General features: G+C 64.3%; 54 protein-coding genes (2 of these 54 only partly in view). 10 read left to right on the top strand and 44 right to left on the bottom strand.

What is annotated here, in order from left to right; all coding sequences use genetic code 11:
* Positions 1 to 760: the 3' portion of a hydantoinase/carbamoylase family amidase gene (locus HNQ08_RS10890; protein WP_184131419.1), read on the top strand. It extends 470 nt beyond the left edge of the window; the window shows 760 of its 1230 coding nt (coding positions 471-1230); its start codon lies off the left edge, out of view; its stop codon occupies positions 758 to 760.
* 102 nt (positions 761 to 862) lie between these two features.
* On the opposite strand, the gene HNQ08_RS10885 is transcribed toward HNQ08_RS10890, so the two are convergent.
* Positions 863 to 1237 carry an HU family DNA-binding protein gene (locus HNQ08_RS10885; RefSeq protein WP_184131417.1) on the bottom strand — a complete coding sequence of 125 codons (375 nt, stop codon included), beginning with the start codon at positions 1235 to 1237 and terminating at the stop codon, positions 863 to 865.
* A 279-nt stretch (positions 1238 to 1516) separates the two neighbouring features.
* On the opposite strand from HNQ08_RS10885, the gene HNQ08_RS10880 reads away from it, so the two are divergent.
* Complete coding sequence (locus tag HNQ08_RS10880; protein ID WP_184131415.1) at positions 1517 to 3199, top strand: long-chain-fatty-acid--CoA ligase; 1683 nt, start codon at positions 1517 to 1519, stop codon at positions 3197 to 3199.
* Between the two features lie 84 nt (positions 3200 to 3283).
* Here the strand turns inward: HNQ08_RS10880 and HNQ08_RS10875 are convergent, their stop codons facing one another.
* From HNQ08_RS10875 to HNQ08_RS10850, 6 genes are all read right to left on the bottom strand, one after another.
* Positions 3284 to 4696: an NCS2 family permease gene (locus tag HNQ08_RS10875; RefSeq protein WP_184131414.1), complete on the bottom strand. Its 1413-nt coding sequence runs from the start codon at positions 4694 to 4696 to the stop codon at positions 3284 to 3286.
* Positions 4697 to 4816: 120 nt separating this feature from the next.
* On the bottom strand, positions 4817 to 6169 hold the full coding sequence (gene guaD / locus HNQ08_RS10870; RefSeq protein WP_184131412.1) for a guanine deaminase: 1353 nt from the start codon (positions 6167 to 6169) through the stop codon (positions 4817 to 4819).
* Positions 6166 to 7023, bottom strand: coding sequence for a xanthine dehydrogenase accessory protein XdhC (xdhC, locus tag HNQ08_RS10865; protein ID WP_184131408.1), 858 nt, complete (start codon positions 7021 to 7023; stop codon positions 6166 to 6168). The genes guaD and xdhC overlap by 4 nt, the downstream gene beginning before the upstream one ends.
* A 78-nt stretch (positions 7024 to 7101) precedes the next feature.
* Entirely contained in the window at positions 7102 to 9459 is a 2358-nt protein-coding gene (xdhB, locus tag HNQ08_RS10860) for a xanthine dehydrogenase molybdopterin binding subunit (RefSeq protein WP_184131406.1), read from the bottom strand.
* Between the two features lie 63 nt (positions 9460 to 9522).
* Positions 9523 to 10944, bottom strand: coding sequence for a xanthine dehydrogenase small subunit (locus HNQ08_RS10855; RefSeq protein WP_184131404.1), 1422 nt, complete (start codon positions 10942 to 10944; stop codon positions 9523 to 9525).
* An 18-nt stretch (positions 10945 to 10962) separates the two neighbouring features.
* The gene (locus HNQ08_RS10850; RefSeq protein ID WP_184131402.1) at positions 10963 to 11397 is read right to left on the bottom strand and encodes a hypothetical protein; all 435 of its coding nucleotides are present in this window, start codon (positions 11395 to 11397) and stop codon (positions 10963 to 10965) included.
* A gap of 99 nt (positions 11398 to 11496) precedes the next feature.
* On the opposite strand from HNQ08_RS10850, the gene HNQ08_RS10845 reads away from it, so the two are divergent.
* From HNQ08_RS10845 to HNQ08_RS10835, 3 genes are all read left to right on the top strand, one after another.
* Positions 11497 to 13158: an FAD-binding dehydrogenase gene (locus HNQ08_RS10845; RefSeq protein ID WP_184131400.1), complete on the top strand. Its 1662-nt coding sequence runs from the start codon at positions 11497 to 11499 to the stop codon at positions 13156 to 13158.
* A gap of 79 nt (positions 13159 to 13237) precedes the next feature.
* Positions 13238 to 13891 carry an HAD family hydrolase gene (locus HNQ08_RS10840; RefSeq protein ID WP_184131398.1) on the top strand — a complete coding sequence of 218 codons (654 nt, stop codon included), beginning with the start codon at positions 13238 to 13240 and terminating at the stop codon, positions 13889 to 13891.
* Positions 13892 to 13945: 54 nt separating this feature from the next.
* The gene (locus HNQ08_RS10835) at positions 13946 to 14215 is read left to right on the top strand and encodes a chemotaxis protein CheB (protein ID WP_221284119.1); all 270 of its coding nucleotides are present in this window, start codon (positions 13946 to 13948) and stop codon (positions 14213 to 14215) included.
* Positions 14216 to 14357: 142 nt separating this feature from the next.
* Here HNQ08_RS10835 and HNQ08_RS10830 read toward each other — a convergent pair whose 3' ends face one another.
* On the bottom strand, positions 14358 to 15656 hold the full coding sequence (locus tag HNQ08_RS10830) for a sensor histidine kinase (protein ID WP_184131396.1): 1299 nt from the start codon (positions 15654 to 15656) through the stop codon (positions 14358 to 14360).
* Between the two features lie 260 nt (positions 15657 to 15916).
* Between HNQ08_RS10830 and HNQ08_RS10825 the strand changes: the two genes are divergently transcribed.
* The gene (locus HNQ08_RS10825; protein WP_184131393.1) at positions 15917 to 18928 is read left to right on the top strand and encodes a CheR family methyltransferase; all 3012 of its coding nucleotides are present in this window, start codon (positions 15917 to 15919) and stop codon (positions 18926 to 18928) included.
* 16 nt (positions 18929 to 18944) lie between these two features.
* Here the strand turns inward: HNQ08_RS10825 and HNQ08_RS10820 are convergent, their stop codons facing one another.
* Positions 18945 to 19982: a chemotaxis protein CheB gene (locus tag HNQ08_RS10820; RefSeq protein ID WP_184131390.1), complete on the bottom strand. Its 1038-nt coding sequence runs from the start codon at positions 19980 to 19982 to the stop codon at positions 18945 to 18947.
* Positions 19983 to 20703: 721 nt separating this feature from the next.
* Between HNQ08_RS10820 and HNQ08_RS10815 the strand changes: the two genes are divergently transcribed.
* From HNQ08_RS10815 to HNQ08_RS10805, 3 genes are all read left to right on the top strand, one after another.
* On the top strand, positions 20704 to 20916 hold the full coding sequence (locus HNQ08_RS10815; RefSeq protein ID WP_184131387.1) for a DUF2171 domain-containing protein: 213 nt from the start codon (positions 20704 to 20706) through the stop codon (positions 20914 to 20916).
* 112 nt (positions 20917 to 21028) lie between these two features.
* A complete protein-coding gene (locus HNQ08_RS10810; RefSeq protein WP_184131384.1) occupies positions 21029 to 21940 on the top strand; it encodes an SDR family oxidoreductase in 912 nt (303 codons plus the stop codon).
* A gap of 264 nt (positions 21941 to 22204) precedes the next feature.
* Positions 22205 to 23092 (top strand): FRG domain-containing protein, encoded by an 888-nt coding sequence (locus HNQ08_RS10805; protein ID WP_184131381.1) that lies wholly within the window; start codon positions 22205 to 22207, stop codon positions 23090 to 23092.
* A gap of 412 nt (positions 23093 to 23504) precedes the next feature.
* On the opposite strand, the gene HNQ08_RS10800 is transcribed toward HNQ08_RS10805, so the two are convergent.
* The 6 genes from HNQ08_RS10800 to HNQ08_RS10775 all read right to left on the bottom strand — a co-directional run bounded on the left by HNQ08_RS10800 (position 23505) and on the right by HNQ08_RS10775 (position 31647).
* Positions 23505 to 24170, bottom strand: a complete 666-nt coding sequence (locus HNQ08_RS10800) for an amino acid ABC transporter permease (protein WP_184131378.1) — start codon at positions 24168 to 24170, stop codon at positions 23505 to 23507.
* Positions 24171 to 24199: 29 nt separating this feature from the next.
* The gene (locus tag HNQ08_RS10795; protein WP_184131375.1) at positions 24200 to 24985 is read right to left on the bottom strand and encodes a transporter substrate-binding domain-containing protein; all 786 of its coding nucleotides are present in this window, start codon (positions 24983 to 24985) and stop codon (positions 24200 to 24202) included.
* Between the two features lie 373 nt (positions 24986 to 25358).
* Positions 25359 to 26213, bottom strand: coding sequence for a cyanophycinase (locus tag HNQ08_RS10790; protein WP_184131372.1), 855 nt, complete (start codon positions 26211 to 26213; stop codon positions 25359 to 25361).
* Complete coding sequence (locus HNQ08_RS10785) at positions 26200 to 27105, bottom strand: isoaspartyl peptidase/L-asparaginase family protein (RefSeq protein ID WP_184131368.1); 906 nt, start codon at positions 27103 to 27105, stop codon at positions 26200 to 26202. Before HNQ08_RS10785 ends, HNQ08_RS10790 begins: the two co-directional genes overlap by 14 nt.
* Complete coding sequence (gene cphA, locus HNQ08_RS10780; RefSeq protein WP_184131365.1) at positions 27098 to 29923, bottom strand: cyanophycin synthetase; 2826 nt, start codon at positions 29921 to 29923, stop codon at positions 27098 to 27100. Before cphA ends, HNQ08_RS10785 begins: the two co-directional genes overlap by 8 nt.
* Before the next feature lie 512 nt (positions 29924 to 30435).
* Positions 30436 to 31647, bottom strand: coding sequence for a sensor histidine kinase (locus HNQ08_RS10775; protein ID WP_184131362.1), 1212 nt, complete (start codon positions 31645 to 31647; stop codon positions 30436 to 30438).
* A gap of 724 nt (positions 31648 to 32371) precedes the next feature.
* On the opposite strand from HNQ08_RS10775, the gene HNQ08_RS10770 reads away from it, so the two are divergent.
* The gene (locus tag HNQ08_RS10770) at positions 32372 to 32767 is read left to right on the top strand and encodes a hypothetical protein (protein WP_184131359.1); all 396 of its coding nucleotides are present in this window, start codon (positions 32372 to 32374) and stop codon (positions 32765 to 32767) included.
* Positions 32768 to 32844: 77 nt separating this feature from the next.
* Here the strand turns inward: HNQ08_RS10770 and HNQ08_RS10765 are convergent, their stop codons facing one another.
* The 29 genes from HNQ08_RS10765 to HNQ08_RS10625 all read right to left on the bottom strand — a co-directional run.
* A complete protein-coding gene (locus tag HNQ08_RS10765; protein WP_184131356.1) occupies positions 32845 to 33213 on the bottom strand; it encodes a hypothetical protein in 369 nt (122 codons plus the stop codon).
* Entirely contained in the window at positions 33210 to 33653 is a 444-nt protein-coding gene (locus HNQ08_RS10760; RefSeq protein ID WP_184131353.1) for a hypothetical protein, read from the bottom strand. The genes HNQ08_RS10765 and HNQ08_RS10760 overlap by 4 nt, the downstream gene beginning before the upstream one ends.
* 78 nt (positions 33654 to 33731) lie before the next feature.
* Positions 33732 to 34478 (bottom strand): M23 family metallopeptidase, encoded by a 747-nt coding sequence (locus HNQ08_RS10755; protein ID WP_184131350.1) that lies wholly within the window; start codon positions 34476 to 34478, stop codon positions 33732 to 33734.
* Positions 34475 to 34912 carry a hypothetical protein gene (locus tag HNQ08_RS10750; RefSeq protein ID WP_184131346.1) on the bottom strand — a complete coding sequence of 146 codons (438 nt, stop codon included), beginning with the start codon at positions 34910 to 34912 and terminating at the stop codon, positions 34475 to 34477. Before HNQ08_RS10750 ends, HNQ08_RS10755 begins: the two co-directional genes overlap by 4 nt.
* Positions 34896 to 35273 (bottom strand): hypothetical protein, encoded by a 378-nt coding sequence (locus HNQ08_RS10745; protein ID WP_184131343.1) that lies wholly within the window; start codon positions 35271 to 35273, stop codon positions 34896 to 34898. The genes HNQ08_RS10750 and HNQ08_RS10745 overlap by 17 nt, the downstream gene beginning before the upstream one ends.
* 35 nt (positions 35274 to 35308) lie before the next feature.
* Positions 35309 to 37555, bottom strand: coding sequence for an Ig-like domain-containing protein (locus tag HNQ08_RS10740; RefSeq protein WP_184131340.1), 2247 nt, complete (start codon positions 37553 to 37555; stop codon positions 35309 to 35311).
* An 86-nt stretch (positions 37556 to 37641) separates the two neighbouring features.
* Positions 37642 to 40491 (bottom strand): SGNH/GDSL hydrolase family protein, encoded by a 2850-nt coding sequence (locus tag HNQ08_RS10735; RefSeq protein ID WP_184131337.1) that lies wholly within the window; start codon positions 40489 to 40491, stop codon positions 37642 to 37644.
* Between the two features lie 7 nt (positions 40492 to 40498).
* Positions 40499 to 40918, bottom strand: coding sequence for a hypothetical protein (locus HNQ08_RS10730; RefSeq protein ID WP_184131334.1), 420 nt, complete (start codon positions 40916 to 40918; stop codon positions 40499 to 40501).
* Positions 40915 to 42492, bottom strand: coding sequence for a hypothetical protein (locus HNQ08_RS10725; protein WP_184131331.1), 1578 nt, complete (start codon positions 42490 to 42492; stop codon positions 40915 to 40917). The genes HNQ08_RS10730 and HNQ08_RS10725 overlap by 4 nt, the downstream gene beginning before the upstream one ends.
* An 11-nt stretch (positions 42493 to 42503) precedes the next feature.
* Entirely contained in the window at positions 42504 to 47096 is a 4593-nt protein-coding gene (locus HNQ08_RS10720) for a phage tail tape measure protein (RefSeq protein WP_184131328.1), read from the bottom strand.
* Positions 47093 to 47395: a hypothetical protein gene (locus HNQ08_RS10715; protein ID WP_184131325.1), complete on the bottom strand. Its 303-nt coding sequence runs from the start codon at positions 47393 to 47395 to the stop codon at positions 47093 to 47095. The genes HNQ08_RS10720 and HNQ08_RS10715 overlap by 4 nt, the downstream gene beginning before the upstream one ends.
* Positions 47396 to 47436: 41 nt before the next feature.
* Positions 47437 to 47940, bottom strand: a complete 504-nt coding sequence (locus HNQ08_RS10710; RefSeq protein ID WP_184131322.1) for a hypothetical protein — start codon at positions 47938 to 47940, stop codon at positions 47437 to 47439.
* Positions 47937 to 48179, bottom strand: a complete 243-nt coding sequence (locus tag HNQ08_RS10705; protein WP_184131319.1) for a hypothetical protein — start codon at positions 48177 to 48179, stop codon at positions 47937 to 47939. Before HNQ08_RS10705 ends, HNQ08_RS10710 begins: the two co-directional genes overlap by 4 nt.
* A complete protein-coding gene (locus tag HNQ08_RS10700; RefSeq protein ID WP_184131316.1) occupies positions 48179 to 48631 on the bottom strand; it encodes a hypothetical protein in 453 nt (150 codons plus the stop codon). The genes HNQ08_RS10705 and HNQ08_RS10700 overlap by 1 nt, the downstream gene beginning before the upstream one ends.
* Entirely contained in the window at positions 48628 to 48834 is a 207-nt protein-coding gene (locus tag HNQ08_RS10695; protein ID WP_184131313.1) for a hypothetical protein, read from the bottom strand. The genes HNQ08_RS10700 and HNQ08_RS10695 overlap by 4 nt, the downstream gene beginning before the upstream one ends.
* Positions 48834 to 49169, bottom strand: coding sequence for a hypothetical protein (locus tag HNQ08_RS10690; protein WP_184131310.1), 336 nt, complete (start codon positions 49167 to 49169; stop codon positions 48834 to 48836). Before HNQ08_RS10690 ends, HNQ08_RS10695 begins: the two co-directional genes overlap by 1 nt.
* The gene (locus tag HNQ08_RS10685; protein WP_184131308.1) at positions 49166 to 49498 is read right to left on the bottom strand and encodes an HK97 gp10 family phage protein; all 333 of its coding nucleotides are present in this window, start codon (positions 49496 to 49498) and stop codon (positions 49166 to 49168) included. Before HNQ08_RS10685 ends, HNQ08_RS10690 begins: the two co-directional genes overlap by 4 nt.
* Positions 49495 to 49821 (bottom strand): head-tail adaptor protein, encoded by a 327-nt coding sequence (locus tag HNQ08_RS10680; RefSeq protein WP_184131305.1) that lies wholly within the window; start codon positions 49819 to 49821, stop codon positions 49495 to 49497. The genes HNQ08_RS10685 and HNQ08_RS10680 overlap by 4 nt, the downstream gene beginning before the upstream one ends.
* On the bottom strand, positions 49818 to 50180 hold the full coding sequence (locus tag HNQ08_RS10675; protein WP_184131302.1) for a hypothetical protein: 363 nt from the start codon (positions 50178 to 50180) through the stop codon (positions 49818 to 49820). The genes HNQ08_RS10680 and HNQ08_RS10675 overlap by 4 nt, the downstream gene beginning before the upstream one ends.
* A 3-nt stretch (positions 50181 to 50183) precedes the next feature.
* A complete protein-coding gene (locus HNQ08_RS10670) occupies positions 50184 to 50576 on the bottom strand; it encodes a hypothetical protein (RefSeq protein WP_184131299.1) in 393 nt (130 codons plus the stop codon).
* Positions 50573 to 51430: a P22 coat protein - protein 5 domain protein gene (locus HNQ08_RS10665; RefSeq protein WP_184131296.1), complete on the bottom strand. Its 858-nt coding sequence runs from the start codon at positions 51428 to 51430 to the stop codon at positions 50573 to 50575. Before HNQ08_RS10665 ends, HNQ08_RS10670 begins: the two co-directional genes overlap by 4 nt.
* Positions 51427 to 52005 carry a phage scaffolding protein gene (locus tag HNQ08_RS10660; protein WP_184131293.1) on the bottom strand — a complete coding sequence of 193 codons (579 nt, stop codon included), beginning with the start codon at positions 52003 to 52005 and terminating at the stop codon, positions 51427 to 51429. The genes HNQ08_RS10665 and HNQ08_RS10660 overlap by 4 nt, the downstream gene beginning before the upstream one ends.
* 248 nt (positions 52006 to 52253) lie before the next feature.
* The gene (locus HNQ08_RS10655) at positions 52254 to 52595 is read right to left on the bottom strand and encodes a hypothetical protein (RefSeq protein WP_184131290.1); all 342 of its coding nucleotides are present in this window, start codon (positions 52593 to 52595) and stop codon (positions 52254 to 52256) included.
* 9 nt (positions 52596 to 52604) lie between these two features.
* Complete coding sequence (locus HNQ08_RS10650) at positions 52605 to 53366, bottom strand: minor capsid protein (protein ID WP_184131286.1); 762 nt, start codon at positions 53364 to 53366, stop codon at positions 52605 to 52607.
* The gene (locus HNQ08_RS10645; protein WP_184131284.1) at positions 53363 to 54700 is read right to left on the bottom strand and encodes a hypothetical protein; all 1338 of its coding nucleotides are present in this window, start codon (positions 54698 to 54700) and stop codon (positions 53363 to 53365) included. Before HNQ08_RS10645 ends, HNQ08_RS10650 begins: the two co-directional genes overlap by 4 nt.
* Positions 54701 to 54710: 10 nt before the next feature.
* Positions 54711 to 56084 (bottom strand): phage terminase large subunit family protein, encoded by a 1374-nt coding sequence (locus HNQ08_RS10640; RefSeq protein WP_184131281.1) that lies wholly within the window; start codon positions 56082 to 56084, stop codon positions 54711 to 54713.
* Positions 56081 to 56626 carry a hypothetical protein gene (locus HNQ08_RS10635; RefSeq protein ID WP_184131278.1) on the bottom strand — a complete coding sequence of 182 codons (546 nt, stop codon included), beginning with the start codon at positions 56624 to 56626 and terminating at the stop codon, positions 56081 to 56083. Before HNQ08_RS10635 ends, HNQ08_RS10640 begins: the two co-directional genes overlap by 4 nt.
* A gap of 2 nt (positions 56627 to 56628) precedes the next feature.
* Positions 56629 to 56934 (bottom strand): hypothetical protein, encoded by a 306-nt coding sequence (locus tag HNQ08_RS10630; RefSeq protein ID WP_184131275.1) that lies wholly within the window; start codon positions 56932 to 56934, stop codon positions 56629 to 56631.
* Positions 56934 to 57036: the end of a hypothetical protein gene (locus HNQ08_RS10625; RefSeq protein ID WP_184131272.1), read on the bottom strand. It continues 239 nt past the right edge of the window; only the last 103 of its 342 coding nucleotides appear in the window; its start codon lies off the right edge, out of view — the gene reads right to left on this strand; the stop codon is at positions 56934 to 56936. The genes HNQ08_RS10630 and HNQ08_RS10625 overlap by 1 nt, the downstream gene beginning before the upstream one ends.

Raw genomic sequence — 57036 nt, 5'->3', positions numbered from 1 at the left:
GGAGGCGCTGGAGCGGGTGGGCGTCACCTTGGCCGACGCCCCGCAGGCCCGCGAGGAGCTGAAGAACGCCGCCGCGTATCTGGAGCTGCACATCGAGCAGGGGCCGGTGCTGGAGGGCCTGGGGCTGTCGCTGGGCGCGGTGCTGGGGACCTTCGGCGTGGAGCGCCACACCATCACCTTTCACGGGCAGGCGGCGCATGCCGGCAGCACACCCATGAACGTGCGGCGCGACGCCTTCCGGGCTGCCGGACAGTTCTCACAGGAGATCTACGCCATCGCCGAGCGGCACGCCGGCGTGTGCACCATCGGCAGTTGCAAGACGCTGCCGGGCATCGTCACCAGCGTGGTGGAGACCTGCGAGATCACGCTGGACCAGCGCAACCTGGAGGCCGACAGGCTCGCGGCCATGTGGCGGGACGCCCAGGACGCAGCGACGAAAATCGCGGAGGAGGGCGGCTGCAGCGTTACGTTCGGTGACCTGTGGAACATCGAGCCGATTCTTTTTCACCCGGAACTGATTGAGGCTGCCGAGGCCTCCATTCTTGAGATTGTCCCCCGGAGTCACCGTCTGCCCAGCGGCCCCCTGCACGACGCGGCGGAGGTGGCCCGCGCGGGGATACCCACCGTGATGCTGTTCGTCCAGAGCCTGCGCGGCATCAGTCACAACAAGATTGAGGACACCGAGGAGCAGCACATCCTGCAGAGTGTGGAGGCACTGAACCGCCTGACCGACCGGGCGATGGCGTGGATCGGTCAGTGAGGCTTCTGCAGCCGTAAAGGGCGGGAACTGGCGTCCAGTCAGAAAAACGAGAGCGGGCAGTCCTTCAATGGACTGCCCGCTCCGCGTTGAGGTCTGAACCGTTTAGAGGTTGCCCTTGAGGGTGCTGGCGACCTTGAAGGCCACCTTCTTGCCGGCGGGAATCTGGATCTTCTCGCTGGTGCCGGGGCGCACGCCGGTGCGGGCGGCGGTGTCTTTGACGCTCAGGGTGCCCAGGCCGGGCAGGCCGACGCTCTGGCCGCCCTTGATCGAGCTGACCACGGCGTCCAGCATGGCGCTGACGGCTTCCTCGCTCTGCTTCTTGGTCAGGCCGGTCTTATCGGCGACCATTTCCACCAGCTGGGTCTTGGCGACCTTGTTGCTGGCGCTGGGGGCGGCCTTAGCAGCGGCTGGCGCAGCTTTGGCAGCGGGCTTCTTGGCGGCGGGCTTAGCAGTCTTTTTCGTCATGGTGAGCAGCATGACATATGGAATGTCGCTTGGGAAGAGGGAAGGGCTGTAAAGACGCCCGCCAGCACGTCCTTATTCTCTTTTCATCCAGAAAAAATGCGTCCTGTACACGTTTTATCCGACGCAAAGCGAAACGGCGTGGTACACGCGAAAAGCCATTGATTAAGAAATTTCGGGGAGCTGAGCTCGGGTGTGACGCGGGATTGGTCTGGCACGCTACACTCTGGACATCGACAATTTCCGTTTTCCAGCGTCATCACGGCGAGTCACTGACCAGGAGGTCTCCATTCCATGACCCAGCAATCCGCAGCGCCCGATTCCTCGACCCCTTCCCAGACTCAGGGCCATTACTGGCCGCCTTTCAAACCCCGCACCCTGACGCTGCCCCAGACCGGGATCATGCACAACCTGCGCGTCAGTGCCGAGCGGTATCCCGACAAGACGGCGCTGTGGCACTACGGGCGCGAGCTGACCTATGGGGAACTATACGCGCAGGCCACGCGTCTGGCCGGGCATCTGGCACAGAGTGGCGTGAGCAAGGGTGACCGGATCGCGCTGTGGATGCAGAACAGCCCGGCGTGGGTGATCGGCGCCTTTGCCGCGTGGCAGCTGGGCGCGGTGGTGGTGCCGCTGGCTCCCATGCTCCAGGCGCGTGAATTTGGCTTCTTCCTACAGGACGCCGGCATCAAAGTTGGCGTTGTGGGGGCGGAATTGTACGAGAAGGCCAAACAGGCCGGACTACAACACGCCGTCGTGGCGAATGTCATGCACGGCACCGATGCGGGGGCGGCTGGCGTCCCGTTGCCAGAGGGTCTGGACGTGAAGGTCACCCCGCAGGACGGCGACATCACGTTGGAGGACGCCCTGAAGGCCGAGCCGGCTCCGGCGGCCGACGTGGGGGCAAACGACCTGTGCGTGATGCCGTACACCAGCGGCACCACCGGACTGCCCAAGGGCTGCATGCACACCCACCGCAGCGTGATGGCCAACGTATTCGGCGCGGGTGTGTGGGTGGACGGCAATGTCGAGGACGTGTTTCTGGCCGCGTTGCCGTACTTTCACGTCACCGGCTTCGTCAACAGCCTGCTGACCGGCCTGACCAACGGCGGCAAGATCGTGATCATGTCGCGCTGGGACCGCGACGTGGCCCGCACACTGATCCGCGAGCAGGGCGTCACCCTGTGGACCAACACGCCCACCATGGTGATCGACATGATGGCCTCGCCGACGTTTAACGCGGCGGACCTGGCCACGCTGCGCAACGTCACCGGCGGCGGGGCCAGCCTGCCCGCCGCCGTGGGCCAGAAACTGCTGGACCTGACCGGGATCATGTTCCTGGAAGGCTACGGGCTGTCTGAGACGATGGCGCAGTCGCACAGCAACCCCAAGGGGCGCCAAAAATTGCAGTGTCTGGGCGTGCCGCTGTTCAACGTCGATTCGCGCATTATCGACCTGGACACCCACCAGGAGTTGCCCGCAGGCCAGGTCGGCGAGATCGTCATTCGCGGCCCGCAGGTCATGCAGGGCTACTGGAACCGCCCGGACGCCACCGCCGAGGCCTTTATGGAGATCGACGGCCAGCAGTTCTTCCGCAGTGGAGACCTGGGCTACATGGACGAGGAAGGCTACTTCTTTTTCACGGACCGCCTCAAGCGCATGGTCAACGTGTCGGGCATGAAGGTGTGGCCCGCCGAGGTCGAGAACAAGCTGCACGCGCATCCCGCCGTGCAGGAAGCCTGCGTGATCAGCGTGCCCGACGAGCGCAGCGGCGAACGGGCCCGTGCCCTGATCGTGCTGAAGCCCGGTGCTACCGCCACCGCCGAGGACATCGAGGCCTGGGCGCGTGAGCAGATGGCCACCTACAAGGTGCCGCGCGACTACCAGTTCGTGGACAGTCTGCCGCGCAGCCCCACCGGCAAGGTGGCCTGGCGGCCCCTGCAGGAAGCGGCGCGGGCGGCCATGTCCGGAAGCTGAGCCCGGGCCGGCCAGATCACCAGGACAAAAAAAGAGGTGGAGCCACATGTATGGCTCCACCTCTTCCCTTTGTCGTCTGAAGCGCTAGCCCTCGTTGAGCCAGATGTAACGGGCCAGCAGCAGCGCCCCCACCACGTACAGAATGGGGCTGACCTGCCGGGCCTTGCCGCTCAGTAGTTTGATGGCGCAGTAGCTGATCACGCCCAAGCTGACCCCGTTGGCGATCGAAAAGGTCAGCGGCATGGCGATGATGGTCAGGAAGGCGGGCAGACTGTCGGCGATGTCATCCCAGTCGATGTGACGCACACCGTCCATCATCAGCGCGCCCACCAGGATCAGCGCGGGGGCGGTGGCCGCGCCCGGGATCGCGGCGGCCAGCGGCCACAGGAACATGCTCAGCAGGAACAGCACCGCAACCGTCACAGCGGTCAGGCCGGTGCGTCCACCCTCGCCGACGCCGGCGGCGGATTCCACGTAGGCGGTGGTGGTCGACGTCCCCATGAACGCGCCGAACATGGCGGCCAGGCCGTCCATCGAGAACAGGCGCCGGGCGCGCGGCATGTTGCCCTGCGCGTCGATAAAGCCCGCGCGCTGCGACAGACCGGTCAGGGTACCGGTGGCGTCGAAGAAATCCACGAAGAAGAAGGTGAAGACCACGCTCAGCAGGCCCAGGCCCAGCGCCCCGACGATGTCCATCTGGCCCACCAGCGCACCCGGCCAGACCGGCGTGCCGAAGATGCCCAGGAAAGCGCCGTCAAAGCCGGGGAAGGAACGCAGCGCACCTTCCGGCCCGCCCGCGTACACGGCGGCCCCGGTCACGATCCCCAGGAGAGTGGTCGCCAGGATGCCGTACAGAATGGCCCCGGTGACCTTGCGGGCCATCAGCGCGGCGGTCAGGACCACGCCGATGCACGCCAGCCACACGGTCGGCGAGGAGAACGAGCCCATGCCCACCAGCGTGGCCGGATTCGCCACCACGATGCCCGCATTCTTGAGGCCCAAGAAGGCCAGGAAGGCGCCGATCCCCCCGGTAATGGCAAATTTCAGCGAATTGGGAATGGCCTGCACGATGGCCTGCCGCGCTCCCAGCACGCTGAGCAGCACGAACAGCACACCGCTGATGAACACCGCGCCCAGCGCCGTCTGCCACGCCACACCCATGCCCTGCACCACCGTAAAGGCGAAAAAGGCGTTCAAACCCATGCCCGGCGCCTGCGCGTAGGGGTATTTGGCCACCAGACCCATCACCGCGGAGCCGAAGGCCGCCGCAATCGCCGTGGTCATCAGCAGTTGCACAAAGGCGTTGGGCACGTTGATCGCCGTGGACAACACCTGCGGGTTGACGAACAGGATGTAGCTCATGGTCAGGAAGGTGGTCAGGCCCGCGCGCATCTCCTGCGTGACGCTGGAGTTGTTGGCGCTCAGCCCGAAGTAGCGGTCCAGGCCCGACGTCGGGGCGAGGGGGACGGCGGGACGGGGTGCGGCTGGATCAGACATAGGGTCTCCTTTGCGCTTTTCGCGGAACCGGAAAAGGGCTTGTGCGCGAACAATCCATGGGGGCCGAACGACGGATGGATGAATCAAAATACTGTGGATTCGATTCAGGTGAGGCCAGCATTAAGACGCCAGAACAGGCGGTTGCTTTCCGGGCTGATGGGAGGCGGTGTTGCCGGAGCGCGCGTACACCTCGTCTCCGCCCACCCACACCTGCGCCACGTCGGCCTGGGTGCCGTTGGCGAACAGGGCCGCCAGCGTCTCGGAGGGGCTACTGGCATGGTTCAGGATGGCGTCCAGCGTGCTGCCCTCGGGCGGACACAGCCAGACAGCGTCGAAGGCCTTGCCCACGCTGAAGTCTCCGAGCTGATCGTGCAGGTCGAGCGCCTCGGCCCCGGCGCGCGTGGCCAGGTACAGCAAGTGCGTGGGGCTGAGCGGCACGCCCGCGTCTGCCTGAAGCTGCTGCATGAAGTACGCCTGCAGGCCCTCCTTGAGCATCGAGAAGCCGGTCCCGCCACCCACATCGGTGCCCAGGGCCACATGCACGCCGGCGTTCAGATGACGCTTCAGGGGAAACAGACCGCTTCCCAGCGCGGAGTTGCTGCACGGGCAATGCGCGGCGCTGCACCGGTGCGCGGCCATCTGGCCCAGTTCACGGTCCGTGGTGTGGACGCTGTGGGCCAGCACGCCCCGGCGGCCCATCAGGCCGGCGCGTTCGTAGGTGTCCAGGTAGTCCAGGCTGCCGGGGAACAGCCCCTGCACCGTCTGGACTTCTGCGACGTTCTCGTTGATGTGGGAGGTGAAATGTACGTCGGGGAAATCGTTCATCAGCGCGGCGCAGGCGTCCAGCACGCCCTCACTGGCCGAGAGGCTGAAGCGCGGCGTCACGGCGTAGCGGGCGCGGCCCACCCCATGCCAGCGCTCGATCAGGGCGCGGCCCTCGGTGTAGGCCCGTTCCGGCGTGGTGTGCAGTTCGGGGCGCAGCATCCGGTCACTGACCACCTGCCCGGCCACTGTCCGCAGCCCGCTGCCGGCGGCCTCCTCGAAGAACACCTCCATGGCCCCCTTGAAGTGCGAGCCGAAGACCAGCGCCGTGGTGGTGCCGTTGCAGCGCAGGCCATGCAGAAAATCCCTGGCCACGGCGCGGGCATACACGTTGTCCTGAAGCCGCGCCTCCTCGGGGAGCGTGACGTGTTCCAGCCAGTCGAGCAGCGGGCGGCCCAGGCCGCCGATGATCCGGACCTGCGGAAAATGCACGTGCGTGTCGATGAAGCCGGGCAGCAGCACGCCGCCGCGCAGCTCGGTCACGCGGGCCGCCGGATGCATGGCGCGCAGACTTGAAAAATTACCGCTCTCGACGATGGTGCCGCCGTCCACCAGCAGTCCGCCGTCCTCCTGAACCCGCAGGGCGTCGGCGTCCTGGAAGGCGTTGCGGGGCGTGTGCATGAAGGTGGCGCGGTACAGGATGGGGGTCATGGTTGCCTCTGAACGGTGTTGTGCTGGGAGGAAAGGGCTTGAAGGGCGGCGGCCCCATCGGCTTCGAGCCGCTGGACGAGTTGCGCGGCCACGCTGACGGCGATTACCGCGGGCGTCTTGCCGCTGATGCCCGGCAACCCGATCGGGGTGGTGATGCGGGCGAGGTCGGCGTCGCCGTGCCCTTCGCGGCGAAGCTGCCCCTGAAAGCGAATCCACTTGACCGACGAGCCGATGAGTCCGATCAAGCCCAGATCGGGCCGCCTCAGGGCGGCGTCACATAGGGCGGCGTCCTCGGCATGGTCATGGGTCAGGATCAGGACGTGCGAGCCGGGGGGCAGGTCATGCAGGGTCATTTCGGGGATGGGCGAGTGGTGAATCTCAACTCTCGCCGCGCCATCGTGGAGCGGAGCCAGACGTTCAGGGGTCAGCTGGGCCGCCCGCGAATCCACTAGATGTAGGCTTAGCGGCAGCCGCGACAGGATGCGCGCCAGCTCCAGCCCCACGTGCCCCACGCCGAAAATGGCGACGTGCGGACGCACGGTCTGCAGGGGTTCGAGCAGCAGCGTGACCTCGCCGCCGCAGCACTGGCGCCCGTGTTCGTTGCTGGCCGCATCGGTCAGGCGCAGGGTCAGCAGTTCCGGCACGTGGGCGCACACGGCCAACATGGCCCGCGCCCGCTCGGCGGCGGTGGCCTCCAGATTACCGCCGCCCACGCTGTCCCAGCTTGCACCCACGCTAAACACCATCTTGGCGCCCGCTTCACGCGGCGCGTGTCCCCGGACGGCAGCCACGGTAACCAGCACGCCGGGTTCCGAGTGGTCATGCAGGTGCTGAACAGCCTGGAGCCAGTTCATGAGGGGAGCTGGGGGGAGCTGGGAAAATTCAGGTGGCAGCGAATTCGCTCCACGGTTCCCGTCAAACTGCCCGCCCGCTCAGTCATCTGCCGCCACCAGTTCACCCGCTGCCTGCCGCGCTCCGTCGAGTGCCCAGAACACGGCCTCGGGAGTGGCGGGCGAAGCCAGTTCCTGCGCGCGTCCCCCGGGACCGAAAGCGGCGGCGGCCTGACGCAAAGCCTCGCGGACGCTGATCCCCAGCATCAGCGGCGGCTCACCCACCGCCTTGGAGCCGTACACCACGCCGGTCTCAGTGGCGCGTTCCATCAGGGCGACGTTAAACACCTCGGGCATCTCGCTGAAGCTGGGCAGTTTGTAGGTGCTGGCGGCCTGGGTGGACAGTCGGCCACGGTGGGGACCATCCGACTCGTCCCAGCGCAGTTCTTCCAGGGTCAGCCAGCCCGCGCCCTGCACAAAGCCGCCCTCCACCTGCCCGATGTCCACCAGCGGCGAGAGGCTGTCTCCCACGTCCTGCAGGATGTCCACCCGGCGCGTGCGGTACAGGCCGGAAAAGCCGTCCACCTCCACCTCGGCCATGGCGGCCCCGTAAGCGAAGTACTTGAAGGGTTCGCCCTGCATCGCCACCCGGTCCCAGTGCAGCCCCGGCGTGCGGTAGTAGCCCGCCGCCCACAGTTGTGTCCGCAGGTGGTAGGCGTCATGGACGAGTGTCTTGAAATCTATTCCCTTGTCGGGGTGGCCCAGGGGAAACACCAGCCCGTTCTCGAAACGCACGTCCCCCGGATGCACCCCGAGCGCCCCGGCAGCGACGGCGGCGAGACGCTCCTTGATCTGCTCGCAGGCGTTCTTGATCGCCCCGCCGTTCAGATCGGCCCCGCTGCTGGCGGCGGTCGCGCTGGTGTTGGGCACCTTGTCGGTTCGGGTGGGGGCCAGTCGTACCCAGCGGACCGGCACACCCAGCGCAGTGGCAGCCACCTGGATCATCTTGGTGTGCAGGCCCTGACCCATCTCGGTGCCGCCGTGGTTGATCAGCACGCTGCCGTCCTTATAGACGTGGACCAAGGCGCCGGCCTGGTTGTAGGCGGTGAAGTTGAAGGAAATCCCGAACTTGACCGGGGTAACCGCTAGCCCGCGCTTGGTATGCGGGTGCGTGTCGTTAAAGGCGCGCACCTCCTGCCTGCGGGCCTCAAACTCGCCGCTGACCAGCAACTGCGCCCACAGGTCTTCCAGGCGCTCGGCGTGGCGCACCGGTTGACCGTAGGGCGTGGCCTCGCCAGGCTGGTAGAAGTTCAGGCGGCGCAAGTCGTGCGCCTCAAGGCCCAGGAGCGGGGCGCAGCGGCCAAGAATATCCTCGATAACCAGCATGCCCTGCGGGCCGCCGAAGCCCCGAAAGGCTGTCTGGGAGGTCTTGTTGGTCTTCGCAATTCTTCCGTGAACCTCTACGTGCGGGATGAAATAGGCGTTGTCGATGTGGCACAGCGCCCGCGCCATCACGGGTTCGGAAAGGTCCAGGCTCCAGCCGCCGTCGCTGGTTAAAGTGGCCGAGAGCGCGCGCAGTTTGCCGCCCTCGTCAAAGGCCACCTTCCAGCGCGCGTGGAAGGGATGCCTCTTGCCCGTCATGGTGATGTCCTGGGTGCGGTTCAGGCGCAGCCGCACCGGGCGACCTGTCAGGACGCTGCCTAGCGCAGCAACTGCCGCGTACCCGTGCGGCTGCATCTCCTTGCCGCCGAAGCCGCCGCCCATCCGCAGGCACTGCACCGTGACCTGTGCTGCCTCAAGGCCCAGCACATGCGCCGTGATCTCCTGTGTCTCGCTGGGATGCTGGGTGCTGGACTGGATAAAGACCTGTCCGCCCTCGTCCACGTAGGCCAGCGCAGCGTTGGTTTCCAGATAGAAGTGTTCCTGCCCGCCGAATTCGAACTCGCCCTCGAAGGTGTGGGCCGCGCCCGCGAAGCCAAGGTTGATGTCGCCGCGCCGCAGGGTGGACTGGGCGCCCTGGAAGGCTCCGGCGGCAATGGCGTCGTGAATGGAGATCAGCGAGGGCAGCGTCTCGTACTCGACTTCCACCGCCTGCGCGCCCAGTCGGGCCGCGTCGATGCTGTCGCCCAACACCCAGGCCACCGGGTGACCGTGGTACATCACTTCAGTGGGAAACAGCGGTTCGTCACCCTTAACGCCCGCGTCGTTGACGCCCGGCACGTCGGCAGCGGTCAGCACGCGCACCACGCCGCTCACGTTGAGGGCCTGCGAAGGGTCCAGGCGCGTGACGCGGGCGTGGGCATGGGGGGCCTGAATGGGCCACGCGTGCAGCAATCCTGACAGCCGCACCCCCAGATCGTCGGTGTACAGCGCATGTCCGGTCACGTGGGCCGAGGCGCTCTCGTGCGGCACGGCGTCGCCGACTGCGCCGTTGTGCGGGCGTTCATGCAGACTGGTCATGGGGTCACCTCCGGTGACGGGGATCGGTTGGGGGCTGCGACGGGAGAGCCGGACCACCCGCGGCTAGCCACGGACCACGTCCGATTTCTCGAAAAAGAACTTCAGGAGCGCCTGTTCCAGCATGGCCGTGCGGTACGCGGCGCTGGCACGGTGATCGGACAGCGGGGTACCTTCCTGACCCATGAGTTTGGCGGCTTCACGGACATTACGTTCGGTCCAGGGCCTGCCGATCAGGGCTTCCTCGGCTTTCAGGGCGCGGATAGGGGTGGCGGCTACACCTCCCAGACCGATGCGAATACGCTTGACAGTGTTTCCGTCGAGTTCCAGGGCAATCCCGACAGCCACGCTGGAAATATCGTCGAAACGGCGCTTGGCGTACTTGTAGAAACCGGTGACAGGCGCCAGGGGCAGCGGAATCCTGACCGCACGGATCAGCTCGCCGTCGCGCAGCTCAGGCTGGCGGTAGCCCTGGAAGAATCCGGCGAGCGGCACCTCGCGCTCCCCCCCACGCGACGCCAGGATCAGCGAGGCGTCCAGCGCCAACAGCGTGGGCGGGCTGTCGCCGATGGGCGAGGCTGTGCCCAGGTTGCCGCCCAGTGTGGCGCTGTTGCGGATCAGGCGGCTGGCGAACTGCGGGAACCACTCGGCCATCAGCGGGACGCGCCCATCCAGGCGGCGCTCGATCTCCGAGAGATTGAGGCCCGCGCCGATGCGGACGTGATCGTCGTGCCATTCCAGCTCACGTAACTCGGCCAGCCCGTCCACGGCAATGGTGACTCCGGCCCGCGCGTGGCGAAGGTTGACCTCCACGCCCCAATCGGTGCCGCCCGCCAGCAGCTTGGCATCAGGGTGTTCGGCCAGCAATTCCAGCGCCTCCGGCAGATCGGCGGGACGGTGAAAGTCGCCGTCCGGACCGGACAGGTGCAGGGCCTGGGCCGCCGGGGCTGGGCGGGTGCGCAGCGCCGAGATCGGATCGCTTTCAGGCGGCGTACCCAGCGCGTGGGCGGCGTCCTGAATGGGGCGGTAGCCGGTGCAGCGACACAGGTTGCCGCTCAGCGAGTGGAGGTCAAAGCCGTTGGGGGCGTGGTGTTCGCCCTCGTGGCGCTCGGGACGGTAGTACTCGGCGGCCATGCTGACCACGAACCCGGGGGTGCAGTACCCACACTGCGAACCGCCGCGCACCGCCATTTCGTGCTGGACTGGATGCAGCCCCTGAGGCGTACCCAGGCCCTCAGCGGTGATCACCTCCTGACCGTTCATGGCCGGGAGCATGACCAAGCAGGCATTGACGCTTTCCAGCCGGGTGCCGCCGCGTCCGTCCGGGCGGGAAACCAGCACCGCGCAGGCCCCGCACTCACCCTCGGCACAACCTTCCTTGCAGCCGGTCAGGCCGCCGTCCCGCAGCCAGTTCAGCAGGGTGGTGTGGGGCCGCGCCCCCTGTACCTCGCGGGGTTGACCGTTGACTGTTACCGTGAACCTATCCATGCTTCCTCCTGCCATCGTTCAAAACGACAATTCCGACGCTCCGCTGCATCCAGATTCCCACAAAGGGACTTCAGATGCATGGTTCACGCCGGTCACGAAAGGAGGCGGGTCGCTGGTTATCCATGCAGAACAGCAACCTGTTTTGGTATGAATTAATTTTACGCCTAAGTAACCTCTCTGACTAGTCCCCTGGAAGCGCTTGTACCAAGTCCAGAAAGAGGACAGGAACAACGTCATGACAGCTGCCGAGATGTTCATAATGGGGGCGGCCTCGTTGGTTTCGATGAGTTCTGTTTTGCTCGCTACCGGCTTACGCTTCAGCCATTTGCTGTCAATCAGGATGGGTTGATGGTCCGAGGCCACTGATGCTCCGGCACGACGGTCTGCTCTGCCCTCTCTTTCGCCCGACGCGCCAAGGCCGATGAGAGTGGCCTGCGCTGCACGGCTGTTCACGGTTGCTCCCAAAGGCCGTATACCAGCGCCCATGCGGCACAATGGCCTCACCATCAATCGCAATGTGGGCCGTCGTGCAGACGGCCTGGAGGAGACCGCATGACAACCCATGACACCGACATCATCGTGATCGGCGCGGGCCTGGCCGGACTGGTGGCCGCTGCCGAGGCCGCCGACGCCGGCAAACGCGTGCTGCTGCTGGACCAGGAGGGCGAGCAGAATCTGGGCGGACAGGCCTTCTGGTCTTTTGGGGGCCTGTTCCTGATCGACACTCCGGAGCAGCGTCGCCTGGGCATTCGTGACAGCCATGAACTGGCCTGGCGGGACTGGCAGAACACTGCCGGGTTTGACCGCCTCGAAGACCACTGGCCGCGCCGGTGGGCCGAGGCCTACGTGGATTTTGCTGCCGGGGAAAAGTACGGCTGGCTGGCCTCACAGGGCGTGCGCTTCTTTCCGGGCGTGGGCTGGGCCGAGCGCGGCGGGCAGGGCGCGAGTGGTCCCGGGAACAGCGTGCCGCGCTTCCACATCACCTGGGGCACTGGTCCAGGCGTGGTCGAACCGTTCGAGCGCCGCGTCCGCCAGCATGTGGCGACGGGGCAGATTGTCTTCAGATTTCGCCACCGGGTCCGTGGCCTGAACATCAGTGGCGGCGTGGTGCACGGCGTCCACGGCGATATCCTGGAGCCCTCTGACGTGCTGCGCGGCGAGGCCAGCTCCCGCGTCGTCGTGGACGATTTCGATTTGAATGCTGGGGCCGTGATCCTCACGTCCGGTGGCATCGGCGGCAATCACGAGCTGGTGCGCAAGAACTGGCCCACGCAGCGTCTTGGACCTGCGCCCGACTTCATGGTTTCCGGCGTACCGAAGCATGTGGACGGTGCCGCCCAGGTAATGGCCGAGGCGGCGGGCGCGCACCTGATCAACCGGGACCGCATGTGGCATTACACCGAAGGCATTCGCAACCCGAATCCCATCTGGCCGATGCACGGTATCCGCATCCTGCCGGGGCCGAGCAGCCTGTGGCTCGCGCCGGACGGCACGCGGCTGCCATACCCGAATTACCCCGGCTTCGACACCCTGGGCACGCTCCAGCACATCACGGCGCACGGTTACCCCTACACCTGGTTCGTGCTGAACCGGGCGATCATCAAAAAAGAGTTCACCCTCAGCGGGTCCGAACAGAATCTTGATCTGACAGACCGCGATCTGCGTAAGGTGGCCGGACGGTTGGGCAGGAATGTCTCTCCCTCGGTACAGGCCTTTATGGATCGGGGCGCGGATTTCGTGGTGCGCGATAGCCTGCCCGAACTGGTGCGCGGCATGAATGCCTTGATCGGAAACAGCGCGGTGCAATTTGAAACTGTGCAGCGTGAGCTTTTGGACCGTGATCTGCAGGTCGTCAATGTGTTCGGCAAGGATCCACAACTGGCTGTGGTGCGCGGCGCGCGGGCCTTCATCAACGAGCGTCTGATCCGCATTGTCAAACCCGCGCCGCTGCTGGACCCGGCTTCTGGCCCCCTGATCGCCGTCAAGCTGAACATTCTGACCCGCAAGACGCTGGGCGGCCTGGAGACAGACCTTCAGGCGCGGGTTCTGGGGGAAAGCGGTCAGCCCATGCCGGGGCTGTACGCCGCCGGGGAAGTGGCGGGCTTTGGCGGCGGCGGCATGCACGGCTACCGCTCGCTGGAAGGAACTTTCCTGGGCGGCTGCCTGTTCAGCGGGCGGGTGGCGGGGCGCTGCGCGGCGGGGGCAGTGGACTAGGGCGGACCCCGCAGGCGCATAAAGCACCGGCCAAGCGCCGCCCATCTCCCCTGCGCGCGCCCCCGCTACGCTGGCAGCCATGACCCCCTACCACGCAGTCATTCTCGATCTGGACGGCACGCTGGTGGACAGCAACGACGCCCACGCCCGTGCCTGGCTCCACGCCTTTGCCGACGAGGGCTTCCATCTGGGCTTCGATGAGGTGCGGACCCTGATCGGCATGGGCAGCGATCAACTGGTGCCGCGCCTGACCGGGGTACAGCCGGACAGCGAACAGTACGAACGGCTCTCGAACGCCTGGAAGGACCACTTCCAGCGCGGCGAACTGCCCACCATCCGCGCCCAACCAGGGGCGCGCGAACTGGTGGAGGAATTGCGGCGGCGAGATGTGGACGTGATTATCGGCACCTCAGGCGATGAGTCCGTGGTAGAGGCGTTGCTGATGCGCGCGGACGTGGCCGATCTGGTTCCGCAACGCACCACCGCCTCGGATGTCGAAGAGTCCAAGCCCGCCCCAGACATTGTGAAGGCGGCGCTCAAGAAGCTGGGCCGGAAGGCAGACGAGGTCCTGATGCTGGGCGACACGCCCTACGACATCGAGGCCGCGGGCAAGAGCGGCGTGGATACCGTGGCCCTGCGCTGCGGCGGGGACGACCGGCTGGACGGAGCGGTAAAGGTCTATAACGATCCGCTGGACTGGCTGAACCATCTGGACGAGTTGCCGCTGGGCTGAACATTGGCAACATTACACGGCGGCCGTACCGTGCCTGTGCAAGAGGATGACCCTATGTCCCCTGCGCCCATCGTCGTGATCGGCGGGTCGGCTGGCGCGCTTGACCCCCTCCAGGAGATCGCCTCGAACCTGCCGCGCGATTCCCAGTCCCCTGTCCTCGTCGGGGTCCATATCGCTCCGGACTACCCCAGTCACCCGTCTGATCTCCTCAGCGGCAGCGGACCATTGCCCACCCGACATGCGCAGCACGCCGAGCGCCTGCGGCCGGGCCGTATCTACGTTGCGCTGCTGGACCAGCACCTGCTGGTTGACACTGAACAGTGAAGAGGCTCCTCGGTCACTTCACCAAGCACTGCGAAGAGGTGAGCCAGACGGCCTTGGCCGAGGTTTACCGCGAGCAGACCTGGAAGCCAGGCAGCGGGCGCGGCGGGGACAGGTAACCAGGAGGAGTCTTCCCCGTTCCGACCTATTCCAGCACGGTTGGGTGCTTGGGCCAGGCCACGAAGAACGTCGCGCCCTCGCCGACCCGGCCCTCGGCCCAGACGCGTCCGCCGAAGCGGGTGCAGGCCCGCCGGACGATGGCGAGGCCGATCCCCACACCAGGAAAGGCGGATTCGGGATGCAGGCGTTTGAACACTTGAAACAGCTTGTCCCTGTGGCGGTTGTTGAAGCCGACCCCATTGTCTTCGAAGCGCAGGATGAATTCCGTTTCGGTCTCGTCCGCGCCCACATGGATTCGCGCAACTTCGCGGTCCGCAGTGAATTTCAGGGCGTTTTCCAGCAGATTGAGAAACATCTGCTGCATCATGGCGATGTCGGCGGTCACGGTCGGCAGCGGATCGCGGGTCAGTTTCACGTTCCGCCCTTCCATGCTTGGCTGCAGGTCCTTCTCGACTTCCGAGAAAACGCGGTTCAGGTCAAGAGACACCAGCCGGACGCGCGTGGAGCTGGCCCGGCTGTACTCCAGCAGCGCCCGGGCGAGTTCCTCCATGCGCTCCACCGAACGAAACACGGGGGCAAAACGCTGGGCAGGGGTTACCGGGACGGTGGAAACGTCGTGGCGCAGCACCTCCACGAAAGACGCCACGCGGTGCAGTGAGTCCATCAGGTCCTCCGCGACGGCGAGCATGACGGTACGGAGTTCGTCGCTGAGTTCGCGGATTCTGGCGGTGCGTTCCACGACGCGCCGCTCCAGGTTCTCGTTCAGCCGCAGCAACTCGTCCTGCGCGGCTTTCTCGGTCGTGATGTCCGTCACCGCGATCAGGCTCTCTCCGGAGGAGTACGCCTGACCCTCCAGCCGCACAGGGAACACACTGCCGTCTGCCCGTTGCAGCCGCAGTTCCGTTACCAGCCCGTCCTCACTGACGAGCAGGCGGGGCAGCAGCGCTGCCAGCGTGGTATTTGATTCGGGGGCCGTGAACTGCAACAGGCGGCGCCCCAGCAGCCGGGACCGCTCCACCCCCAGCAGACGGCCCGCCCGCAAGTTCGCCTGGCGGATGGTGCCGCTCTGGTCCAGGGTAAAGTACCCTACCGGCGCAAAGTCGTAGAGCCCAAGGTACTTTTCATGCAGCTGCCGCAACTCCAGTACCGTGTGCCGCAGTTCCTCGTTCTGAAGCTCCAGCTCGATCTGGTGGACCGACAGCTCGTGTTGCAGGGCTTCCCGGGTCTCTGACGGGGGTGGAACCGCGTGGAGTCCCTCCTCAAGCTGCCGCACGGCAGTCTCACGCAGACTCTGATCATCTCGTTTGTTCTTCGGGTCACTCATGGAGTCTCCAGGGAAACAGGCGCGGTCCGGCTCCGCAGAGACGCTGCTCAGGCCATGCAGGAGGGGGGTACCGGCGACTATATCAGCCCGCGTGCCCTGGGCAGGGACCTGCTCTGCGCCGTTGGCGTCCGAGAGGCCGGGTTGAATCGCCCGTTTTTCTCTGGGGCACAGCACCCAGGCACGGTTCCTGTCAGCCGTGAACGCTAGAGTGATCGCCCAGGCCGACACTCCTTCTCGTCTGCCAGGCTCCAGAGGAATCCATGTCAGACGACCAGCGCCACCCGCCCCGCCCCGTTCAGTCCAGTTCATCCACGTCCGGCGGCTCCGAAGTCGCGCCCACCCCGCCGCAACTCTCGGCGGTGGTTGGCATCGGCGGGTCGGCGGGCGCGCTCGACGGCTACGAGCGGTTTTTCCTGGGCTTACCGCTGGGCGGCGCCCTGGCGTTCGTGGTGGTGGCGCACCTCAGTCCAAACGGCGAGAGCCTGATGCCGGACCTGCTGCGCCGCTGCACCTCCCTCCCCGTTGTGGAGATAGAGGAGGGCATGCGGGTAGAGCCGGACCATGTCTATGTCGCTCCCGGCGGGTTCAGCCCCGCAATCATGAACGGCACGCTGCTGCTGCGCGACCTGGAGACGGCGCAGGGACGCACCATTGACGCGTTCCTCAGCAGCCTCGCCGCCGACCAGGGCAAACGCGCGGTGGCGGTAATCCTGTCAGGCATGGGCGACGACGGCCAGCAGGGTGTCCGGGCGGTCAGCGAGAACCTCGGACTGGTGCTGGCGCAGGATCCCGCCAGCGCCGACTACCCGGCCATGCCCACGAATGCCATCGCCACCGGCGTGGTCCTTGAAGTTCTGCCGCCCGCCGAGCTTGCGCCCCGGCTGCACGAGCTGGTCACGCGTACACGCCTGCTGCAAAGTGACCCGGGGGCCGTGTCCACCGCAGACCTTCAGAAGATCCTGCACCTCGTCCGGGAGCGCAGCGGGCAGGACTTCAGCCGCTACAAGGTGGCCACCCTGCTGCGCCGCGTCGACCGGCGCATGCAGGGCCAGCGGCTGGTCACCCTGCCGCAGTACCTCCAGTACCTCAAGCGGCACCCCGACGAGATCGACGCGCTGTTCGACGACCTCACCATCAATGTGACGAGCTTCTTCCGCGACCCCGAGGCATTCGAGCACCTCAAAAACCACCTGCGAGACTCTCTCACCCGGCCTGGCCGGGAAGGTGAGGCGATTCGGGCCTGGGTCGTGGGCTGCGCCAGCGGCGAGGAGGCGTACAGCCTCGCCATCGTCCTGCACGAGCTGACCCAAGAACCGGGCTGGGCGGGGCCGACGGCGGTGCAGGTGTTCGCCACCGACATCGACCCACGGTCCATCGAGAAGGCCCGGCTGGGCCTGTATCCCCGCTCCATCAAGCAGAACGTCACCCCCGAGCGACTCAAGCAGTACTTCACCGAGACCGGCGACGGCTACCAGATCAGCAACCTGATCCGCGACATGATTGTGTTTGCCCGGCACAACACCTTTGGAGACCCGCCCTTCACTGCGCTGGATCTGCTGTGCTGCCGCAACATGCTGATCTACCTGAATTCCGAACTGCAAAAGCGGGTCCTGTCCGTCTTCCACTACGCGCTCAGGCCAGGAGCGCTGCTGTTTCTGGGGGCAAGCGAGACCATCGGGCCGTCCGACGAGAAGTTCGAGGCCGTCGAGTCCCGCTGGCGCATCTACCGGCGCGGGCCGGGCGCTGCGGGCGCTCTTCCCGTCGAGGCGCTGCTGAGCGGCGTGGGCAGTCCCCGTCCCCTGACCCCGCCAGTGCGGGAGGGTCGGCCCGTGTACGCCAATGCCTTGCCGCAGCATGTGCAGCGCCTGTTGCTGGCCACCTACGCACCTGCGGCAGTCGTGGTGAACGCGCAGGGCGATATTCTGTACGTGAACGGGCGCACCAGCCGTTACCTGGAGTTGCCCTCCGGGATGGGCGGCATCAGCAACGTGCTGGACATGAGCCGCGACGGCCTGCGCTTCGAACTCTCCACCGCCATGCGCCGCGTCCTTCAGGAGAGGCGCGCGGTCACGCTGCGCGACGTGGGGCATGGTGACGCGGGGGCGCCCTTCATCCTGGACGTGACGGTGCAGCCCATCCACCCCCCCGAGGGACAGGCCGATGGGGACACGCTGCTGATCGCGTTTCAGGAGCGGCCCGCCGAGGGAATCACTGCCCAGGCCGCGCCCGAGCAGGTGGATCAGGTACAGGCCCTGACCCGGGAACTGCACCACCTGCGCGAGACCTTGCAGATGACCAGCGAGGAACACATCATCTCCACCGAGGAGCTGCGCAGCACCAACGAGGAGTACCAGACAACCATTGAGGAACTCAAGAGCACCAACGAGGAACTGCTGACCTCCAAGGAGGAACTCCAGTCGCTCAATGAGGAACTCATCACCACGAACGCCGAACACCGGGGCATCATTCAAAACCTGACCCAGGCGCAGGGCGACATGAAGAACCTGCTGGAGAGCGCGGGAATTGCCACCCTGTTCCTGGGCAACGACCTGCGCATCAAGCGCTTCACACCCCAGATCGACATGGTCATCAACCTGCTTCAGACGGATATCGGGCGGCATATCGGTGACATCAACGTGCGGCTCAGGGATGTGGACTTCGGGGGGCACGTGGCGCAGGTGCTGGAAACGCTGCTGCCCTTCGAGGCGCAGGTTCAGACCCCCGAGGGCCACTGGCACCTGATGCGCGTCACCCCCTATCGCACCTCCGATAACTTCATCGACGGGGCCGTCGTGACCTTTACCAACATCGACGCCGTCAAGTCCCTGGAAGCGAGGCTGGATCACTCGGAACTGTACTCGGAAGCGCTGCTCAATGCCGTCCTCATCCCAACGCTGGTGTTCGACGACGACCTGCGCCTGGTGACGGCCAACCGGGCGCTGTACAGCCTGCTGCAAGTGTCGCCCGAGCAGGCCCGGGGGCAGCGACTGGCCGACCTTGGCCGCCGACAGCTTGATCTGTGGGAGCTGCGGGAGCGGCTCATGGACATGGTGCTGACTGATACACCGCTGACCCAGTACGTCATCGATCTCAACGCCCCTGGCGTGGGCATGCAGAAGACGAAGGTGGAGGCGTGGCCGGTGCTGGGCCTGGATGGAACGCGCGCCCTGCATCTGCTGATGCTGGAGGACATCACGGCGGTGATGCAGCGGGCGGCTCAGGCGGGCGAAACGTTTACGGGCGACGCGGAAGACCCTTTGCAGGGGGAATGATCCGCAGCACGGGCGCTTATTTCTCTTCTTCGTGTTTGATCCGCTGGGCGCTCAACGTCTTACTCCAGACAATCGAGTCGAAGATCGCGCGGCTGCGCGCCTCCATCTCGCCGGCCCGGCGGGCGTAGGCCTGCGCCAGGCGGGCGTTGCCGTTCTCCCGGTACTCCGCGCCGGTGTTCTCCAGTAGCAACGTCGCTTCCTCCAGCGTGCGCATCGTCTGCCACAGCGTCTCCTCGACGTGCTCGCTCACGCTGGTCAGCAGGGTGTCCGCGGTATAGGCATGTCCGGTGTGACAGCGGTAGCGGGTAAAGCCGCCCTCCCTGATCTGGACCAGCACTCCACCACATTCCGGGCAGGTTTGTGGCGTCACCTGGCCGAAGTCCATAACGCCCTTGCGAAAGGCGTGGCCGCACATGGCAATGCTGATCTCTGCCTCAACACGCCGCCGATCATGGTCACTGACCCGTCCTCCTTCAGCCTTCAGCAGCGGTTCTGCCGCCAGGCGCACGAGCAGTGCGGCGAGATCGCGGGCGCGCACGACGTGATCCACCTCCACCTGGTTCAGGGCGCTGAGCGGCATGGAATCGTATTCGGCCTCCGCAGGGTCCTGCACGATCGTGGTGCCGCCGAAGCGCTTGATGGTCCACAGCCCCGAGGTGCCGTCGTCCAGCATCCCAGACAGCACCACCCCGATGGCACCGGGCCCCTCGCCGTAACCGGCGGAGCGGAAGAGGGCGTCGATGGCAGGGCGGTTGCGGTTCTCTCGCGGCCCCCGCTTGACGGCGAGGTGACCTTCTTCGACAAGCAAATGGCTGTCCGGCGGAGCGCAATAGATGCGTCCAGGCCGAACAGGTTCTCCGTCATGCGGGTGGGAGGCAGGCAGAGGTCCGGCGTTGCTGAGAATCTCGGGCAGGCGGCTGGGACTGTGGGCGGGAATGTGGGTGACGATGCAGATCGCCGCAGGAAAGCCACAGGGCAACCCCGCCACGAGTTCGAGCAGCGGTTCCGTGCCCCCCGCAGACGCGCCGATAACGATGAGCCGGTGGGGAAGCATGCCCCATCCTATGCTGGTAGGCAACAGGCAGCGGTTGCCCCCTCTCGTAGGGGAAGGTGTTCAGACGACTACCCAGCAACTGAGCGCTTGTTCTTACCCCACAGGCGTGGTGTCATCTGCCAAAAAGGTGTTTGAGGACTCCTGCCGACCCAACCATAGTCTTTGGCCCCAAGGCCACCTGTCACCTGCAATATGTGCTGTGCCTAAAGCGTTTCCAATCTCCATGGATGGAGGTCATTAGCCCATCATTAGGACCGAACATTCTCCTCTCATGCTCCTGCCCATCTTCCCAAGCACTCTGAGAGAGGAGGCCACAAACTGGAATGTCGAGGACGGGCTACACATTCTGTCGCAATAATCAACGCCTCTCATTGTGACTCTCCAAAATCCTGACCTCTGTTCAAGCGCTCTCGAAGCAAAAGTGGCGATTTTGAGGCACTGGTCTGGAAACCTTTTAACACCGAGCCAATTTACGTGGCTGTTGGATGTCCGCGTGAAGGTTTCTGGTCTCTCAAAGCTTCAGTACACGTAGTCCCTTGTGAGAACAGCCACAATTCCATTTATGGTTTTTGAGAGCACGCGCCATAAGCCGCCTGCCTGTGCGGAGGACCACATTGACGATGCGAGTGACCCGCCCAGACCTGCTCACCTATAACCTGGACTTTTGCCCTGAGACTCTTGGTGCCAGGAACCTCGTGCTAAAGCGCGAAAGGAAGACATTATGGAACTCGATAACGATCTGGTCTCCGGACTGCCCATTATCTGCGCTGACGATTTTATCCACGGGCACGCCGAAAGCGTGGAATCCGAATACCTGGTGACCACTCCCATGGAGGACGGGCAACGTCACTTTATTCCCTTGAATGTTGTGGATCACGTGGATGATGGCGTGTACCTGAATATCACCAGCGACGAACTCCAGCAGCTGCTGTAGTCCCCCTGCCAAGCGTAATTCCCAGGACGAACGACGAGAGGACGAGCTCGCCGCAAATTCTGGTTCCCGAAAAGCAGCGCTTTGTCGATGACTGTGAACCAGAGGAGTTTTTATGACAAACGAAGAAAAGTCCAGTCAGAATGCACAGCCTGAAACGGCTTCTACCCAGGAGATGCCACAGCAGGTCCCAGCGGAAACACAGCAGAAGGAGCCGGGCAGCGAGGCCGAGATGAGCCTGACACCCGTTGTGATCCGCGACGACTACAAGGGAAGCGACAAGCTGAAAGGGAAGGTAGCGCTGATCACAGGCGGCGACAGCGGCATTGGGCGAGCTGTTGCGGTGCATTTCGCACGTGAAGGCGCGGACGTGGCCATCGTGTATCTCGACGAGCACGAGGACGCTCAGGCCACCCTTGAAATGGTGCAGGCCGAGGGGCGCCGGGGCCTGTGCATTGCTGGGGATATCGGAGACGTGCAGTTTTGTCAGGACGCTGTGAAGCAGGTTGTGCAGGAACTCGGCGGTCTGAACGTCTTGGTCAACAATGCCGCTGAGCAACACCCACGGGAAAAGATCACGGAAATCAGCCCTGAACAACTGGAACGGACCTTCCGCACCAACATTTTCAGCATGTTCTACCTGACGCAGGCCGCCATGCCGCACCTGCAAAAAGGGGACTGCATCGTGAACTCCACCAGCATTACGGCCTACAAGGGCAGCCCACAACTGCTTGATTACTCCAGCACCAAGGGCGCGATTGTGGCCTTCACGCGCAGTCTCTCGCAGAACCTCGCCGAACAGGGCATCCGCGTCAATGCGGTGGCTCCTGGCCCCATCTGGACACCGCTGATCCCCAGTACCTTTGACCGCGAACGGGTGGGCGAGCACGGCCAGGACACGCCACTGGGACGTCCCGGCCAGCCCGCCGAGGTTGCGCCCAGCTACGTGTTCCTGGCTTCCGAGGACAGCAGCTATATCAGTGGTCAGGTGCTGCACCCCAACGGTGGGGACGTAGTCAACGGCTAAGCGTCGCCTGTGAAGGAATCTTCTCCTCAGCACCGGGGGCGTTGGTACTCCAGCCGCCACGACCCTACACTCCTCGGGAGAAGGCTCTGGCCACTACCCGCTAGACCCTATCGCCTGTAGCGCACCGGATGAAGATTGAGACCCCACGCGCTTCAGACTTTAAGAGGGCACTGCCAAGGCCTGAGCAAAGCAGATCCGGAATGTAAGGACTTGCGTGCTGCTCCATGTCTCTGGCGTCTCCAAGCCGCTTTGACAAGGAGAGACATGACCACCAATCAGCGTCCTGAGACCTGGGAAGAGCTGCTGAGCGCATTGCAGCACAACACCTGGAATTCAGAATTGCGGCGCTTCCGCTCTCCTTACATCTTCCGGGGACAGGGCACCACAGCGCCTCTGACCACCTCATTGCAACGCCTCTCCAGCACCCCGCGCGACATTGAGCGACATCTGATCCGCGCCTTTCGCAAGTACGCGCTTGCCACCGTACCGCCCCAGCGTCAGTTGTGGTCCTGGCTGGCGCTGGGGCAACATCATGGCCTGCCCACCCGCTTACTGGACTGGACGTATTCACCGCTGGTTGCCCTGCATTTTGCAACCAGTGACGAACGCCATGATGATGAGGATGGCGTGGTCTGGATGCTTGATCCAGCCACCACAGCTGCTGAGCTTCCAGAAGAGTTGCAGAGCCTCTTAGAGCGAGAGGGCAGCAGCGTTTTTACCACAGAGATGCTGGGGGGCTTCAGTGGGGAGAACGCTGAGGCCACATTACCTTTCGATGCCGAAATCGGCTGGCTGGACCGGATGGAAGGCCAGCACGGAAAGCCTTTCCTGCTGCTGCTGGAACCCCCATCGATTGACCAGCGGATCGTCCAACAGTCGGCGCTGTTTGCCCTGCTGTCGAACCCTGACATGACGCCCGAACATTGGTTACAACAGCAAATCAATCTGGCACGGCGGGTGGTTGTGGCACAGGAAATGAAATGGGAAATCCGTGATCGACTGGATCAATTCAACATCACTGAACGTACGCTGTTCCCAGACCTCAATGGTCTGAGCCAGTGGCTACGCCGCTATTACCGGCAGCGTCCCGAGGAAAGTGCATCCCACGAGGATGCTCTGACTCCAGAGGACCGCAGGCATAGAGAGGAATAGAGAATTCACGTATCACGTGATGTTAAAACAGGTGGAGCTGATGTGATTGGAGAGCGGCGTCACTGCCGCTCTCCAGTCACTCTTAGTCACAGGGTTATTTCTGCTTAAGAGTCAATCCAGGCTCATCTTTGAACAGAATAAGACGCATCATTAGTCATGCTGTGTCGCCAAATATAAGGATCATATGGTTCGTTTTAAGCATGTTAGCGGCCAGTAAATGATGGTTTAAACAGTGATGACCGGCAGAAAAAGTCACACGCGCCCCCTTAGCCAACTCGCGCCTTCTTGTGATGAAACGGATGCATTTGATGCAAGCAAATCGCTTTACCGGGCGGGTGCGGACGCCGGGCTAAGCCCTCTCCACCAGAACCAGTGACATCATGGCCGGATCCCACCACATATGTCTCGCAGTTCAGGAGACTGAGCGGTAGGGACGGTTGAGCCGGTACTCCAGCACCGCAAACAGCCGCGAAGCCACATTGGACAGCAAGAAGTAGATCAGACCTGTGGCCGCATACAGGGCCACTGGCTGAAACGTAGCCGCCACTAGGCCGCGCGTGCTGAGCAGCAACTCGGTCACAGTGATCACCGACGCGAGACTGGAGTCCTTCAGCAGGCCAATAAATTGGTTGCCAAGGGCGGGCAGGGCAATGCGGGTGGCCTGCGGCAGTTGCACTTCGGTCAGCACCTGAAGGGGTTTGAGCCCCAGGGCCGTGGCTGCTTCCCGCTGCCCGGCAGCCACGGCGTTCAGGCTGCCGCGCACGATCTCGGCGGTATACGCACCCGCAAACAGGCTCAGGCCAATCGCAGCGGTGGTGAAGGCGGGCAAGGTGACACCAGTCAACTGCGGCAGGGCGAAATACAGGAAGAAAAGCTGCACGAGCAACGGCGTGCCGCGAAATACCTCAATGTAAATGATCGCCAGCAGCCGCAGCACGGTTATCCGCGAGGATTTGGCAATTGCCGCCAGCAAACCCAAAACCAGGCCCCCCACACTCGCCAGCACCGTCAGGGCCAGCGTAATACGGGTGCCCAGCCACAGGCTGTTCAGCACATCCGGGTTGAGCAGGACGTCCACGGCTTAGTGCCAGACCTTGACTCGAAGCATTATTTTGCCGGCACGCTGATGTCCAGGCCCACCCACTTCTGCGAGATCTTCTTCAGGGTGCCGTCGGCCCGCATGTCGTCCAGAGCTTTGTTCACTGCTGCGGCCAGGGCCGGCGAGTTCTTGGCGAAGGTTACGTAGGTCTCGTCGCTAAGCAGGACAGGTCCAATCGGCTTCATCTTGATGCCGTTTTTGATAGCGACAGCCCCCACTGATTTCTCGGTCAGGAAGGCCTGCACCCGCCCGGCGCCCAGGGCCAGAAACCCTTCCTGCTCACCGGAGTAGCTCACGATCTTGTCGTGGCCCTTGTCCTTCAGGGCCTTTTCGAAAATCGTCCCCAGGGCAACGCCGACAGGCTGCCCCTTGAGCGACGCCAGGCTGGTGGCCTTGGACGAGAGGGGCGCGAAGAGCTGCACGCCGTCGTAGTAGTACGGCTCTTCAGAGAAGTCCACGGCTTTGGCACGCTCGGGGGTCTTGCTCTGAGAGGCCACGGCCAGATCGAAGACGCCTGCCTGAATGCCGGCAATGATCGAGGGAAATTCGGTCTTGACGACGTTGACCTTGACGCCCAGGCGCTTGCCCAGTTCATTGGCTACGTCGACATCGAAGCCTTCCAGGCCACCCTTGAGGGAAGGCTGCGAGAAGGGCGGATACTCGCCGGACATGGCGACTGTCATCACGCCTTTCTGCTTGATCTGCGCCAGGTCGGTGGCGTGCGCCAGACCACCAGTCAACAGGAGCGACAACGACAGGGAGGTGAGCAGATGGGCTTTTCTGATTTTGAACATGGGTAATGCCTCCTGAAAGAGTGGAGCGATAAACGTCGAGCGAACATTCGGGACCGAGAGCAGGATTACAGGGACCCGGCGCTGCCAGGGGGCAGGGGCCGTAGGTCAGAACACCTCATGGAGCGGTCCCCGAACAGGTCTGAAGAGACGCTGACCGCGCGGGGACACTCCATGAGATCCATACGGATCCCAATGGTAAGGGAACGCAAGCGCCTGGAAGTCTGAGGGGAACTCATCAAGCTTTACAGAATGACAAGGACTGTCCTCATAGGCATCCATCGGCGAAAAGAGAGGGCCATTGCTTGCCCTCTCAACACGGGGAGAACAGGGAAGTCGCGGTCTCAGCTTAGGTGCGGCAGACAGCACTCTTTAATCAGTCACCAGGCACCGCATCCTTCAAAGCATCGGCGGAAACAGGTCTACGCCCTTCCAGATCGAAGCTGTCCCCGTCGGAAAGGACATGCAGGCGCACGTCATACAGCGATATCAGGTCATCGGCTCGGGCTTCCGCAACATTGGAGTGCGTAATGCCGGAGCCGTCTGCCACATACACGGCCCCGCTCCCAATCACGGCAAAGTGACTGCCCTGCACCACGATAGCCGTGTCCTCGTCAATGCCGATGCCCAGCACGCGGGGGTTCTGAGCCACAGCGCCCAACAGGCGGCCCATCCGCCCACGTTCGGCAAAATGCTGGTCGATGATCACGCCGCGTATCAGGCCCAGGCCAGGGGCCATCTGCAGGTTTCCAATGCGGTAGGACTCTTCGCTGGTCCCCTTGACAAGCATGGTTTCGCACATGACCGATGCTCCAGCCGAAGTTCCCGCAATCACGCCGCCCGATTCGTGGATTTCCTTGATCCGCGCTTCGAGGGGCGTGTCCCCGATCTGGCTGGTAATGCGAAGCTGATCGCCACCTGAGAAAAAGACGCCGGTGGCTTCCTCCAGGACGCGTAGCTTTTCCTCCTGCATAGCCTCGCTGCGGTTCTCGACGTACAGTTCCGCCAATTCTCCGACGCCCAGACCGTCAAAGCCTTCCTGGTAGCTCTCGAAGTACCCCTCGGGCCGATGGGAAGCGACGGTGGCGATGACAAGGCGGCCCCCCTTCACGCGCTGCGCGACCGCTTTCAGAATTTTGCGCTGGCCTTTCTTGGCCTCATGGCCGCCAATGATGATCAGGGTGCCGTGCCCTGATCGGGCACCCGCCTGTTCAGGGTCATGTCTGGACACTGCGTTCCTCCTCGGCTTTCGCCAGATAAACCTGCGGTTCGTTCAGACCGGAATGCTGGTAGGCAACGGGCATATGGGGGCTGTTGTGCCACCACCCAGCCTTGCCTTCCGGAGTGACGGCTATACCACCAGCATCGCCGCCGACCCGGCGTCGCATTTCCTCCAGGACCCCCTGCACCACGTCGTCTGGGGTCTGGCCGGGCAGGCGGTGAATAATTCGGGCGGCGGTCATCATCCGCGCCAGGCTCTCGCCCTCACCGGTTAAGGCGACGGCCCCTACACCGTCCTCGGCGTAAAAACCGCAGCCACATTGCGGAGTGTCGCCGACCCGGCCCGCGCGTTGGCCGCTCAGGCCCCCGGTGGAGGCACCCGCCGCCAAGTGCCCGGCGGTATCCAGAGCCACGCAGCCCACGGTGTCGTGTTCAGCCAGAGCCTCCTGCTGTTTTGGGGAGATCAGGTCCTGCGGGTCACACAATTCGGCCCTGCGCTCGACGGCAAAGCGGCGTGCGCCATCGGCAATCAGCAGGGTCTCTTTCTCGCGCAGCAGGCTGCGGGCCACACTGATGGGGTGGCGCACGCCTTTCAGGCCCGACACTGCGCCGACATCAAGCGTGGCACCGTCCATCAACGACGCGTCCATCTCTACCGCCCCGTCACTGTTCAGGGCTGAACCGTACCCTGCATTGAAGGTGGGATCGTCTTCCAGGACACGCAGGGCGGCCTCCACTGCCTCGACCGCCGTGCCGCCGCCTGTCAGCACCTCTCGCCCGGCACGCAGGGCGGCCAGACACCCGGCCCGGCTTGCCGAGCGCTTTTCTGATGGAACCTCGTGTGCCCCGCCGTGCACAATGATGGTCCACTCGGGCCGTGCCCCGTGGTCCACCTCAGTCATGGTAGGCCCCTTGCTGATCCGACTGCGGATCGGGGTCTTCAGCCGGCAGGCTGGAAAGCAAGCTGGAACTGTCGAAATCGCGAATCTGCTGCCAGGTACCCTCGACTTCGGTGGCCAGGAAGATCACGAGGTCGCCCGGCTGGGCCATCCGCAGCCCGTGTTCTACAGCTTCCCGCTCCGTAAGAATGGTCGTGATGCGCTCGGGCGCGAGGCCCCCCGCCAGCGCTCCCTCAGTCAGCAGGCGCGCGCCTTCCCCGACAGGGCGTCCCCGGCGCAGCTCATCCTCACGGGCCACGAGTTCGTCGTACATCTCGGCCGCGATTCCGCCCATCTGGCGGATGTCCTCGTCGCGGCGGTCTCCGGCCACACCCATCACGCCGATCACGCGGCCACGGGGCGGGCGCAGGTGAGCCACGAGATCCCTCAGGTGCGCCAGCCCCGACGGATTGTGGGCGTAATCGAGCAGGGCCCGGAAAGGATGGCCGTCATACAGATTCAGACGGCCAGGGGTCTGCTCGAAGGAGGTGCTGAAGCTGCCCAGTGCCGCGCGAATCACCGAATGGTCCAGGCCCTGCGCGACGGCGACAGCGATGGCTGCCAGGGCATTTTGCACATTCACCTGCGCGAAGCTGCCCATGGTGGCAGGGATGTCGCGGGCACGCATGATGGGCTGGCGCTGGCCGTCCTGATACAGCACCAGTTCGTCCCCCAGCGCGGTCGGCTCGCGCACCACCGCTGTGCCCCCCTGATCGATGTGCTGCTGCAACTCAGGTGAGCACTCACCCCCGCCGCGCATCGAGAACAGGGTCAGTTTTCCCCTGGCCTTTTTCCGCATTTTCAGCGTGAGGGGATCGTCGGCATTCAGGACACTGGTGCCGTTTTCGGTGACCACTTCCACGATCAGCGACTTGACCCAGGCCAGGTCTTCCATCGTCTCGATGCCTTTCAGGCCCAGGTGGTCTGGCTGGATGTTCAGCACCACCCCCACGTCACAGCGCTCGAAGCCCAGGCCCTCGCGCAGGATGCCGCCGCGCGCCGTTTCCAGGACGGCCACTTCAACGTTGGGGTCACTCAACACCACCTTCGCGCTCTTCGGGCCCGTGGTGTCCCCGCTCAGAATCTGTTCTCCGTTGATGTAGATGCCGTTGGAGGTGGTCAATCCCACCAACTTCCCGGCGTGCCGCAGGATATGGGCCACCATGCGCGAGGTGGTGGTCTTGCCGTTCGTCCCGGTGATCGAGATGATCGGCATGCGGCAGGGCGTGCCTCTGGGAAACAGCATGCTGAGGACGGGTGCAGCCACGTTGCGCGGTTGACCCTCGGAAGGCTGCAGGTGCATCCGGAAGCCCGGAGCTGCGTTGACTTCCACGATGCCGCCGCCGGTCTGGTGAACCGACTGGGAGATGTCGGGGCTGATCAGGTCGATGCCCGCCACGTCCAGACCGATCACCTGAGCGGCCCGGCGGGCGACGGTCGCGTTCTCGGGATGAATCACGTCCGTGCGGTCGATGGCCGTGCCGCCGGTGGAAATGTTCGCCGTGTCGCGCAGGAACACCACCTCGCCGCTGGCAGGGACGCTGTCGGGCGTGTGACCCGAGCGCGCAAGGATCTCCAGAACGTGGTCAGTGATCACGATGCGGGTCATCACATTCTCGTGGCCATTGCCGCGCCGGGGGTCCTGGTTGATCTCCTCGACCAGCGCCTTGACGGTGCGCGTTCCGTCCCCCACCACGTGGGCGGGCACACGTTCGGCCACCGCGACCAGCTCACCATTCACGACCAGGACGCGGTGGTCATTGCCCGGGTAGTACTGTTCGACCACCACCGTCCGGCTGTGCTGCCGAGCCTCCTCGAAGCCCTGGCTCACTTGTTCATCGGTCACGAGGTTCAGAGACACGCCGCGTCCATGGTTGCCGTCTAGCGGTTTGGTCACCACCGGGGAACGCAGCCGCCGGGCCGCGCGTACGGCTTCTGCGGCGCTCTGCACGACTTCACCCTGCGGCACCGGCAGGCCCGCCCGGTCCAGCAACTGCTTGGTGAGGGCCTTATCGCTCGCCGTCATGGTGGCAATATGAGGCGTTTTGCTGGTGATGCTGGCGCGAATCTGCTGCTGGTACTTGCCGTAACCGAGCTGAACCAGGCTCTGGTCATCCAGTCGCCGCGAGGGAATGCCCCGGCGCTCAGCCTCGGCCACCAGGGACTGGGTGGTTGGCCCCAGTGTGTAACGCTTCGTCAGGCGACGCAGTTCGTCCAGCTCGACGGCGAAATCGAAGGGGGCGGCGGGGTCAATGCGACTGCTTCCTTCGGGAAGGAGCTGCGCCAGGCCCTCTACTCCCTGCAACTCCTGCGGGAGCAGGCTGTTGACGAGGCGTAGGGCCACCCCGCCCGCGATCAGTCCCACGCGCTCGTCGCGGTAGCTGTACAGGACGTTGTACACACCGGGCTGCCCCCTGACTGAACGGGTCTTGCCGTAGGTCACGCGGCTGCCGGCGAGCGACTGAAGCTCCAAGGCAACATGTTCGCTGACATGTCCCAGCCATGTGCCGTCGATCAGGCGGCGGACGAACCCGCCCGGCTCGCGGTAGCAGCAGCCATGGGACTGCAGCGAGGGAAGAAGTTCCAGCAGGCGGGCGGTGAACCCTGGAAGCTTGTTTGAGGGGTACTCTTCGAGTGCTCCCAGATCAAGCTGAAAACGGATCATGGGTTCGTAGCCATAGACATTCGGGCCGCGGTAAATCTGCTTTTCCAGAACGCGAAGCTGAGAGAAGGTGCCTTGCGAGGCAGAGGACCCGCCACGAGTGGACTGGTGACCCGTCATGCTGTTGTCTCCTTGGATGGGGCAGCCACCAGATCTAAGTGGCGACACGCACGCTAGAGCACGGTCCAGCACGCCGTTTTCCAGTTCGACCTGCCGACCTTAAGCTTGCTCTCTGGCTCTCCTTCAGTTTCATGAAGGAGCCTTGGTTCAGAGGAAGGCGCGTCACTAGTTTTCGGGCGCTGTCTCGCTCCTAACTACGACTTCTGCTCAGCTTCATAGAGCGTTTAACGAGCGTGGCTTACGTTGAACTATCCGGCGGAGTCGCCTTCACCGACGCGCTACCAGAAGGAGCCGGTTTAAGGACGCCCCTCGCCCGCTTCAGGCCTAGGGCAGCGTGAACGTAGTCTCGTCGCTGAGGCAGCTCACCGTCCGCCGCTCGCGCCAGCGACGCGCAAAGACTTCCCTTCTAACACGTCCGTTCCCGCCGCGCAGGGTCCTCCAATGCGAGGTCATGTCTCTGAGAAGTCGGAGCGGGTTCACCACCTTCCATTGTGGGAAATCAAGCGTGAGGCTTATCCGGCCAGAACGACCGTTTTGGGCCAGGCGAACCAGAACGTCGCCCCTTGCCCCGTCTTGCCTTCTGCCCACACGCGGCCACCGAACCGCTCGCAGGAGCGGCGCACTGTGACCAGACCGACGCCTGTACCTTCGTATTCTTTGGAAGAGTGCAGCCGTCCGAACAACCGGAAGAGCTTGTCTTTTTGTCGCATGTTGAACCCTGTTCCGTTGTCCTCAACGCCAATGTGGTACTCGGAGGCCATTTCCCGGACCAGCACACGGATACGGGCGAGCTCCCGCTCCTTGGTGAACTTCAGCGCGTTCGCCACATATTCGTCCAGAATCACGTAAAGCGCCTGACTGTCTCCCTGGACCGTGGGCAGTGTGTCCTGGGAGAGCTGGACATTCCGGTCCACCATGACCGGCTGAGCGTTCTTGACCACCTCGCGCAGCACCCGGTTCAGATCGATCGGGCGCAGATGAACCCGCATGCTGCGCATCTGCATATACCGGTCCATGGAGGCCATCAGGGCGGTGACCTGCTGTACGGCCTGTTCGGTCTTGAGAAGAGGGTGGCTGATCTCGTCGGCTGGTTCGCCCAGCACGTGTCGAAGCTGACCCAGAAGGTTCATGGCCCGCGCGACGGGAAGGTGAAGCTGCTGGATGAATGTGCTACTGGTCTGTTCCAATTCCTGATTCAGGGCGCGGACGATGGATGCCTGACCTTCGATCTGTTGTGCCAGGGTGGCATGCCCGTCCAGTAGGGTCTGATGTGCCTGTTTGTAAGAGGTGACATCCGTCAGTCCCATATGGAAATACAGGAACTTGCCGTCTTGCTGGGAGGAGACCACATCGAGCAGCAGGTCTGAGAGGGCACCATCGCTGTGAAGCAGCTGGACCTCGCCGCGTTGCTTCAGGGACGTCCTGGACACCTGTTTCAGGAGGACATCCAGCGCGCCGTGCGAGGTGGGGGACAGGAATTGATCCAGCCGTTTGCCCAGCAGCACTTCAGGCGTGCGGCCAAATAGGCCACAGGCAGCAGCGTTGGCGTCCTCAACTCGTCCTGCCGCGTTCAAGAGAAGGGCTGGTGTTGGGGCCTCATGGAACAGAGTGACGCTGCGCTGTTTGCTGAGCTGAAGGTCTCGAACCTGGGATTCCAGAGCTTGCATTCGTTCCTGAAACTCGACAGGCAGGGGAATGGATTCTTCTTCTAGATGATCGTGCATCACGCTGTTCCTTAAAGGTCTGCTGAACGGGTGGCATCAAGTGGCACCTTGAACACCAGGGGATGAGCAAGGCAGGAGCGCTTGCGCATTCACATTAACCCGGAAGCGGCAGAAGGTTGCAGCCTCCCCTCTTTCCGGGGCCAGTCCGGCTGCAGACTCGGTGGGCTATAGAACCACAATCCAAGTGCCGATGGGTTGGATCACCTTTACTTCTCGACCTGGATGCATTCTCACGGCACAAATAGTAAATCGGGCGCCACGTGCGTCAGTCGCCGCATCTCGACCCAATTCATGGCTCTGGGGATTGATCCTCTACGACGGAGCAGTCCGACATGTAGGGCAGTGTTGACGAGCTTGTAGGGTGCGCTTAAGAGGCGCCCTCAGCGCGGGCCGTTCGGGCAACGCTAGCCGTGCAGACAGACTCACCGTGTCCTCTGGAACCGCTGAGGCAGCGCATGCGCCCACAGCAATCACACTCTGACCACCCCTTGCCCCAGGGCAGAGACGGCCATCACACAGATTCCGGATACTTCGGGAGAGGGCCAGAGGCATCGTGTCGCGGGTCAAATTAAACGTCACTGTTGAGTCAAATTAAATGTCCACAGCGTTGACACTCAATTTGTCCCACGGACATTTAATTTGTTCCAAAGGTGAGAGTGAGTGCATCAAGGTGCTCTCCAGAGTCAAATAAGGTGTCAGCATAATTCAGGTTATATTTTCCCCTATGTCTGAACCCCGCGTGATCCCAGATCTGGTGCTGACTGAAGCACATCTTGTCACCTTGGAAGCTATCTGCGATCTATTTGAGGCGACAAACCCAGAGCCAGGCTCAAGCATGCGGCTTCAGATCGATACAACGCGCAAGATGGTGGCACGCTTCTGGCAGGGTGGAACAGGGGAAGGCACTGGCTACATCCAGAATCACGAGATAGTTAAGGTGGAAGTTCTAAGCCGCGTTGCCCACATCACGGTAAACGATCCCATAGCCGAAAAGTGGCGGCGTCACCAGGAGCATTTCGGCTTGCACCGCGAGGAGGTCAACGACCTTTGGGAGACGATTTCCGGAATCATGGCCGCGTTCATAAAATATGGTCCTGACGGCGATCTCGGTCCAAACTGAATTTCTGAATTTCGAGAGGCTTCAATGCCCCCGCCAATCGCGGGGGCATCTGTTGTATCGCCTGAGATGTTCGGTACTTACTGCTGAGCCGTGAGCTTGAACTCTGCCCCACTGGCCCGCTTGTACAGGGCCACCACGCTGATGTTGCTGCCACGCATGGGGAGCACGAAGTTCCCGCCCGCTGGCAGCCTCGGCACGGTGCACAGAATGGCCGCGTTGCTGACGTTGCAGTACTGCGGCGCATTGACCCGCAGATCGCTGCCCGTGATGGTGAACTTCAGAGGGAAAACGTCGCTCAGGCCAGCGTTGAAATAGGCCGTTACGCCGCCCTCAATGCTGGCCAGGCGCAGTGCAGCACCATCACGATCAGGCGGTGCCACGGTGGCCGCTGGAGCACAGGCCACCAGGCCGCAAAGCAGCGACGCCAGCACCAGCGAGCGCTTCACTGAATGCCGCCTTCTGCGACTTCGGGCGCGTCCACAATGGGCGCAGCAGCGGCTTCCTGGGCTTCAGGGCCGAACAGCCGCTGGAAGGCCGCCTCGATCAGGATCGCCGCGCCAGGGCCATCGATCAGCATCAGCGCCCAGCCCTCGTAGTTGTCGGGCAGGGCCGCACGTGCAGCTGCGCCCAGGGCCTTCTGAGCCAGGACCGCGCGCGGAATGCCCTTGATGACGCCCTTCAGCTCCTGCGCCGCCTGCACGCACGTCTCGGCCAGCATGCCCAGTTCCTGGTATGCGAACGGGCCAGTGAACAGCTCCGTTGCCTCGGCGGTCAGCTTCTCCAGCCACTTGTCAGTCCAGTTATCCAGCGCAGTGGTCTGCGCGGCGGTGGCACTTCCCAGCGCCAGCGCGCCAGTCAACAGTCCGAGAAACTTGGATTTTTGCATCTTGCCCTCCAGGGCGTACAGCAAGGCGGCCACCTCACGGTGGCCTGGACGGATTGGATTGCGCCTCTGGGACGCGGCTTACCGGGAGGGTGGTAAAGCGGGGATGCGGCTGGGAGCTGTCTGGTTGACGTACAGCCGCACGGTGGCCGTGCGGGCATCCAGGGTCATGCCGCGTTCAGGCATCGGCACCAGCTTGCCGGTCACGTCCACGATCTCGTCGCCATGCACGACCAACACCTTGGTGGGCTCGCCTTTCTGGGCTTGCAGATCGGCCAGCGTCGTTTTGGCTCCACGGGCCTTCAGCCAGGCCAGTGGCTCGTGGTAGTGGGCGCGAATGAACGCCTCGCACTCCGCCTTGTCGGAGATGTGCGTGCTGGGCCAGTAATTGATCGGCAACGACACACCTGAGCGTTTCACATAGAAATGCAGGTGCGCCGCCATGTCGAGCTTCGCGCCCTTGCCGACCTGCCCGATCAGATCGCCGCCGTTGACGTACTGGCCCTTCACAACGTGGATGTCACGGCAATGCCAGTAGCCTGAAATGTCGCCATCAGGGTGTTCGATCTCGATGATCCCACCGATGTAGGGGTCCCACATAGTGCCCACCACGGTGCCACCGTCCGCCGCATGGACGCCGTCTCCGAGATCGGTATCGCCGCCTGTGATGGCGTTGAAATCCACCGCTGGATGCACCTGCTTGCGGGCCACCAGCACGCCCTTGCGGCGAAGTGTGGAGTAGTAGTAGCGGTCGTCCAGGAAGCCACAGCCAGGCTGAACGCTGTAGGTCGTCGTCGGAGAGTTGAGCACAGGGGAAAACGCGGTCACGGTTGCACCTCCGGGTGCTGAATCTGCTGTGTCAGACGGTTGAACAACTGCGCCCCACCGACGAGCATCGCCAGCATCGCGGGATAGGCCAGCAGCAGATAGGCACTCGCCCCAGCCAACGTGCCTGCCACACCTGCGGGAATCTGGAGGGCCAGCAGCACGGCCAACATGGCCACGCCGATCTTGAACAAACCGAACTCTTGCAGGCGCAACCACAGCCACCAGCGCACCCAGTGGACGATATTGGGGGGCGTGTGGGGGCGAGGGAACGCGACGCGCAGATAGCGTCCCAGCGCACTCAGGAAGCGCCATGCAGCCCAGGCGATCAGCAGGCGCAGAACGCTGACCACGATGTAACTCAGGTTGGGGTCATGGATCAGGGTGCCGTTGTAGACGGTGTTCCACCACGCGGCCAGCTCACTTAGGGTCTGCATCTTCCACCTCCTTGGGCTTGGGTGCGTCTGGAATACCTGAGAGGAGCGGCACCAGCTTGCGAAGTAGGCCCAGGCCACCGGCGAACAGCCAGCCGATGCCACGCGGCCCGAGGGTGCTGCCCACGACGGCGGCGGCCAGCAGTACTGGGAGGAGCTGCCACTGCCAGGGCAACTGGCGAATGATCTCTGAGGTGGCCGCGCCGACCACGAACGAGCGGATCAGCTCAGCGATCAGGACGCGCCGGATGGGTGGGGGCCGTGGGCTGCTGGCCACCGTGGTGCCGTGCATGCCAGCAGCCACCAGGCCAGAGGCGGCGGCCACGGCCAGCGCGTAGGTGCTCAGGGTGGGATCGAGTGCCATCGGCTACCTCACCCGAATCTGAAGACAACGTTGCCTCATGGTTTGCGCCTCCCAACGATCACGCCCGCGCTCTGCCATGCGGCCCGGTGGTTCGAGATGAGCGTCTGGATCAGTGCGTCCGTGGCGACGCCATACACCCTGTTCCCAATCGGACCCGCGCTGGCGTTGTCCGAGAAGCCGTAGTTCAACTGACGATTGGGCTGACCCTCCAGTGGTGCGTTCCAGGCGATATCGTTGTCGTCCACGACGTTCGTCGTCTTGTCCATGATGAAGCCGCTATCCCCCGCGTAATTCCGGGCATAGACCCCCACATCGATGTTCGTCCCATTGGCGTCCACCCGAGAGCCGTCGGGCAGCAGACCGGTCTGGGCCATCTTGTTTCGCAGGATCTTCCCGTAATTCATGCTGCTCATGCTGATAGCGGTGTTGCTGGTGTTGACGGCAGTGTTCTCAATAGCCTCGGTGCGGTCTCCGCCCTCGTCCCCCATCACCACGGCAGAGCCAGAGAAGGCATCATTCGGATGTCCGGAATAGGCCCCGTTGATCAGATTGCGGAAGATTTTCAGAGGCGAGGCTGCCGTGCCCCCACTCTTGTAGGTGTTGATGTTGTCCTCGACGCGGCTCTCTCCTGGCAGATTCTCAATATCGTTGTCGGAAATCTCGATGCCTGGTGTGTTCCGAACCTTGTCCAGCTGGACGGCCTGAACATATTTCGCGCCAGCCGTCCCCAAGCCAGTTTTCCAGCCGTCGGGCTGCGTCTTGTCCACGATCCGCCCGTCAATGTTCCGCACCTTATTGCGCTGGAACTTGGCGGTGCCACCGTTTGCGGGATTCAGTTCAGCCACCAGCAGGCCAGGACCGTTGATGTTGCTGTTCCGCACGATCACGTTCTTGGGGTACGCGAAGCGCAGGCCGCCCGCGTACTGGCCGTTCTGCATTTGAGCGGGCGTCGGTTTGATCTGCGTGCAGTCCTCAATCACGATGTCCACGGCAGTGCTGTTCCCGACGGGCTTGCCGTACACGCCGTTCCCAATTGCGCCGCGCCCAGTGCCGCCGCCGCCCACGCCACACCACGTGCTCTGTGTCAGTAGGAGCGGCTTCGTGGTGTTGACCCAGACCGCGCAATCGCCGGTCACGAGGTTCAAGGCGGGATGATCCAGCGTCAGCTTCCAGCGCCCCGCGTATTCCCCGGTGGTGATCAGGGTGGCGCCCCTCGCGGTCAGATAGGCATCGTTGATGACGATGGGAGCGCCCCAGGGAATCGTGGCCGGATCTGGCTCCACGTACAGCGCTGGGTTGATGGGGGCCGCGCCGCTGATGTTGACGGTCAGCTCAAGAACGAAATCCGTGAAGTTGTCGGAGGTGTCATATGCACGTGCGCGAATCTGGACCGGACCATTGTTGGCGGCGGTGAAATCCAGATTGATCTCGTAAGGCGCAGTGGTTTTGCGCTTGGCCTCGATGTTGTTCCAGTAGAACAGCACATACTTGAGGGCGACGTTGTCCGTTGCGATAGCGCGGAACAGGAAGCTGCCCGCCTCGGTGATGGTCAGGCTCGGATGGTTGGGCATGGTGAAGCTGCTGATCACCGGGGCCGTCACGTCCGGGGGAATCGGGATGTTGACCTGCACGCTTGCCGTGGCGATGGCGCTGACGTTGCCCGATGTGTCGGTGGCGATGGCCTCATAGGTGCGTGTGCCGTTGTTGGCTGTGGTGAGCGGGGTATCGTCCTCCCAGATAAAGGGGGCCTCGGTCACGGTGCCCAGAGTCCTGGCGCCGGACCCCGTGAGGCGGAAGGTCACGCTCGCTACAGCCACATCGTCTGTCACATCAGCAATCAACATTGCCGTGCCCGCCGCCGTCACCGGGTTGGGAGTGACCCTCAAGGAAAGGCTGGGCGGGGTGGCATCCTGCACTTCGACAGGTGGAATGTCCACCGTGATACTGATTTCCTGTACGGCTTCGCGTTTATCGGCAGCACGCGCCACGGCCCTGTACTGATAGACGATGCTCCCGCTCTCGATCCTGTCACTGAACGTACCGCCAACTGGAGGCAGCGTGGCCACTCGCACCGCACCTGGATAGCGGTAGACCTCCAGGCTGACCGTGTTGGTTGACGCTGTGACATTGAACTCAACAGATCCAGGTGCATTGATCTGCGACACGTTGGCCGTGAGGTTGACGGTGGGCGTGGTGTTGTCAGCACCGGGCAGACCGGCCACGAGCTGTTGTAGGGCGGCAATGAATGCTGCTAGGACCGCTCGAAATTCTGTCAGGTTCATTGAGCCTCCAGCGGGCAACGCAAAGCCCCTGCATTCGGCAGGGGCTTTCAGGGTTTGTGGACTGGCCGATGTTGTGTGTGCTCAGGTCAGGCCCGCCAGAGCCACTTGGCGAAGGCGTACAGGGCATCCCCCATCTGGTCATACCCATACCCGCCCACGTCGCTGACAGGCGTGGTTTGAGGCACCGGGTGGATGGTGTCCGTCACGGATTTGGAGGTCTGCGCCGACCAGGGGCTGAGGCTGCGGTTGTTCCACGGGAAGGCGTTGTCGCAGTCCAGCGCGTGCCCCATCGGGATCACGTAAATCCGTTCACCCTCGCGCCCGCCATATTTGGCGTTGATCATTTCGAGGTAGATCGCCCGCGCCCGGTTGCGCTGCCGCTGCCACATCACGTTCGCGGCGGGGATGATCTGCACGATGCCGATGTTGATGTTGGGCACAGCGGCGCGGATATTGGCCATCATGGCGTCCAGCTGCACGAACATCTGATTGATGACGTGGCGGGCGATGGAGTCGTTCGCGGGCGCGCCGATGTCGTTGGTCCCCAGCGCGAAGTACACGAGGTCATCGGCGACCATGCTGAAACTGTTGGTGCTGAGGTAACGGGCGAAATCGAAGATCGTTCCGTTCGGGTTGCCGTCCGCCGCAAACGTGAAATTGCTGGCCGGATCGCTGTAGTGGTACGCCACCGTTTTGCCGGACCACCCCTCGGTTTTGACGGCAGGCAGACCCACGTCCGTCGTCCACGGCACGCTCCCGGCCCGTGTGCCGAGACTCACCACATCCAGCGGGTCGCCCGCCTGCTGGGTGCGCCAGAGAAAACGGCTCATGTACCGCCCGTGATCGGTGAGGCTGTCGGCAATCGCCAGCACCTTGCGCGGCGTACTGGTGCCCCGGCTCAGCGGCGACACCCGGATCGGGATACTGGCCGTGACCAGATCAACACCGTTGCGCCTGATATTGAGGGTCAGGGTCTTGTCCCCGGCGGCAGCCTGCGCGGTGGTCGGCGTCCAGCTCCAGTGGCGGTTGCCGTAATGCACGTTGCTGTCCACCTGCGTGAAGCTGGGCGAGAAGAGATCAAAGGCGTAATCGGTATAGTCCCCCGGACCCCGAAGGATGTTCTGGAAAAACACCTCGCACGGCACGCCCTCGGCGGCGTAGAGGGTGGTGAGGTTCAGCGCGGGACGCCAGTAGGCGTTCGTGTCGAACATCGCCTGCACCGCCGAGGCCAGTTCGCCTGTCGGCGCGAACCCCTTGAGCGTCGTGCTGGCCGTCCCGAAGCGCGCCCAGAGCGTACCCTGCGCGGCGAAGACGCTGGTGGGGTAGCTGGCCCCGTTGGCGAGTTGCGGCGAGGCGAGCGCCACATTGATGTATTTGGCGAGCGGCGCCGCATAGGGTTGGCCTATGGTGCCGTACTGCCCCACGTAGCCGAGAAACCCGTCCGCCGTGAACTCCAGCCAGAGTGGCAGGCCCGCAGCATTCAGAATCACCGCTGGGAACAGCGCCCGCACCGTTTTGCGAATCCCCAGGCGCGGATTGATGAACACCTGCGTTTCGCCCAGGATGGCGCCCGCGCTGTCGTTCTCGCGGAATCGCACCTTGACGAAGGTGGGGATTTTGATGGCCTGGAACGCAACGATGGCAAACTCCACGAGGTTGAACCCCTGCCGCACACCGACTGGAAAGCCGAAGCCGTAATTGTTGTTGACCGCCGCGACCAGCACGTCATAGGCCGTGTCGTAGGGCAGGGTGTCGTTCCCCACCTGAGCGGCCATGGCCGACTCCAGCAGGCCAAAGCGCGGCAGGAGGCTGACCGGGTTGCTCATGGCGGTGTTCATGAGGGCCAGCCAGCTTGCGGTGGGGCCAACGGACCCGGCGTCGAAATTGCGCTTGACGGTCTGGAACCAGGGGGTGTAGCTGGCCTGCCCGCCCCCAAAGTCGGTGAGCGGCGAGAGGACCGCTGGGGTGGTGACGTTGGTGTACGCGAACGCCGGGTAGCCTCCCGAGGTTGGGAACAGCGTGTTGATGGCGTAGGAAATGCCGATGGGCACGTTGCCGCGCAGTTCTGCCCAGAGCGGGATGGTGCCGTCGCCCGTCAGTTGCGTCAGGACCAGGGGGATGCGTTGCAGCGCGCCGTCCGCGACATCGACGATGTAGGTTTTGTCGTACAGCACTGCCCCGGCCTTGTTGGTGTTGCGGAGCAGCAGCCGCAGGGTGGTGAGCCTGCCCCCGTGCGGCTTGAGGCTGACCGTGAACTGCTCGAACGGGGCGCGGGGGCCAATCGCAAATCCGTAGGCGGCAGCCGTGCTGCCGCTGGTGTCAAACAGCGTGATGCCCTCGGTGGGAGCACTCTCGAAGAGATTTTCGAGCACTGGGATAAGCTGGCCCACTGCTTGCGAGACCTTGACGGCAGAGGATGCCACGCCTAGCACCGCCGACACATCCGCCTGACTCTGCTCGATATCGGCCAGCACCCCGTTCAGTTCGCCCAGCCTCTCGCCCACCTGCACCAGCACATTCCCGCCCGCACCGATCAGATCCGCCGCCGCCTGGAAGGTCAGCGGCACCCCGGCAGGGCTGAAGACCTTCTGCGGCTGGGTGTAATCGTGAACGGTGCCGTCCAGGTTCGTCGGGCTGGACCACCGCTCGTAGGTCTGCTCCACAGCTGGGCGATCATCGTAGTAGAACGTCTCGGTGACCCTCATGGGGACGGGGTGGGCATTGGCCGGAGTCACCAGCAGTTGAGCGGCATCGGTCCGGACATGATCATCACGCCAGACCTTGTCTGCCAGATCTTCGGCGCCAGCGAAGAACTCCAGATAGGCGGGCGCAGCTGTCCCCACCCCATCTTCCAGACGGGCCAGGTAATCCACGCGCATGGTGGCATGGGTGGGGTTGCCCTGATATTCGGTCATGCCCTGCAGGGGTACTTTCATTGATGCCTCACAGCGCCCTCGGCGCGTTGCCCGTCAGCGTCAGCCATCGGGGGCCACTGGGGAGAAGGGTGAGTGTGACGGCGTGCAGCTCGACCGTGATGGAATCGACGTCGTATTCGAGCGGCTTTGCGATGGGCCGGTACACCCGGTTGTCCCGCTCGACCCGCTCGATGTCTAGGGCCACGTCCCACATCGCGGTTGCCTTCGCGCCCGCGTCGGTCTCGCTGATGCCCGTCAGATCCCACTCCAGGGTCATCGGCTGCGGGACGGCGCGGCCATCTCCGAAGGTTTCCCACTCGTCGCTTTCCACTTGTCGGCCCAGCCGGTAGGCCAGGCGAACGCCGTTGCCGCTGGTGACGCGGGCATCGCCGGGGAGAATCAGGCGCGTGCCAGACCGGGCAACCAGCGTGAAGCGGCCCGCGCTCACGGGCCACGCAGGGCGAACTTCAGCGCCCGGACCGTCGGATCGGCACCTGTCGCGCCAATGCGAACGCGAGTGGTAGTGATGTCCCCGTCATCATGCTGGTATTCCCACAGCGTTGTGGGGGCCGTCAGGTCTCCGAGGGGGCTGCCCGTCACCACGATGTCTGGCGTGGGCACGAACAAGCTTCCGACGGTGACCTCTGCTGGAGCAGCGAAGGGCGGTTGCAGGTAACTCTCGGCCACGCGCTGGGCCACGTCCTCGTCCACCGCCAGGAAGCGCACGCGGCTCACCTCCAGCGGCACGTCGGGCGTGGGGGTATCCACCGAGGCCGCTCCGATGGTCAGCAGCCCGTCCCAAGACGGCCCCGCCGTTGTGCCTGGCGGCAGGATGATTCGCACGGTCTGCAACCCGCTCACGGGCAGCAGGTCCCCCTCGGCAACCGCACCGATGGAGTCCAGATAGAGGCGCCAGCGATACGCCGGGGTGCTCTGGGCGGACGGCCACACATACTCGAACTCCGCCCCAACCGTGCGACCAATCGGGGCGTCCAGCGCCAGGATGCGGGCCGTGGGTGAGAGGGCCACCTGCACCGTTGTGGCCGGATCGTCGTCGAAAGTGGGTGAGCCGTCGAAACTGCTCAGGCTGGAGTTGCCTGTGGGTAGCACGGGCCGGGTCAGGGACACCCCTTCCGGCACATCGAACGCCGCCTCGGCGCGGTAGCGATCATGGTCAGCGCTCTCAGCCACGGCGATCACGGTCTTCGGCAGGCCGTAGCTCCAGCGCGCGATGCCACCGTTGGGCAGCGCCGGGGCGCTCACGATCCGGACCACCGCCCGCGTCACGGCCTCCCGGCCCTGAATCGGAAGGTCCATCCAGCCCTTGGCGGAATAGGCCACGGTCAGTGCGTCAAGCGCGGGCCGCCCGAAGAAGACTTGCCCACTCGCGTTCACCCCCCAGGTCGTTTCGGCGGTTTTGGCGAGCGTGTCCAACGCGGTCACGAGGTTGCTCGTCGGGCTGTAGAAGGTGGAGAGCGTTGGCCCGTGGTCCGTTCCCGTGCCGTTGCCGATCACGGTGGGGTCATAGACCAGCGATGGCGGGCAGAGCCGCTGCAACACGTCCCGCACGATGTCGTAGACGCCCTGGTCCTGGTAGACCTCGCCGTCCATCAGCACCTTGCGAAGCGCCTCCTGACCGCCCAGCACGTGCATCGCTGTGGCCTCTGAGGCACTGAGCGGCGGCGGATCGGGCATCACGCCGTAAAACGCATCGTCATCATTGACCACCAGTTGCACCACACCGCGCGGCGGCACGCGCACGCGGTCATTGCGCCCGCTGAATTCGAGCTGGATGGTGTTGCCCGAGGGGCTGAGCTGCCACTTGAAGCCGCCCTCAATTCCGCCCGGAGCGTCGTTGGTGATCAAGTTGACCAGTTCGGACTTGTCGGCGGTCCAGATCATGAGCTTGGTGGACAAGGCTGGACCTCCTTCCGTGGTGCGGTAGACGGCGCTCACCCCCGGTGGGGGGGCGGGCACGCAGGCAGTGAGCGCGAGGAGCAAGGCGAGAAGGATGGGACGCACAGTGGTCTCCTTTACGGGGTGGTGAGGGCAAACGCGCCCAGGCCGCCCGACGAGCCGCCCTCCACGCGCACGGTCGACCGAACGCGCACGCCCCGTTCAGCCACGTCGAGGAACTTGTCGGCGGCGCGTTCCATCTTGTCGGCCACGCGGACCATTACGGCGGTCCATTCGGGCGCGGCCACCACGGTGACGGCGCTGTTCGGGATGTTGACGAGAGAGTTGTTGGGCGGTGGGGCCACTGCACCAGGTGCAGGTGCGCCGCCTGCGCCGGGGCTGGGCACGGCAGTACTCGTGCCGCTGCCCCGGACCCGGCTCTCCAGGCCCGCGACAATGCCCGCCACGGCGGCGGCAGCAGCCAATGCCAACCCGGCCTGGACGAAGTTGAATGAAGCACCCGAGATCAGCGCCAGCGCGATGGCCTGAGCCTCGTAAGCCATGATCGCAGTGGCCACCTGCTTGACGATGCCCAGGGCCATCAGCGCCATGTTGGCCAGGATGCTGTTGACCCCGCTGCCCGTCCCAGCCACCAGGTCCTCGAAGGTCTTGGAGATGACCTCCCCCACGCCCATGATTGCGGACTTGTACAGATCCAGCGCCTTCAGGCCAGTGTCGATGCCCCCGACGCGGAGGGTGACGTTCAGCTTGTCCGCGTTCTCAGCAGCGGCCTGGCCAGCCGCACGGATCGCGTCGGCCAGTTGCAGCAGCCGGACGCGCTGGTCTTCATCCAGGACGGCCTGACGTTCCAGTGCCTGGGCCTTGAGTTCGTAGGCGGGCAGGGTCTCGCCGGACAGCAGGGTGTGCAGCTCGCTCTCGGCGTCGGTGATCAGCTTGGCGCTGTCTGCCGCGAGCTTCGCCCGTTCCGCCCCCTCGGCCAGCAGGGCGTTGTACTTGCCCCTCTCGCCAGCAGCCACCGCGTCTGCTTTCGCCAGCTCCAGCTCGTCATCGGTCAGTCCCCGGATCTCGTCGCGGTATACGGCGAGGTTGGCCAGGGCGTCCACTTCAGCGCCCAGTCCAGCATCGGCCCTGCCGCCCAGCAGATCGGGCGCGATGGGTCCAGCAGCCGTGGGTTCTTCCGGCATGATCTCGTACACCGGCGTACCCCTCGCCTCGACCGGCGTGGTGTCCATCGGGCCAGGGGTCTGCGCTCTGAACACTAGGACATCAAACTTATCGATGACCTCCTGGGCTGCCGCCGCCGCCTCGCCGCTGCCGGTGGCCAGATTCTTGAGGTAATCGAGCAACTGGCCGCTCGGGTCCCCCCCTAGGGTCACCGTTTCCACGATCAACCCGTTGAGGAAGTCGAAAGTGATTGCCGCGTCATCGGCGGCAGCGGTCTCGTCGCGGAAGGTCTGGACGATCTGGTCCCGGCGCTCTCCGGCCATCTCAACGGCTCGTGCGGTGGTCGCCGCCTCGATGCGCTGCTCCTCAGCAGCCGCTGCCTCCAGCGCGACGCGACGCTCGTTGGCTGCTGCGACATACGCCGCCAGGACACGCTGAATCCGCTCCTCCTCGTCTTTCGCGGCCTGTTCCATGACGCGGGCCTGCTCAGCGGTCACGCTCTTGCGGTGCGCCAGGGCGTCAGCGTAGACGCGCTCAATGATGGCCGCCGCCTGGGGGGCGAATTTCTTGGCATCGTCCAGGGCCGCAAAAACATCCGCCCTGATCTGACCCACACTCAGGCCAGTGGCAGCGGCCAGGCTCTTGATCAGCCCCACGTCGCCCGCGCCGAACTGCCCGACAAACCCTTTGCGTTCAGCGCTTTCTGCTGCACCTTTCGTATCGGTATAGCGACTGTTCGCCTCTCTGATCTGCTCATCGACCAGAGCGGAGAGGGCCTGTGCGGCCTCGTCGGCCCGGCGCTTCTGTTCGCCCAGGACAACATTGAATTTCTCGCCGTCCCCTGCTGCCAGGGCGTTCTTACGTGCCGCCTCCAGCAGATCGTCCGAGTAGCCTTTCAATCCCTCGACGTACTCGCCCCATCTGAGACCATCGGTGATCGCCTTGCGGTTGCTGGCAAGCTGATCAGCAGCGGCTTTAGCGGCTTCTGTGGCCTTGCGGGTGCTGTCTTCCACCTCCTTGTCCCGGCGGGTCTGCTCAGCGCGAATGGCGTTGTATTTGTCGACCTCGCCGCCCGCTTTCGCCGTCGCAAGCGCGGAATCGAGCTGGGCAGACGTGGCTGAGCGCAGGCCCTCCACGTAGCGTTCCCGCTGCTCACTGCTGAGGATCGACTCGCGGTTCTGCCGCAGTTGATCGGCTTCAGCTTTGGCCGCATCAGTGGCCTTTTGAGTGGCCGCTGTCGCCACGTTCTCACGGCGAGCCTGCTCGCTCTTGATCGCGTTGTACTTGTCGACCTCGCCGCCCGCCTTGGCAGTGGCCAGGGCCGAGGCCAGATGGGCCGCAGTGGCCGAGCGCAGGCCCTCCACGTACCGTTCCTGCTGCTCGCCCTTGATGATGGTCTCGCGGTTCTGGCGCAGCTGATCGGCCTCGGCCTTCGCCGCGTCGGTGGCCCGCTGGGTGGCCGCCGTGGCCACGTCCTTGCGACGGGTCAGTTCGGTCGTGATCGCGCCATATTTCTCGGCGTCACCGGCGGCACGGGCAGTAGCCTGAGCGTGCTGCAGTTGTGCCGTCGTCGCCCGCTCCAGCGAGGCGACCCAGGCATCGGCACGGATGTCCTTCTCCAGCGCGGCGCGGGCCTTGTCCACCTCGGAGATGACCGCCTTGCTCATACCAGCAGCGGCCTTCTGCACCTGTGGCGTCGTTTTCGTGATCCCGTTCGACAGGCCCTGCCCCACGTTCTCGCCCGCGTCGAACATGACCGTGGACGGCGACCGGATGCCCAGCACGCCCTTGACGCCACTGATGATCGAATGGCCCAGCCCCTTGACGGCTTCCAGGATCAGGCGAGGCCCCTGCTTGATGCCGTTCATCAGCCCACGGATGATGTCCATTGCGACTTCAGACATCTCGCCTGGGACGGTTCTCAGCCAGGCCAGTGCCCCACCGATGGCGTCCATCACAACCTGCCTGATGGCTCCCCAGATGGCGATGGCCTTCGCCTTGACCTCGTCCCAGTTGCGGTAGAGATAGACCCCAGCGGCCACCAGGGCGGTGATGATCGTGATAGCAATCCCCACCGGGCCGGTCAGGAACGTGATGGCCGCGCGGAACGCGACGCTGGCGGTGGTGGCCACAGTGGTGGCCGTGGTCCAGGCGGCCTGCGCGGCTGCGCCCACGATTAGGGCAGTGCGGTACAGGCCGAATGCCGCCGTCCCCGCCGCGACGCCCGCCGTGAGGGGGATGAGGATTTCCTTGTTGCGCTCCAGGAACACGGAGAGTTTCTGAACCCCGTCGCTGACCTGGCCGATCACGGGCTTGAGCGTGTTGTAGGTGTTGATCGCGCCACTGCCGAATTGCTTGACCGCGTCGATGCCCGTCTTGATCCAACCGGGCAAGCGGTCTCCCAGCCAGGACGCGGCCTGCTGGAGGTACGGCATGGCATCGTTGGCCAGCGACAGCAGCTCCTTCCCGACAGGCAGCAGGGCCACCTGGATCTGGCGGCTCATGGCGCTGAAGTAGTTGCTGAAATTCTCGTACCGCCTATTGAGCGAGTCGGTGGCCCCGCCCAGGTCCTTGATCGAGGTCTTGGTCAGGTCCAGCTTGGTCAGCCCGTTGGCGAAATCCTCGCCTGCGCCGCCGAAAATGGCCGCGCCGATCCGGGTCCGGTCGGCCTGGCCCTTGACCTCGGCCAGCTTGTTCGTGACCATCTCGAACGCTTTGGCCTGGCTGATCGACCCGTCGTTGATGCCCTTGACCAGCTTCTCCTGGTTGAGGCCAAGCTCTTTATAGACGTCTTTGCTGTCGTCGCTGACATCGACAATCGTGAGCCCGAATTCCTTGAAGGCGTCCGCGATTTTATCCGTCCCCAACGCACCTTTGCCCGCACCCGTTTCCAGAAGCGAGAACAATTCGCCCGCGCCGATCTTGCTCTTCTCGAACTGGGGCGCGTACTCGTTCAGCGTGTCGAGGAAATCGCCGGAGCTATCCAGGCCCTTCTGGAACCCCTTCGTGATGAAGTCGGTGGCTTCCTGAGCAGAAATGCCCGTGGACTTCATCAGCGAGTCCACAGCCGCCGCGATGGACCCCTGTTCCTGCTCGAACGTCTCGGCAATCGCCACGACGCCGCCGGTCACAGCCCGCAGGTCCTCGTCCGCCAGTCCGCTGATCTCTTTGCGAACGGTGGCCACGGCTGCCCCGGCTTCCGTCAGAGACCCGGTCCAGTTGTCCCCGAACACCTGCTCAGCAACGGTGCCCAGCTTCTCGGCTTCCTCGCGGGTTGCGCCGAGATTGGATTCAAAATCCTTGACGTTCTGCGCGGCCTCCGTGGCCAAGTTGAAGCTGCTGGCCCCCACGGCGGCAAGCGCTCCAACCAGTGCCACTGCGCCCACCGTGGCCACGCCCAGGCCCGCCTTCAGGGCGTTCCCGAACTTGGAGCCAGCGCGCTCGCCTGCGCCCTCGGCACTGGCCTCCGCCTGGTTGAGGGCAGCTTCCAGGCCCACGTCGCGCCCGGTGATGTCAACGACGATCACATCGGCCTGTGTGGTCATGACTCACCTCCCGTGATCGCGGCGTCGCGGATGTCGCTCAAGCTGCGGGCAGCGGCGGCCAGTGCCCAGGCAGGCAGCCGTCCCTCGCGGGAGGCCAGCAGGAAGTCCCGCGCGGCGTGCGGCGGGATCGGATTGGCGAACTCCGGCAGGCCGTAGGCGGCGAGGAAGCGGCGGCGAGCGGTGGCCTGAATGGGATCGGGCAGCTCACCCGGAATCGCACTGGCCAGCGCGGCCCAGCCCTTCTCGCCCATGTCGCGGAACTGACCGTCCAGGACCACGCGGTCTTGGAGGTACAGCATGTAGCCGATCTCCCGCTCGTAAGCTTCCCGCTGGGATCGGGTCAGCCGTTCGATTTCCCAGGCGCGGATGCCGTAGAGCCGCGCGTAGAGGGCGAGGGTGCGCCCAGCCGTCCGGTCGTCAGCGCCAGTTCCGCCATCGCCCCCCTGGTGGCTCTGACGGCCAGGGTCATCGCTTTTGGGTCTGGCCACTCACCTGTCAGGAACGAGTTGACCAGCTGCGCCAGGACCGTCTGCGAGGCCGCTTCCACGACGGCACGCAGGGCCAGGCGGGGCGTGCCCTCCACGGCGCGGCGCATCAGCACATCGGTCAGGCTGTCGAATGCCTGGTCGTCGCTGACCTTCTCGAATTCGAGAACGTTCAACCGGGTGGCCAGCTTGCGCTCGACCCCGTTGGCCTCCTGGAGGCGTAGGGTGACGGCCTCAGGGATCTCGGCCTCGGGCACGTCCCATTCCAGCATCAGGATGCGGGCGTCGGCGCTCAGGCCCAGCTCGATCAGGCCCTGCTGCTCTCCAGTGATGTCGATTCGGGCAGGTGTTGCGGTCATGGAATCTCCAGGTTGACGTTGATGCCCTGGCCAGCGGTGGGCAGGTTCAGGGCTTCAATTGGAAGGCGTAAATGCCAGGTCTTCTTGCTTTGTGGGTGTTCAAAAAGGTGTTCGCGGGTCTCGACGCCAGGCCGGACGTACAACAGGCCCACGACCACAGCCGCCCCAGGATGCTCCTGGGTGCAGCCGCAGGCGTGGGCCAGCGTCTCGCCCGTCGCGTCGCGGGCCACGAGTTCCATCAGGGCGTGACGGGGGTATCGACCCGCAGGCCGCGCCCTTTCAGGCTGGCCGACCAGTCGATGATGTTGTCCGCACCGACAGGTTCGGGCAGGTCCATCACAGAGCAGCGCCCGCCCTTCCAGACGGTCTCGCCCAGACGGTTGCGTTCGCACCAGACCTCAGCCCCGGTGTCGTGGGCGTCTTCGAGGATGGTGTAGAAGGCGTCGAAGGCGGCGCTCGCGGTCCGGTTGCCCGCCAGGTCATAGCCCCAGTTGGTGCCAGTGACCCGGCCATCCTCGGCCATGCCACTGTCGAAGGTTCTGCTCGTCTTGTCGGTGGCTCCGCGCTTCAGGTCCGCCTTGGTTCCAGCGGGCATCAGCTTGAATGCGGTGTCCAGGGGGCGGGCCGTGCTGCCCTCCGCCATCGGGGCCACGCGCACGCGGGTGCCGTCAGACAGTTGCCATTCGCTCACTTGGGTGCTCCTTTGGTATCGGCATCAGCCGGTTTACGGGCTTCGGTGGCCGAGGCATCTTCCACCAGTCCAGCTGCCTTGAGATCGATGGCGCGGGTGCGACTGACCTCGATCACCTGATCCTTCTTGACGTGGGCTTCCTTGCCGCGTTCGGAGGCCAGCCCCTTGAAGGCGCTGAGCGCCCTTACTTTCACTGTGTCCATCACGACCTCCAGTCGGTCTGTGCGCCCCAGTAGCTGCCTTCGGCTGGGACATCCCGGTCCTGGCCCTCGCGCAGGCCAGCGGCAAGAAGGTGAACCGCGACCTCGTCCTGAAGCGCGAAAGCGTCAGCACGGGAGGTGCGGCTATAGCAGGTGATCTGAAGCAGGCGAAACTTGCGCCGCTCGTCGAACGTGACGTTCTCAGGTGTGCCCGCCACGTAGTCAATCAGCACGTAGCGCACGGGCACGGGTTTGGCAACGTTGGCGCGGTCCAGGAACGCCGGGGCCGAGAGCTGGGCCGCGTCTCGGGCCAGATTGAGCACGTCGGTCAGGGTCACAGTCCACGCACCGCCTCAACCGCTGGGCGGATGAATGGGCGCGGGGCGACGTGCTGGGAGCCGAACTCCAGGTACAGGGCGTACTCGACGTTGGTGCCCACCCGCCAGCGGAATGGCTCAACTTTCAACGCCGTGATGCTCTGGCGCAGGCGGCCCTCGTCTACGGCGGGCGGAGCACCAGGAGCTGAGGCGACGTGCAGCCCATACCTCTTCCCCGTCCCAGGGCGACTTAGCGTCTCCACGATTTCGTTTCGCAGCAACTGAGCCTTGCGTGCCACGGCAACGCCCAGGATGTCCAGCGCCAGAGCACGGGTGTTCTCCAGTCTCACGGCACCTCCTCCACGATGGCGACGGTGTACGACACGCGCACGTCAGCGGTCACCACGTTCCAGTCACCCCCACGAAGGCGCAGGCGATCACCAGGGGCGATGAACTGCCCCGCCGCGAGCCGCACGCGCAGCCGGGTCACGCCCTGGGTGAGCCCGGCCCTGACGGCCTGTTCTGCGCTGATCGGCGTGACAGTGGCAAGGACGGTAGGGCCTTCCTGGTACGTTGTCTGCCGCTCGCCCAGGGCATCGGGTGCGCCCAGGCTGGCGGCCAGTAACAGCACGGCCTCCGGCTGCACTGGATTCAACCTGGGCCGCCGCGTCACCAGCCGCCCCATTCGACAGCACCATCGAAGGTTTCGGCTGTAGCAGCCTCCTCTGGTGGAATCCGGTGCGCCAGCCACTCGGCGTCCAGCTCGCGCAGGCGTTCGGCCAGAGCTTTGGGATCAGCGTATTGCTCGCTGACATCACCCTCGGTTCTGGCCTGGACACCTGGGCGCAGCAGGTAGGCCAGCGCTGACCGGTAGGGCCGGTAGTGCAGCACGGGCGGATCCAGCCGTAATACGCCGTCCTCAGCCAGCTGGTCCGCCCACTCCTGCGGTGACCAATCGCTCGCGTCCCCGATCTGGCGCTGGGCCAAGGCGAGGCAGGCCGCCGCGTTGGTTGGACTGGTAGGGCCGGTCATGGCTCAGGACTCCGTCGGAGGGGGATCGGCGGGCGGCTGTGCCTTGGTGCGCTCAGCCCGCACCGCCTCGATCTTCTTGGCGAGCGTTTCAGGCTTCCAGTTGGCCATGTGTTGCACACCCAGCTGATCGGCCTCGGCCCGCAACTGCACTGCCCGCTCGTCAAGCTTGCGGTTGAGTGCATCCTCGTCGTCTCCGGCCACCCACTCCAGGCCAAGGCCAGTGACCCGCTCGCGCAGGGCAACCAGCTTGGCGCTGGGCGTCTCGTCGGAAGTTTCGCCAGGGCCGTCCACTGCCTCCAGATCGCGGTTCTTCAAGGCTTCCTGGAACTGGTAGCCGTCGGCCTCGAACACCTGGCCGCTCAGCCGGTGCCGGAACCATCCACTCTTGGCGCTCATTTGCTGAGCTGCCCTTTGTTGAAGGTGCCCACTGCCATGGCCTTGGACTGGAGCAGTTTCGCGCCAAAGACGTGCAGGCCCTTGACGCCCGTTCCGAACTTCTTCTCAGGGCTGTAGGTCGAGGTCTTGACGATGGCGTCGGCAAAGGTGATGACGGGCAATCCGGCCATGACTTTGTACTTGGCCCCGGCCACGTTGGCGACGTTGTTGGACTGGAAGATCTTCACGCCGTCCACCGTGCCCGCCATGCCGTTCTCAGTGATGTTGTCCCCCAGGCTGCTGGCCCGGTCTCCGAACTGGGCCTTCATGGCCCGCACGAACCACGGGGGCAGCACGATGCGGCGGTCCACAGTGCCCACGTTGGCCTCGTCCAGCCTCTGGGTCAGTTCCAGGAAAGCGTCATAGGGCTTGATCTCCCCCGCCCCGAAACCGATCACGATGGGCGTCACGTCGGTGCCGTAGGCGTTGGCGGCATTGACCGCACTGTGGAAGCTCGCCACAAAACGGTCGCGCACGTCGCTCATGGCGTAGGCGGCCCGCTTGCTGCCCTCGTCCACCAGCATCAGCACGCTGCGGCGGGCGTCCACATCGTCCACCACGAAATTGAAGTACTTGCGCTGGTCGACCACCAGATCGAGCGAGTTGTCGGTCAGCTCCTGGGCGTCAGGCAGGGTGCCCGTGTAGTCGCCCACGGTCACGTCACCGATCTGCAGGATGCGAACGGTGCTGCCCGCGTCCTTGATCTCGCCCTCGTAATTGCGGTTGGTGAAGGCAGCGCCGTACACGAACGTTTTGTCCAGATACGAGAGGATGCGCGCGGACCAGATGATGGGATCAGAGACAGTAATGCTCACTTGGTAGCTCCTTTCAGCTCGGCGTCAAAGGCGGCGTTGATGGCCGAGGTGTCCTTGCTGGTAACGGCGGCGTCCAGCGTGGCGGGGCCGCTGTTCTGCGGGCCACCGCCGCCGCTGGGCGCGTTGGGCGTGGTCTGACCCTCGGGGGCCAGGTACGGGTACTTGCTGATGATCTTCTCGATGTCTGGCTTGCCATCCGCCGTCTTCAGGTCGTCGGTCAGCAGCTTGAGGGCCGCTTCCGGATCACGCACCTTGCCGGTCAGCGCACTGACCTGCTCGCCCAGTGCCTTCTCGCCAGTCAGCTTCTCGTTCTCGCCCTTCAGCGTGCTGTTCTCGGCTTCCAGCGCCGTGAGGCGGGCTTCCAGGTCCTTCTGTTTGGTCTCGTCCACTTGCCCCTCCAGGGTCTGCACCTGCTCGCGCAGGGTGGTGTTCTCGGCCCTGCTGGCTTCCAGCAGACCGTTGAGCCGCGTGATCTCACGCGCGGCCTCGTGATCGGTGAACGCCGGGGCGTTCGTGGTGGTGGCCGGAGCCGGGGTAGTGGTAGGGGCGGGCGTTGCGCTGGGTTCGTCGGACATCTGACCCTCCTGGGCAGCGAGGCACTAGGAGGCCCGTGAAGGCCCCTGCAAATGCCGGGGTGAAGTGGGATACCTGTACGGTTGCCGCTGAGCCTTTTCAAGGGAAATCCAAGGCAGGAATCGGGACGACCCAAAGCGCCGCCCCCGCGTTTCGGCGGGGGCGTGTCTCGGACTGGGTTGGCCCTTTGCGGGGATGCTGGCAGATTAGCGGTTCACAGGGCGGTCAATTCACAGTGCTGTGAACGCTTTTACTTGCACTGACGCACCTTCGTGACCTTGACAGCGTCCGCCCCCGTGAGGGTCTGGGTGAATGTCTCACGCCCTGTGAATTCCTTCTTCCCACCTGCTGGGATGGTCGCCCTCAGGTTCTCGAATCCGCCGTCCAGCTTCTTGCCCTTGAAGAAGAAGTCTACCCGCAGGTTGACCGTCAGGGGTTGGCGCGTGGGATTGCGAACCGTGGCCGTATACGCGACATGGTGGGCATCGGCCAGTTTGGCCGTGCCAGTCACCGTGGCAGCGCAGGCTGGGACAGCAACAGCATGAGCGGCGGTCCCTAGGGTAAGGGCGGTCAGCAGCAGGATTTTATTCACTCCCGCAGTTTACGGGGGGTCCAGTACCGCCAGCGCCACACATCGACAGTTGATCGGCTCGCCGGGGTGCCCGTCGGCGGGGGGGTCATCCCAGGAGAAGCGCTTGCCATTCCTCGCGCGGTGCGTGGGCCGCACCCGGTCATCCGAGGAGCTGCGCCAGATGTACTCCGTGACGCCCGCCTCCTTCTGACTCTCGCGCATGGCAAATCCTGCCGCCGTGGAGACCTCGTTCCGGGCGATCAGCGAGGCCCGCGAGCGGCTGACCCCAGCGCGGTCTTTGATGCGCTGCCCGATCTGGTCCAGGCTCTGTCCGCGCTCCAGTCCATCGCGGATGGCGGCCTGCACCTCCTGTCTGAGCCGGGGCGGTTCCGCGCCCCAGAATTCCAGCATCCGCGCCTCGGCATGGTCCATGAAGCGAAGTTGCAGGGTGGCTGGCACGGTGAAGGCGTCGGTGACCACCTGCGAGGCCGCGAACATCTCCACGGTGCCTGTGACGCCGCTTTGCACTGCGCCGCGTACCGCCTGGGCCAGCGACTCTGGGGGCTGACTCAGGCCAGCCGCCGCCGCGTCCCAGCTCCGCATCAGATCGTCCATGTACCGCGCGCGGGCCAGCGGACTGTCGGTCTCGCTGGCCGCACGCAATAGGGCGATCAGTTCGGCCAGGTTGAGATCCTTGTAGGCTGCCAGCACTCCGCGAATGGCCTGCGCCTCCAGCCGGTTGCCACGCTGTTCCAGACCGCGCAGGATGCGCTCGACCACCGGATTGCTCATGCGCCTTCATCCAGGGGCAGCGCCGTGGCCTGCTCCTCCGCGAGCGCCGCGTCGATGTGGGCCTGGGTGACCTGCGAAACGCCCAGCGATTGCAGACCGGAGAGCCAGGCACTCCGGGGCAACCCAGCCTTGTACTCCTCCAGCAGCATCTTGCGTTCAGCCTGAGTGTCCCGCGTGAAGCGCGGTTCCAGCGTCACCCGGTAGCCAGGGCGCAATTCTGCAGGGCGCAGTGCAGCGGCCAGTTCGTTCGCCTCGGTCAGCGCGTCGCCCAGACTGCTGGCCAGCGATTCAACTGTTTCAGTGTTGCTCTCACGTTTCTCGCTCAGGGCGTCTCCAGACACGCTGCCTGCGGTGTCTGGCACGTTCATGGCGTTCTGCACGTCGGTCCGTGCCACGGCCTCCTGTTCGCGATACTCACCAAGGGCCACTGGGTCCAGGCGCTCGTAACTTGCGCCCGCGTCCAGCAGACGCACCAGGTTGACGCCCACCTTTTTCAATTCCTGGACCAGCGGGTGCCGGGGGTTTTCCTCGGCAAGCTGGAACAGCTTGTCACTCTTGACCAGGCGCTCCTCAAAGCCGCCGCGAGTGGCCAGGAAGCTCAGCAGGACAGCGAACTTGACGTACCGCCTGAAGCTGGGCAAGGCGGTCTGCGCCAGCCCTTCCGGGCGACGGTCCAGGCCACGACCCACGATCCGGAAGGCCACGGGCAGGCGGCCCGCGATAGCCGGGGTCTCGAAACGTTCAGGCGTCCTGGCCGCATATTCGCGCCAGTCTTCCAAACCGCTGTAGACCTCCAGCAGCCCCGGCGAATAGCGCCGCACTTCGTAGACCTTCTTGTCACCTCGCGTGGCTGCCGTGATCTGCACCAGCGCAGCCACCTCGCTCACGTCCCCCGGCGCATAGATCGGCCACAGAAAGCCGCTCAGCGTGGTGACCCGAATCCGGCCATCCGCAGTTAGGTACGGGAAGAACGCCAGCTTGCCACTCACCAGGGCATCGGTGGTGGCGTCCTGCACAAGATCCCGTCCACGCAGGTTCAGATACGCACCAGGCGAGACTTTGGGGTCCGGCTCGCTGCCCTCGCCCTCCCATTCCCAGTTCAGCTCACCGCGTTTCAAGGCCCGCAGGTAGCGTGACACTGCCTGCTGGAGGTAGTTGGTTACGTCTTTGTTGCTTTTCAGGAGCATCTGGTCGACGCCGGGGAACAGTTCGTTGGCAATGGCCGTGATGCCCTCGCGGCTGGCTGCCTCGCGGGTCTCGGTCTCGGCCTGCCAGGCCAGCGCCATCGCGGCCAGATCATCCTTGATCAGGGCCGTCAGGGTAATGGTGTCCATGTGGCCCTCCTCAGAGCGTGATGATGCCGCCGCCGATCTTGCGCTTGCTGGCCCGGGCACCCAGCGCAGCCGCCCACCAGCGGTCAGCGTGGCCGTCCGCGTCCCGCTCGCCCTTGAACAGCACGTTCCCGTTAGGCGAGGTGACCCGGCGAATCTTGCGGAAGTCGGCTTTCACGACGGGGGCGGCTGGCAGCCGTGCTCCACCGTCTTCAAGCAAGTTCTTCATGCCCACGGCGAGGTCACGCTTCTCGTACTCGCTAAAGGTCACTTTCGTGACCCGCTCTGCCCCAAAATCTTCCTGGGCATCCTCCGCGAGCTGCGCCCCCAGGCCAGTCTCGTCAATCTCGCAGTGGTTCACCAGGGGCAGCAGGTGCCGGAGCCAGGCGTACTGGTAACGGAACTTGACGACATGCAGCTCGACCACCGCCCGCGTGACCAGTTTGCCGCCCACCTCCTCCCACAACCACAGAACCGTCAGGTCGCGCTTGCGCCCGATGTCCACACCCAGGAACAGCCGCCCGCCCTCACGATTGAAGACCAGGAAGGGACGGTACTGGTCCAGCGGGATCTGGTGCAGTTCCGTCCCCTGCAACACCAGCGGCTCCGGCACATCCAGGCCCACGTTCGCGTCATAGAGCGCGTAGGGAATGTACGCCTCGGTGCCATCGAGCGGATTGACCATGAACTCCTGCTGGAAGGTTTCCTCGTCGCCAGCAATGCTCCGGCACTCGGCCAGGAAAGCGTCACGCTCAGGGGGTGTCGCCAGTCGGTCGAGCTTGAGAATGCGCTCCAGCAGGCCATCCTTGAGGGCGTCCATGATGTTGACGCTATGCAGAGACCACTTGCTGCCTGGCTGTTTGGCCTCCTCCACCAGGCGGTTGAAGCGGGTGTCCCGCCCGTTGTGGGACGAAAACACCCGGATCGGGAAGCCCCACAGCACCGATGGCGCGGCGGCCCGCCACAATTCGTCCGGCTGTTCGTGGAAGGCGAATTCGTCCAGGACGACCTTGCCCCCTTTCGAGCGGAAGCCCTTGGGGTTGCTCGACAGCGCGTTGATGCGCTTGCCGTTGGCGTACTCGACCGCAAACGCCTTGATGGCGTCGGTGCCCTCCCCCTGGATGACAATCTCGCCCAGGTCCTTCGCCACTGCGTTGCCCAGCTTGGACCACATCTCGACGTAGCGGATGTACTCGCGCGCTGCTGTCAGGTCGGCGGAGCTGAACCACACGTCCATACCGCCTTCCTTGGCAGCGTCGCGCATGTCCTCATACGCCTGGGTGTAAGTCCAGCCGATGCGGCGCGACTTCTCGGCGGCTTTCTGCCGCGAGTCGTCGGTGAGCCACCGCTTCTGATAGTCCATGAAGTAGGTGGTGGCCGCAGTCATCGCTTCACGCCCAGCAGCTCGTCCATCAGTTGCAGGGTGTCCTCTGACACGCCCTTCCCACGCATGGTGTCCTTGGCCTCCTCCAGTTTTTCCTTACTGAAGGACAGTTCCGCCTTCTTGATCTTGAGCAGGGCCTCCACGGCGCGGATGCCCGCGCTGAGCGCCCCCTTGGCCCCCAGGTCGAAATCCTCCACCTTGTCGAGCGCCCGAATCCATTTGTTCAGCAGGATGTTCATGGCGGCCTGTTCCATGCCCAGGGTCTGACCCGTCGCCTGCGCGATGGCCTCCACTTGGCGCTGCGCCTCAATGGCCCCCAGCACGTCGGGCATCAGGTGATCGGTGCGGTGACGGCTGAGGCCAGCCTTACTGAGATTGACCCCATGCGCGGCGGCGTAATCGACGATCTGCTCGTAGCTGTAGCGCTCGCCGCTCTCCTCGTCCACCTCTTTGCCCATGAGGCGCAGATCGATGCCCTCACGAATCGGGGAGCTGCACACCTTGCACTTCGGGCGCAACAGGCCCGCGATGTCGTATTCAGGCATGGTCACTCCTTCGGTGTGGTGACGTTGGGCAGGGGGAAGATCAGCGGGAAGATGTTCTCCAGATCACGGGTGTTCTTGGTCGTCTGCGCCGACACACTGAGCACCTGGTTACGGGTGTCCAGCGCGATCACCAGCGAGCTGATCGCCAGCACCAGCCCGATCAACCCCACGATCAGCGCCGGAATGTATGCCCGCCCCAGGTAATAGATGTCACGCCGGATGCTGCCGAAGCTGGATTCCACGCTGGCACACACGCCATTGAGCTTCTCGTTCATCTCGCGCAGCTCGCGCCGCAACTCGGGGTCCATCAGCGCCTCGGTTGCAGCAGCAGGCCCGGCTCACGCGCGCGGGCCTTCTTGTCCTCGTACAAATCCATGCCCCCGCGCGTGATGGTGACCGACTCGTAGTTG

It is taken from the genome of Deinococcus humi (assembly GCF_014201875.1).
GTDB classification, from domain to species: Bacteria; Deinococcota; Deinococci; order Deinococcales; family Deinococcaceae; genus Deinococcus; species Deinococcus humi.
The sequence above is the reverse complement of the archived record's forward strand: the minus strand, read 5'-3'. Positions and strand labels throughout refer to the sequence as shown.

Bases quoted from the DNA above. Each gene is read 5' to 3' on its own strand.
- xdhB (WP_184131406.1), bottom strand. From the start codon at position 9,459: ATGACCAGTCTGCATGAACGCCCGCACAACGGCGCAGTCGGCGACGCC.
- HNQ08_RS10785 (WP_184131368.1), bottom strand. From the start codon at position 27,105: ATGACTGAGGTGGACCACGGGGCACGGCCCGAGTGGACCATCATTGTG.
- HNQ08_RS10670 (WP_184131299.1), bottom strand. From the start codon at position 50,576: ATGAGCGCCAAGAGTGGATGGTTCCGGCACCGGCTGAGCGGCCAGGTG.
- HNQ08_RS10855 (WP_184131404.1), bottom strand. From the start codon at position 10,944: ATGGATAGGTTCACGGTAACAGTCAACGGTCAACCCCGCGAGGTACAG.
- HNQ08_RS10735 (WP_184131337.1), bottom strand. From the start codon at position 40,491: ATGAAAGTACCCCTGCAGGGCATGACCGAATATCAGGGCAACCCCACC.
- HNQ08_RS10825 (WP_184131393.1), top strand. From the start codon at position 15,917: ATGTCAGACGACCAGCGCCACCCGCCCCGCCCCGTTCAGTCCAGTTCA.
- HNQ08_RS10775 (WP_184131362.1), bottom strand. From the start codon at position 31,647: ATGCACGATCATCTAGAAGAAGAATCCATTCCCCTGCCTGTCGAGTTT.
- HNQ08_RS10660 (WP_184131293.1), bottom strand. From the start codon at position 52,005: ATGTCCGACGAACCCAGCGCAACGCCCGCCCCTACCACTACCCCGGCT.
- HNQ08_RS10705 (WP_184131319.1), bottom strand. From the start codon at position 48,179: ATGGAACTCGTGGCCCGCGACGCGACGGGCGAGACGCTGGCCCACGCC.
- HNQ08_RS10740 (WP_184131340.1), bottom strand. From the start codon at position 37,555: ATGAACCTGACAGAATTTCGAGCGGTCCTAGCAGCATTCATTGCCGCC.
- HNQ08_RS10795 (WP_184131375.1), bottom strand. From the start codon at position 24,985: ATGTTCAAAATCAGAAAAGCCCATCTGCTCACCTCCCTGTCGTTGTCG.
- HNQ08_RS10720 (WP_184131328.1), bottom strand. From the start codon at position 47,096: ATGACCACACAGGCCGATGTGATCGTCGTTGACATCACCGGGCGCGAC.
- HNQ08_RS10650 (WP_184131286.1), bottom strand. From the start codon at position 53,366: ATGAGCAATCCGGTGGTCGAGCGCATCCTGCGCGGTCTGGAACAGCGT.
- HNQ08_RS10635 (WP_184131278.1), bottom strand. From the start codon at position 56,626: ATGCCTGAATACGACATCGCGGGCCTGTTGCGCCCGAAGTGCAAGGTG.
- HNQ08_RS10875 (WP_184131414.1), bottom strand. From the start codon at position 4,696: ATGTCTGATCCAGCCGCACCCCGTCCCGCCGTCCCCCTCGCCCCGACG.
- HNQ08_RS10885 (WP_184131417.1), bottom strand. From the start codon at position 1,237: ATGCTGCTCACCATGACGAAAAAGACTGCTAAGCCCGCCGCCAAGAAG.
- HNQ08_RS10815 (WP_184131387.1), top strand. From the start codon at position 20,704: ATGGAACTCGATAACGATCTGGTCTCCGGACTGCCCATTATCTGCGCT.
- HNQ08_RS10695 (WP_184131313.1), bottom strand. From the start codon at position 48,834: ATGGACACAGTGAAAGTAAGGGCGCTCAGCGCCTTCAAGGGGCTGGCC.
- HNQ08_RS10745 (WP_184131343.1), bottom strand. From the start codon at position 35,273: ATGGCACTCGATCCCACCCTGAGCACCTACGCGCTGGCCGTGGCCGCC.
- HNQ08_RS10770 (WP_184131359.1), top strand. From the start codon at position 32,372: ATGTCTGAACCCCGCGTGATCCCAGATCTGGTGCTGACTGAAGCACAT.
- HNQ08_RS10820 (WP_184131390.1), bottom strand. From the start codon at position 19,982: ATGCTTCCCCACCGGCTCATCGTTATCGGCGCGTCTGCGGGGGGCACG.
- HNQ08_RS10675 (WP_184131302.1), bottom strand. From the start codon at position 50,180: ATGACCGGCCCTACCAGTCCAACCAACGCGGCGGCCTGCCTCGCCTTG.
- HNQ08_RS10750 (WP_184131346.1), bottom strand. From the start codon at position 34,912: ATGCAGACCCTAAGTGAGCTGGCCGCGTGGTGGAACACCGTCTACAAC.
- HNQ08_RS10845 (WP_184131400.1), top strand. From the start codon at position 11,497: ATGACAACCCATGACACCGACATCATCGTGATCGGCGCGGGCCTGGCC.
- HNQ08_RS10760 (WP_184131353.1), bottom strand. From the start codon at position 33,653: ATGCAAAAATCCAAGTTTCTCGGACTGTTGACTGGCGCGCTGGCGCTG.
- HNQ08_RS10805 (WP_184131381.1), top strand. From the start codon at position 22,205: ATGACCACCAATCAGCGTCCTGAGACCTGGGAAGAGCTGCTGAGCGCA.
- guaD (WP_184131412.1), bottom strand. From the start codon at position 6,169: ATGACCCCCATCCTGTACCGCGCCACCTTCATGCACACGCCCCGCAAC.
- HNQ08_RS10880 (WP_184131415.1), top strand. From the start codon at position 1,517: ATGACCCAGCAATCCGCAGCGCCCGATTCCTCGACCCCTTCCCAGACT.
- HNQ08_RS10710 (WP_184131322.1), bottom strand. From the start codon at position 47,940: ATGACCGCAACACCTGCCCGAATCGACATCACTGGAGAGCAGCAGGGC.
- HNQ08_RS10645 (WP_184131284.1), bottom strand. From the start codon at position 54,700: ATGGACACCATTACCCTGACGGCCCTGATCAAGGATGATCTGGCCGCG.
- HNQ08_RS10715 (WP_184131325.1), bottom strand. From the start codon at position 47,395: ATGCTGTACCTCCAAGACCGCGTGGTCCTGGACGGTCAGTTCCGCGAC.
- cphA (WP_184131365.1), bottom strand. From the start codon at position 29,923: ATGACGGGTCACCAGTCCACTCGTGGCGGGTCCTCTGCCTCGCAAGGC.
- HNQ08_RS10630 (WP_184131275.1), bottom strand. From the start codon at position 56,934: ATGGACCCCGAGTTGCGGCGCGAGCTGCGCGAGATGAACGAGAAGCTC.
- HNQ08_RS10840 (WP_184131398.1), top strand. From the start codon at position 13,238: ATGACCCCCTACCACGCAGTCATTCTCGATCTGGACGGCACGCTGGTG.
- HNQ08_RS10835 (WP_221284119.1), top strand. From the start codon at position 13,946: ATGTCCCCTGCGCCCATCGTCGTGATCGGCGGGTCGGCTGGCGCGCTT.
- HNQ08_RS10830 (WP_184131396.1), bottom strand. From the start codon at position 15,656: ATGAGTGACCCGAAGAACAAACGAGATGATCAGAGTCTGCGTGAGACT.
- HNQ08_RS10810 (WP_184131384.1), top strand. From the start codon at position 21,029: ATGACAAACGAAGAAAAGTCCAGTCAGAATGCACAGCCTGAAACGGCT.
- xdhC (WP_184131408.1), bottom strand. From the start codon at position 7,023: ATGAACTGGCTCCAGGCTGTTCAGCACCTGCATGACCACTCGGAACCC.
- HNQ08_RS10640 (WP_184131281.1), bottom strand. From the start codon at position 56,084: ATGACTGCGGCCACCACCTACTTCATGGACTATCAGAAGCGGTGGCTC.